The organism is Azospirillum palustre (assembly GCF_002573965.1).
Taxonomy (GTDB): Bacteria; Pseudomonadota; Alphaproteobacteria; order Azospirillales; family Azospirillaceae; genus Azospirillum; species Azospirillum palustre.
This window is the reverse complement of record NZ_PDKW01000040.1, coordinates 400,426-442,877: the sequence shown is the minus strand read 5'-3', so window position 1 is coordinate 442,877 and position 42,452 is coordinate 400,426. Positions and strand designations below refer to the sequence as shown.

Annotated in this window: 34 protein-coding genes, 1 tRNA gene, 4 pseudogenes, 1 riboswitch and 1 other annotated feature; of the genes and pseudogenes, 13 read left to right on the top strand and 26 right to left on the bottom strand. The window is 68.5% G+C overall.

Translation table 11 applies throughout. The features are described from left to right. Positions 1–135 precede the first annotated feature (135 nt). A tRNA-Met gene (locus CRT60_RS11845) sits at positions 136–212 on the top strand. A 182-nt stretch (positions 213–394) separates the two neighbouring features. On the opposite strand, the pseudogene istA reads toward CRT60_RS11845, so the two are convergent. From istA to CRT60_RS11830, 3 genes and pseudogenes are all read right to left on the bottom strand, one after another. Next, positions 395–1,534 (bottom strand): annotated as a pseudogene (istA, locus tag CRT60_RS11840) (IS21 family transposase); the annotation flags it as partial. 422 nt (positions 1,535–1,956) lie between these two features. Further along, a complete protein-coding gene (gene cas2 / locus CRT60_RS11835; RefSeq protein ID WP_098736613.1) occupies positions 1,957–2,253 on the bottom strand; it encodes a CRISPR-associated endonuclease Cas2 in 297 nt (98 codons plus the stop codon). A gap of 16 nt (positions 2,254–2,269) precedes the next feature. Next, positions 2,270–3,973, bottom strand: a complete 1,704-nt coding sequence (locus tag CRT60_RS11830) for a CRISPR-associated endonuclease Cas4/Cas1 (RefSeq protein ID WP_098736612.1) — start codon at positions 3,971–3,973, stop codon at positions 2,270–2,272. Between the two features lie 192 nt (positions 3,974–4,165). On the opposite strand from CRT60_RS11830, the gene CRT60_RS11825 reads away from it, so the two are divergent. Together CRT60_RS11825 and CRT60_RS11820 are read left to right on the top strand one after the other, a co-directional pair. Continuing rightward, positions 4,166–6,907, top strand: a complete 2,742-nt coding sequence (locus tag CRT60_RS11825) for a PD-(D/E)XK nuclease family protein (RefSeq protein WP_098736611.1) — start codon at positions 4,166–4,168, stop codon at positions 6,905–6,907. Then, positions 6,904–10,101: a UvrD-helicase domain-containing protein gene (locus CRT60_RS11820; RefSeq protein ID WP_244592431.1), complete on the top strand. Its 3,198-nt coding sequence runs from the start codon at positions 6,904–6,906 to the stop codon at positions 10,099–10,101. The genes CRT60_RS11825 and CRT60_RS11820 overlap by 4 nt, the downstream gene beginning before the upstream one ends. Positions 10,102–10,108: 7 nt before the next feature. Here CRT60_RS11820 and CRT60_RS11815 read toward each other — a convergent pair whose 3' ends face one another. The 7 genes from CRT60_RS11815 to CRT60_RS11785 all read right to left on the bottom strand — a co-directional run bounded on the left by CRT60_RS11815 (position 10,109) and on the right by CRT60_RS11785 (position 20,853). Next, complete coding sequence (locus CRT60_RS11815) at positions 10,109–11,131, bottom strand: type I-G CRISPR-associated protein, Cas3-extension family (protein WP_098736609.1); 1,023 nt, start codon at positions 11,129–11,131, stop codon at positions 10,109–10,111. Continuing rightward, positions 11,128–14,205, bottom strand: a complete 3,078-nt coding sequence (gene cas3g / locus CRT60_RS11810) for a type I-G CRISPR-associated helicase/endonuclease Cas3g (RefSeq protein WP_098736608.1) — start codon at positions 14,203–14,205, stop codon at positions 11,128–11,130. Before cas3g ends, CRT60_RS11815 begins: the two co-directional genes overlap by 4 nt. Beyond that, positions 14,202–15,689, bottom strand: coding sequence for a type I-G CRISPR-associated protein Csb2 (gene csb2, locus CRT60_RS11805; RefSeq protein ID WP_098736607.1), 1,488 nt, complete (start codon positions 15,687–15,689; stop codon positions 14,202–14,204). Before csb2 ends, cas3g begins: the two co-directional genes overlap by 4 nt. Beyond that, positions 15,686–16,924, bottom strand: a complete 1,239-nt coding sequence (cas7g, locus tag CRT60_RS11800; RefSeq protein ID WP_098736606.1) for a type I-G CRISPR-associated RAMP protein Csb1/Cas7g — start codon at positions 16,922–16,924, stop codon at positions 15,686–15,688. The genes csb2 and cas7g overlap by 4 nt, the downstream gene beginning before the upstream one ends. A gap of 154 nt (positions 16,925–17,078) precedes the next feature. Continuing rightward, positions 17,079–18,890, bottom strand: coding sequence for a vWA domain-containing protein (locus tag CRT60_RS11795; protein ID WP_098736605.1), 1,812 nt, complete (start codon positions 18,888–18,890; stop codon positions 17,079–17,081). Positions 18,891–18,897: 7 nt separating this feature from the next. Then, positions 18,898–19,983, bottom strand: coding sequence for an AAA family ATPase (locus tag CRT60_RS11790; RefSeq protein ID WP_098736604.1), 1,086 nt, complete (start codon positions 19,981–19,983; stop codon positions 18,898–18,900). 18 nt (positions 19,984–20,001) lie between these two features. Then, positions 20,002–20,853 carry a nucleotidyltransferase domain-containing protein gene (locus tag CRT60_RS11785; protein ID WP_098736603.1) on the bottom strand — a complete coding sequence of 284 codons (852 nt, stop codon included), beginning with the start codon at positions 20,851–20,853 and terminating at the stop codon, positions 20,002–20,004. A gap of 205 nt (positions 20,854–21,058) precedes the next feature. On the opposite strand from CRT60_RS11785, the gene CRT60_RS11780 reads away from it, so the two are divergent. The 3 genes from CRT60_RS11780 (at position 21,059) to CRT60_RS11770 (ending at position 22,851) form a co-directional block, all read left to right on the top strand. Beyond that, on the top strand, positions 21,059–21,445 hold the full coding sequence (locus CRT60_RS11780) for a hypothetical protein (RefSeq protein ID WP_098736602.1): 387 nt from the start codon (positions 21,059–21,061) through the stop codon (positions 21,443–21,445). A gap of 118 nt (positions 21,446–21,563) precedes the next feature. Beyond that, the gene (locus CRT60_RS11775) at positions 21,564–22,550 is read left to right on the top strand and encodes a helix-turn-helix transcriptional regulator (RefSeq protein WP_167421687.1); all 987 of its coding nucleotides are present in this window, start codon (positions 21,564–21,566) and stop codon (positions 22,548–22,550) included. Between the two features lie 76 nt (positions 22,551–22,626). Beyond that, positions 22,627–22,851 (top strand): Rossmann-like domain-containing protein, encoded by a 225-nt coding sequence (locus CRT60_RS11770; protein WP_244592430.1) that lies wholly within the window; start codon positions 22,627–22,629, stop codon positions 22,849–22,851. A 7-nt stretch (positions 22,852–22,858) separates the two neighbouring features. Here the strand turns inward: CRT60_RS11770 and CRT60_RS11765 are convergent, their stop codons facing one another. From CRT60_RS11765 to CRT60_RS11755, 3 genes are all read right to left on the bottom strand, one after another. Next, positions 22,859–23,632 (bottom strand): ABC transporter permease, encoded by a 774-nt coding sequence (locus CRT60_RS11765; RefSeq protein WP_244592429.1) that lies wholly within the window; start codon positions 23,630–23,632, stop codon positions 22,859–22,861. An 8-nt stretch (positions 23,633–23,640) separates the two neighbouring features. Continuing rightward, a complete protein-coding gene (gene modA / locus CRT60_RS11760) occupies positions 23,641–24,396 on the bottom strand; it encodes a molybdate ABC transporter substrate-binding protein (protein ID WP_098736600.1) in 756 nt (251 codons plus the stop codon). A gap of 346 nt (positions 24,397–24,742) precedes the next feature. Continuing rightward, positions 24,743–25,954 carry an NAD-dependent formate dehydrogenase gene (locus tag CRT60_RS11755; protein WP_098736599.1) on the bottom strand — a complete coding sequence of 404 codons (1,212 nt, stop codon included), beginning with the start codon at positions 25,952–25,954 and terminating at the stop codon, positions 24,743–24,745. 80 nt (positions 25,955–26,034) lie between these two features. Between CRT60_RS11755 and CRT60_RS36170 the strand changes: the two genes are divergently transcribed. Then, a complete protein-coding gene (locus tag CRT60_RS36170) occupies positions 26,035–26,175 on the top strand; it encodes a hypothetical protein (RefSeq protein WP_161958025.1) in 141 nt (46 codons plus the stop codon). A gap of 36 nt (positions 26,176–26,211) precedes the next feature. Here the strand turns inward: CRT60_RS36170 and CRT60_RS11750 are convergent, their stop codons facing one another. From CRT60_RS11750 to CRT60_RS36995, 4 genes are read right to left on the bottom strand one after another with little or no spacing between them, the layout of a single operon-like run. Beyond that, positions 26,212–27,129, bottom strand: a complete 918-nt coding sequence (locus CRT60_RS11750) for a LysR family transcriptional regulator (RefSeq protein WP_098736598.1) — start codon at positions 27,127–27,129, stop codon at positions 26,212–26,214. 33 nt (positions 27,130–27,162) lie between these two features. After that, on the bottom strand, positions 27,163–27,702 hold the full coding sequence (locus CRT60_RS11745) for a DUF2478 domain-containing protein (RefSeq protein WP_098736996.1): 540 nt from the start codon (positions 27,700–27,702) through the stop codon (positions 27,163–27,165). Positions 27,703–27,718: 16 nt separating this feature from the next. Beyond that, the gene (locus CRT60_RS11740) at positions 27,719–28,996 is read right to left on the bottom strand and encodes a DUF2325 domain-containing protein (RefSeq protein ID WP_098736597.1); all 1,278 of its coding nucleotides are present in this window, start codon (positions 28,994–28,996) and stop codon (positions 27,719–27,721) included. 15 nt (positions 28,997–29,011) lie between these two features. Next, positions 29,012–29,341 carry a hypothetical protein gene (locus tag CRT60_RS36995; protein ID WP_342210674.1) on the bottom strand — a complete coding sequence of 110 codons (330 nt, stop codon included), beginning with the start codon at positions 29,339–29,341 and terminating at the stop codon, positions 29,012–29,014. A gap of 434 nt (positions 29,342–29,775) precedes the next feature. Between CRT60_RS36995 and CRT60_RS11730 the strand changes: the two genes are divergently transcribed. Next, positions 29,776–30,267, top strand: coding sequence for an HPP family protein (locus CRT60_RS11730; RefSeq protein WP_098736596.1), 492 nt, complete (start codon positions 29,776–29,778; stop codon positions 30,265–30,267). 137 nt (positions 30,268–30,404) lie between these two features. Here CRT60_RS11730 and CRT60_RS11725 read toward each other — a convergent pair whose 3' ends face one another. Beyond that, positions 30,405–31,091: a M24 family metallopeptidase gene (locus CRT60_RS11725; protein WP_204561835.1), complete on the bottom strand. Its 687-nt coding sequence runs from the start codon at positions 31,089–31,091 to the stop codon at positions 30,405–30,407. Positions 31,092–31,477: 386 nt separating this feature from the next. Here CRT60_RS11725 and CRT60_RS36990 point away from each other — a divergent pair, with 386 nt between their 5' ends. From CRT60_RS36990 to CRT60_RS36970, 5 genes are all read left to right on the top strand, one after another. Further along, positions 31,478–31,636, top strand: a complete 159-nt coding sequence (locus CRT60_RS36990) for a LysR family transcriptional regulator (protein ID WP_244592427.1) — start codon at positions 31,478–31,480, stop codon at positions 31,634–31,636. A 4-nt stretch (positions 31,637–31,640) separates the two neighbouring features. Next, a complete protein-coding gene (locus CRT60_RS36985; RefSeq protein ID WP_244592426.1) occupies positions 31,641–32,132 on the top strand; it encodes a TOBE domain-containing protein in 492 nt (163 codons plus the stop codon). After that, positions 32,129–32,266 carry a TOBE domain-containing protein gene (locus CRT60_RS36980; RefSeq protein ID WP_244592425.1) on the top strand — a complete coding sequence of 46 codons (138 nt, stop codon included), beginning with the start codon at positions 32,129–32,131 and terminating at the stop codon, positions 32,264–32,266. The genes CRT60_RS36985 and CRT60_RS36980 overlap by 4 nt, the downstream gene beginning before the upstream one ends. 246 nt (positions 32,267–32,512) lie before the next feature. After that, positions 32,513–32,770 (top strand): amino acid kinase family protein, encoded by a 258-nt coding sequence (locus tag CRT60_RS36975; protein ID WP_244592424.1) that lies wholly within the window; start codon positions 32,513–32,515, stop codon positions 32,768–32,770. A gap of 33 nt (positions 32,771–32,803) precedes the next feature. Further along, positions 32,804–33,178 (top strand): amino acid kinase family protein, encoded by a 375-nt coding sequence (locus tag CRT60_RS36970; protein WP_244592423.1) that lies wholly within the window; start codon positions 32,804–32,806, stop codon positions 33,176–33,178. Here the strand turns inward: CRT60_RS36970 and CRT60_RS11710 are convergent. The 8 genes and pseudogenes from CRT60_RS11710 to CRT60_RS11675 all read right to left on the bottom strand — a co-directional run. Beyond that, positions 33,145–33,880 (bottom strand): annotated as a pseudogene (locus CRT60_RS11710) (IS30 family transposase); the annotation flags it as partial. The gene CRT60_RS36970 and the pseudogene CRT60_RS11710 overlap by 34 nt on opposite strands. Positions 33,881–33,892: 12 nt before the next feature. Next, a pseudogene (locus CRT60_RS11705) lies at positions 33,893–34,846 on the bottom strand (IS630 family transposase). 76 nt (positions 34,847–34,922) lie between these two features. Then, a pseudogene (locus CRT60_RS11700) lies at positions 34,923–35,624 on the bottom strand (IS3 family transposase); the annotation flags it as partial. Next, positions 35,529–35,645: a sequence feature (AL1L pseudoknot), on the bottom strand. It overlaps the preceding pseudogene by 96 nt. 295 nt (positions 35,646–35,940) lie before the next feature. Further along, the gene (locus CRT60_RS11695; RefSeq protein WP_098736995.1) at positions 35,941–38,115 is read right to left on the bottom strand and encodes a TonB-dependent receptor; all 2,175 of its coding nucleotides are present in this window, start codon (positions 38,113–38,115) and stop codon (positions 35,941–35,943) included. A 135-nt stretch (positions 38,116–38,250) separates the two neighbouring features. Beyond that, entirely contained in the window at positions 38,251–39,084 is an 834-nt protein-coding gene (locus tag CRT60_RS11690; RefSeq protein ID WP_098736594.1) for a (2Fe-2S) ferredoxin domain-containing protein, read from the bottom strand. Then, positions 39,081–40,124, bottom strand: coding sequence for a FecCD family ABC transporter permease (locus CRT60_RS11685; protein ID WP_098736593.1), 1,044 nt, complete (start codon positions 40,122–40,124; stop codon positions 39,081–39,083). The genes CRT60_RS11690 and CRT60_RS11685 overlap by 4 nt, the downstream gene beginning before the upstream one ends. Then, the gene (locus CRT60_RS11680) at positions 40,121–41,107 is read right to left on the bottom strand and encodes an ABC transporter substrate-binding protein (RefSeq protein WP_098736592.1); all 987 of its coding nucleotides are present in this window, start codon (positions 41,105–41,107) and stop codon (positions 40,121–40,123) included. The genes CRT60_RS11685 and CRT60_RS11680 overlap by 4 nt, the downstream gene beginning before the upstream one ends. After that, complete coding sequence (locus tag CRT60_RS11675) at positions 41,104–41,940, bottom strand: ABC transporter ATP-binding protein (RefSeq protein ID WP_098736591.1); 837 nt, start codon at positions 41,938–41,940, stop codon at positions 41,104–41,106. Before CRT60_RS11675 ends, CRT60_RS11680 begins: the two co-directional genes overlap by 4 nt. A 123-nt stretch (positions 41,941–42,063) precedes the next feature. Beyond that, a riboswitch (cobalamin riboswitch) is annotated at positions 42,064–42,297 on the bottom strand. Between the last annotated feature and the right edge of the window lie 155 nt (positions 42,298–42,452).

Sequence of the window (42,452 nt, the reverse complement as noted above, 5' to 3'; positions counted from 1 at the left end):
CGCGCCAATGGTACTGCGTCTTAAGACGTGGGAGAGTAGGTCGCCGCCAGGTCGCTCAGGCACAAGAGACGCTTCAATCCGAAAGCATGCATGCTTACATCTTCACGACATCCATCGTCCGACATGACAGACATCCGCGGGGTGGAGCAGCCCGGTAGCTCGTCAGGCTCATAACCTGAAGGCCGCAGGTTCAAATCCTGCCCCCGCAACCACCATTACCGAACACACCTGTTCCCGAAGGCCGGCCGCTTCCGAAGCGCCGGCCTTCGCTGCGTTTACGCCCAGTCCGAGGCTGAGCAACGCCACGAGATCGCCCTCCAACTCGATCTCGACGCCGCGGGTACCGTTGGTGGTGGAGCGCGATTTTTTGCGCAAGGCCTCCGGTCGATGAGTGCCGCCCCTTCAAGTCGGCATGGATCGCCACCTCGCGGCCGGCATAGAGAACCCGCACCGTGCCGGCTTCCACCACCCGGACCCGCTCGCCGATCAGCCGCCAGGGCGCCGAGTAGGCGTTGCCGTCGACCTCCACCGCGCAGTACGTGCCGACCCGGCGAACCAAGTCCCGCGCCGTGGTAAAGGGTGGGATGCCGGCCAGCGGTTTCAGCGCCTGGACCTCCTCCCGCCGGTAACGCTCGATCGGTGCTTCGCCGGTCGTGCCGTGACACCGCTGATCGGCAATGTCCCTCGTCCAGGCCTCCAGATGCGCTTCCAACTCCGCCCAGGTCGCAAAGAACCGGCCGGCGATGGCGTTGCGCTTGACGTAGCCGACGCCACGCTCGTCCTTGCCCTTGGTCCGCGCCCGGTATGGCGCGCAGGCCTGCACCCGGAAGCCCCAGTGCCGGGCGAAGGCGTGCAGGCGCGGGTGCAGCACCACTTCCCGGCTGGCCACGTCGTGGTGCAGAATCAGCGCCCGCGCGTTGTCGAGCAACACCTCCTCGGCCACACCGCCGAAGGCCCGGAAGGCGCTTTCCAGGCCGTCGAACCAGCTGTCCTGCTTCTCATGCCCGTAGGCCCGCACATGCAGCCGGCGGGAAAAGCCCAGCGTCGCCACGAACAGGAACACCACCGTCGCCACCCCGCCGATCTCGATGCGACGGACGCCGAAGTCGATCTGCATCTGCTCGCCCGGCCGCGTCTCGAAGCGCACCGTCGCCCGCGCCTGGGCGACCAGCTCCCGGCGCAACGGCGCCACCGCCCGCTCCACCGTCCGCAGGCTGACCACGATCCCTTTCTCCCGCGCCAGTTCCTGCCGGATCACGTCGGCATTCCCAGCGTGTCGACGGAAGCGCTCGGCCAGCCAATCACCGTGATCATCCCGCCGTTTCGACCGCGACGGTGACGCGCACGGACGCCAGCCTCCCAGACCAAGTCACCGTTTCACCGTGTGCTTGGAGCAGCCCAGTTCCGCCGCAATCCACTTCACGCCCCAGCCCAGCGCCTTCAGCTTCAGCATCGCCGACACGTCATCCGGCGCCTTCATCACGTCCCTCCGCGGTTCAATGCCCCGCGGAAAAGCCTCGTTCAAGCTCGCCATCCCTCAAGTCCCCTTCTCTCAAGGGGGCAATTCCTTATGGCGCCAGGGGGCAGTTTGACGTGTCGCCTGACACGCCGCCACCCGTGCTTCAATGAGGCCCAGGCGTTTCCGCCCAGGAAAGTCTGGAGCAGCCGTACAATCCTGATCTTGATATTGGGCTTCAATGAGGCCCAGGCGTTTCCGCCCAGGAAAGACCCATCACTCTACCCTGTTGTTTTATAGTCAAAAATGACGCCGGTTTCGAGGGGTATCTCATTTCCTGGACGTCAGGCCGGCTTCCGATCCGTATTCGTTCTTCACGATGTCAAAGAACCAAGCGCCGACAACCATTTGGGAGATTCGAGCGGTGCCGGCATTTCGACAGGTACCGGACCCCTCGCAAAAGGATCGGCGAACCTCCACAATAGCATTCTCCGCCGCCCTCACACCACGATCGCCTCGCGTTGGATCGTGTCGAATGGACGGCCAAGGCTTTCGATCCGCAAATCCACCGTTTCAACCGGACCGATGTCCATGATCAGGACGTGATCCTCCGACGGCTTGATCAGGCCGTCCAGCCGGGCGCCCAGGGCCGCCCGGCGGCGCGGAGTCAGGCGGCACTGGAAAACCGAAAGCTGAAGCCAGCGGCCATAGCCCTCCATCGCCTTGAAAACCCGCCGTCCCCGTTTCGGGTCGCCAATGTCGTAAGTCACGATGTAAAGACGCTCGTTGCCGGCCATAGGCGGCTCCTCTCGCTCATCGCGGGCAGTAATGCGTGTAGCGGTCGAACTCACCCAGCAGGTGGCGGGCCAGCAATCGTGCCTGCACATGCAGCATCCGCCGCATCGAGATCTGATAACCGAAATCCGGATGGGAAGCCTCCTGATCCAGCCGCCGCTCGAAGGCGCGGATCAGGCTCCGCCGCCCCGCGACCGTCAGGTTGCAGCCCGGTCCCACGGTGATGAAATCACTGGGCGAGAGTTCCCCATTGTTCAGCGCCATCAGCACGGTGGAATCGGCCAGGATCGGCCGCAAGGGTTCCATCAGATCCAACGCCAGCGCAGGGCGGCCCGGCCGGTCGGCATGGTAAAGGCCGGCCCAGGGATCGAGCCCGGCGATCTCCAGCGCCGTGGCGCAGCTGCGCGCCAGCAGCGAATAGCACAGCGACAGGCAGGCATTGGCCGGGTCGGCCCGCGGACGCCGCGATCGCCGGTCGAAGCCGAACTCCGGCAGTCCTGCCACCTTGTCGGTGAACAGAGAGGGGAAGGCGCGAAAATAGGCCGCCGCCCCTTCGCCCTCGACGCCCAGAAGTTCCGGCAGCGAGGCGACCTTCGCGGTGCGCTCGGCCAGCCGCTTCAGCGTTTCAGCGGCATGGTCGCGCTCGGCCTCCGTCGCCCGCCAGTTGCGGCGCAGGATGGTGCGCTGGTTGCGCAGCTTCGCCCGGACGAGGTCGCGGGCGAACAACAGCCGGCGAAAGGCGTCGCCGCGCACGGCATATTGCGCTTCGCGCGCATGTGCGCTGCGTGGCCCGCGGCCGCCGGTGGTGGCCATGAACCAGAAGCCGCTCGACATCCAGGCGATGGGGGTTTCCTCCCGCACCAGCGCGTGCAGAGCCGGCGTGGACAGCGATACCGGACCGGCGAGCACCAGTTCGGACACCTCGCCGATCGGGACCTCGCGGTCTGGCTCGTTCTCCACCGTGATGACCAGCAGGTCGCCTTTCTTGCCGACCCGCGCTCCAGGCTGCTGAACATACAGCGGCATGGTCGAATCGGCGGCCGGCGGTGGCGTACGCGGCGGGCCGCCGCTGCGGAACAGGTTGACCTCGTCCGGCAGGCAGATCGGCAGCAGCGAGCATTTTGCGCATTTGCGGCTGTTGTCCAGCGGTGACGGGATGCGCCGGGCGGCCGCGGCCAGATGCAGGCCGGAAGCCGCTTCGGAGGTGCGGGCGCGCAAATCCTCGCCGAATGCCACCGGCACCCGTTCCCGGCTGCCGGAAAACCACAGGAAGCCGTCGCCCACCCGGTAGCCGTTGTCCTCCAGCACCAGTGCCTGGGCGCAGAGCTGGACCTTTTCCGGCTCATAGGCACCGCCCTCCACATGGGGGCGCTTGCCCTTCTTGAAGTCGATGGGGGTGAGGATGCCGTCGTCACCCTCGATCACATCCATCTTGGCGACGAGCCCCAGCCGTTCGGACGACAGCTCGATGGAGCGGACCTCGAAGGGAGGAGCCTCGTCGGCTTCCTCCGGCGGGGGCAGGGTGCCGCGTCCGGCATCGACGCGGGCATGGACCCGCTTGCCTTCCTCCGTGTCGGCGCTGGCCGCCCAGCTGCCTTCGACCCATTCGAGATAGGCGAGGCGCGGGCAATAGACCCATTCGTTGACCATGCGCGCCGGCACCAGCAGGTCGGGATCGCTCTCCGGTGGCGCGGGAAGGGAAAGGCTCAGCTGTTCGGTCATCGGCACCACTCCCTGACGGATGGCTCGTTCCATAGAGCCCGTAACCAAAGGAGGAATATTTCTCTATTGAAACACGCAAAGAAATTGAACTTCACTATCGGACAATTAAAAAAATTGAATGTGGAGATTTTTCAACCTTTTGTTTATATTGCCGGACAATGGTCGTGCATGGGGTTGCGGCGGGAGGGGACCATGCGCGTTCAATTCGGCTGGCACCTGGACGGCGCCCACTGGCCGGAAACGCTCGACGGTGCAATTCATGGGCTCGGTGATGCGGTGGTCGGACCGGAGGGGCTCCTGGGGCTGCTTGAAAGCTGCCTTGGTCTTGGCCGGCCCGATGTGCCGCCGGTGCTGCGCGTCGCCCAATTCCTGGCGCGGTTGCGGGCTGTGGACGATGGCGCGCGCTTCTTCAGCGCATCGCTGGCCGCCGATGGCTGGGCGGTCGCCGCCCTGATCCTCGGCTGGCGCGATGCATTGGTCGAGGCCGGCTGGAGCGGTGAGGACCCCAACGGTGGGGAGCGGCTGTCGACGCTCGCGACGGCGGAGAGGTCGGCCGCCGGACCGCTGGCCCCCGGCCGAGCCGACCGTCTGCGCGCCCTGCTCGATGAACTGGCCGGCTTGCTGCCCCAGCCCCCGGCCCTGCCGATTTCGGAACTGCGCCTCGCCACGCCGGCGGGATTGCTGCCGCCGGGCTGGCGGCTTCTGCTGGAGCGGCTGGCGGGGGCGGGCGTCCGCATCCTGCCCTGCAAAGAGGGGGGCAAGGAGGGGGACGCGCTGGGTGACGGCGATCTGGCGGCTCTCGGACGTCGTCTTGCCGGCGACCGCAGCGCCGGGGCCGATGGCGACGGTCGCGTGACGGTGCTGGAGGCCGACGACGAGTGGATGGCGGCGGAGGTGGTGGCCGGCTGGCTCGCCGCCCGGCCGGACCTCAATCATCAGGTGGTGATCGTCAGGGACCAGCGCACCACTCTGCTGGACGAGGCCTGCCGCCGTCTCGGCCTGCCGCGTGCCGGCGGGGCCGGGCGCTCGCCCTGGCGAGGGGCGGCGCAGGTGCTGCCTTTGGCTTTTGCCGCGCTATGGGAACCGCTGGATGCCCATCGCCTGATGGAGCTGTTGACTCTGCCGCAATCGCCGATCCCGTCCGGGGTGGCGGAAACCTTCGCCGATGCGCTGGTCGAGGCGCCGGGCATTGGCGGTCCGGCCTGGCAGGAGGCGTGGCGCACCGCACGCGAGCGCCGCCGCGGCAGGCTGGAAGCGCGCGGCCTGTCGGGCAAGGAACTGGAGCGTCGGCTGGCGGCGGAGGAACGGGACTGGCGCGGCTGGCTGGATAGTGCCCGCTTTCCGGAGACGGAGGGGGTGCCGGTGCCGGCCGCGGTGGCGTTGTGCGGGCGGGTCGCGGCCTGGGCACGCGGGCGGGCGGCACCCCGCCCTGGAACTCGGCCGGGAAACCGGGACGCCGGCCGCGACGAGATGCTGGACACCGTCGCCGATCAGGCGGAAACGATGGCGGCGGTGGTCGCCGCCTGCGGGATGCCGCGGCTGTCCCGGCCGCAGCTGGATCGCATCCTCGACATGGTGATCGCCGACGGCGTCGCCATGCCGGCCGGCGGAGCCGAGGCGGCGGCTTGGGCGACGGTCGACGATCCCGGACAGCTTTGGGGTCCGGCCGGCACCGTGCTGTGGTGGGGCTTCGTCGATCCGGTAGCCGCCCAGCCCGCCATCCCCTGGAGCAATGCGGAACGTCTGGCGCTGGCCGGTGTCGGTTGCCTGCCGGAACCCGCGGGCGCGCGTCTGGCCCGCGAGGCCTGGGCATGGCGCCTGCCGCTGCTGAATGCGGTCGACCGGCTGATCCTGGTCAGGCCGCGCCGGATCGCCGGTGAAGTGACCGCTGCCCATCCGTTGTGGCACGAGATCGAACCGGCGCTGGCCCGCTGCCCGCCGCTGTCCGCGAGCGCCGCTCTGGCGGTGGACCGCCTGACCTTGGCTGGACGAACCCTCGTTCGAAAAGAGATGGAGCCGGGAGCACCACCGCTGCCGCGGGCGCGCTGGGGGATTCCCGCCGGTGCGGTTGCCGTGCCGGACCGGCTGTCGGCCACCAGCCTGGAGCGTCTGCTCGGCTGTCCGTTCGCCTGGGTGCTGCACCATGTCGCCGGTATCAGGCCCGGCGTGCTGCGCGCCATCCCGGATGGGTCGCGTCTGCTCGGGTCGCTCGCCCATGCGGTGCTTGTGGAGCTTCTGACCGAGCGGCCCGATTGGACGCCGGAGGCAGCCGCGGCCCGTGCCGCCGCTCTGTTCGACCGTCTGCTGCCGGCTCTGGCGGCGCCGCTTCTCCGTCCCGGCCTGGGGCTGGAGATGGAGCGTGCCCGCGTCGGGGTGGCGGAGGCGGCCCGCCGGCTGGTGGCGCTGATCGTCGAGGCCGGGCTGCGGGTGCGTGGCTGCGAGGTTGCCGTGGAGACCGAACTGGACGGCGTGACGCTGGAGGGGCGGATCGACCTGCTGCTGGAAACGGCGGCCGGCGCGCCTGTGGTTCTCGATCTGAAATGGAGCGGCAGCGACAAGCGCCGCCGGCAGGAGATCGCCGAGGGGCGGGCGGTCCAGCTTGCGGTCTATGGCCGACTGGTCGGCGGAGAGATGGGCCCGGCGGTTCCTGCCGGCTACATGATGCTGGCGCAGCAGCGGCTTCTGGCCTGCGCACCGGCCCCTTTCCCGCCGCACCTGCATGTGCCGGGCAGCGACCTGCCGGCGGTCTGGCGCGCGGCCTGGAGCGGTCGCTTGGCGGCGCTGGAACGTCTGGCCGACGGTGACATCCGCGCAGCCGGAATTCCCGATGGCGACGGCCCCGGATCGGACGAACCGGTCGGATTGACCTTGGAACCACCCTGCAATTTCTGCGGATACGGGCGCCTGTGCGGCGTCGGGAGCGTCGGCGCATGAACGGTTCATCCCATGACGGAACGGCTCCTCTTGGAATGGCCCCCGTCGATCTGGTGACGGCCAGCGCCGGCACCGGCAAGACCCACCGGCTGACCCGCGCCTACCTCGACGCGGTGGCGGCGGGCACCGCGCCGGAGGCGATCCTCGCCACCACCTTCACCCGCAAGGCGGCCGCCGAATTGCTGGAGCGCATTCGCGGCGGGCTGTTCGAAGCCGGCCTGGGCGAGGCGGCGCGCGATGCGCTGGCCGGCCGGATCGGCACCGTCAACGCCCTGTTCGGCCGCATCGCCGCCGACTTCGCGCTGGAGGCCGGCCGCTCCCCCGTCGCCGAGGTGATCGCCGAGGAGCGCGCCGCCGCCCTGTTCGCCGCGGCGGCCGATGCGGTCATCCTGCGCCATGGCGACGGTGTCGAAGCCGCCGCCTGGCGCCTGCGGCTGCCGGAGTGGCGCGGTCTGGTGCAGGAGGTCGGCGCCAAGGCGCGGCTTAACGGCATTGCGCCGGACGATCTCGCCGTTTCGGCCGAGCGCTCGCTCGCCGGGCTGTTCGCCCTGCTGCCGGCGGCGGCGGATACCAGCGAACCGCTCGACCGCGCCCTGGCCGATGCGGTGTCGGCCGCCGTCGGCGCCATCGAGGCGGCGGGCGACACCGGGGTGAAGAAGACGGCGGAGGCGCTGGCGGTCCTGAAGGATGCCGCCGCCCTGCTGGATGACGGACGCCCGCTGCCCTGGGCGGAGTGGGTGCGGCTCGGCAAGATCGATGCCGGCAAGCGCTGGACCGCTGAGGTCGATCCGGTTCGCGAGGCGGCCGGCGCCCATCTCCGTCATCCCCGTCTGCGCGCCGATCTGCGCGCCCTGGTCGACGGGGTGTTCCGCTGCGCCGCCGAGGCGATGGAGGCCTATGGCCGCTTCAAGCGCGACCGCGGCCTCGTGGATTTCGTCGATCAGGAATGCGAGGCGCTGGCCCTGCTGGAGCGACCCGAGCCCTGCGCCCTGCTGGCCGAGCGGATCGAGCTGGCGCTGGTCGACGAGTTCCAGGACACCAGCCCGATCCAGCTCGCCCTGTTCCTCCGGCTGGCCCGCGTGGTTCGCCGCTCCGTCTGGGTCGGCGACGCCAAGCAGGCGATCTACGGCTTCCGCGGCACCGACCCGGCGCTGATCGACGCGGTGACCGCCACGGTGCCGGTCACCATCGGCTGCATGACGGAGCGGCTGCCGACGAGCTGGCGGTCTCGCCCCGGCCTGATCGCCTTCCACAACGACCTGTTCGGCGCGGCATTCCCGCCGCTCGGGATCGCGCGGGAGGATGCGACGGTCGGCGGCTGCGCCCGCAAGGACGGTGCCGACCAGCCGCCGCCGCTGGCGTTGTGGACGCTCGGCGGCAAGAATTGGGATCTGGCGCTGGCGGCGCTCGCCCGTGGCGTTGCGAGCGTGCTGGCGCTGCCGGAGGCTTGGCCGGTCGGGCGGCGCGGCGACCGCGAGGGCCTTACCCGTTCGATCCGGGGCGAGGACATCGCCATCCTCTGCCGCAAGAACGACCGGTGCGCCGCCGCGGCGCGGGCGCTGGCCGCCGCCGGGCTGAAGGTGGCGGTCGGGCGGCAGGGGCTGGTCTCGACCCCGGAGGCCGGGCTGGCGCTCGCCGCCTTGCGTTACCTGGTCGATCCGGCCGACACGCTGGCGATTGTGGAATTGGCCCATGCGGATGAAGATCTGCCGGATGGCTGCGGCCAGCCGTCCTGGCTGGAGGACTGGCTGCGGCCCGACGCCGCCCGGCGGGCGCGGGAGGAGACGGCGGCGCTGCGGGCGCTCGACGCCGCGCGCGGGCTGCTTCTGCACCTGACGCCGGTGGAGGCGCTGGAGATCGCCATGATGGCCGGCGGGGTGGTGGAACGGGTGAAGCGTTGGGGGGACGCTGCGGGGCGGCTGGCGAATCTCGACGCCCTGCGCGGCCTGGCGCGCGATTACGAGGAGGACTGCCGCGCACGGCGCGGGGCGGCCACTGCCGGCGGGCTGATCGGCTTCCTGGCCGATGTGGACAAGGGGGGCGACCAACCGCCCGCCACTGACGCCGCCGCTGTGCGGGTGATGACCTACCATCAGGCCAAGGGGCTGGAATGGCCGCTGGTGATCGCGCTCGACCTTCAGGACGGGCCGGACCCGTCGCCTTTCGGCCTGTCGGTGGAAGGGCCGGCCGATGGCGTCGATCCCTGGAATCCACTGGCCGGGCGCTGGCTGCGCTGGTGGCCCTGGCCCTACGAGAAGCAGCGCAAAGGCGCCGGGCTCGATGCTCCCGCCGACGCCAGCCCGGAGATGGCCGCCGCCGGTGCCCGCGAGCAGGCGGAAGCCGTGCGCCTGCTTTATGTCGGGTTGTCGCGGGCGCGGGATTATCTGGTCCTGGCCCAGAGCCGGCACGGGGCCGCGTGGCTGACCGCGCCCCGCGACGCGGACGGCGTGCCGGTGGTCCAGTTGCCGGCGGCCGGCGGCGAGGCGGAATTGCGCGTCGCCTCCGCCAGTCATCCGCTCATGCTGGCGGCTTTCGAACCGCCGGAGGACACCGACCAGCGGTCGTCCGCCGGTCCGGAGCCATCCGCTTTCACCCTGCCCGTGGCGGCGGCGGTGGACCATCCGCCCCTGCGGATCGTGCCCAGCCGCTGGCGTGCGGCCGCCGATGCGCCGCCCCCCGTCCTGCTGCGAGAAACGCGGCTGGGAGACCGCCTGCCGACCCCCGGCGGCGCCGACATCACCCGGCTGGGCGAGGCGATGCATGGCTTTCTGGCGGTGGACCGGCCGGAAACGCCGGCGGCCCGCCGGCTGGCGCTGGCCGCCGGGCTGCTGGAGCGCTGGGGACTGCCGGGGATGGAAGCGGCGGCGCTGGTCGAGGCGGGCGACCGGCTGTGGCGGGCGCTGGCAACCCGCTGGCCGGGAGCCGGCTGGCGCTGCGAGGTGCCGGTGCAGGGGCGGCTTGGCCTGCAACGGGCGTCCGGCCGCATCGACCTGCTGGTCGATGCGGGAACCGGCTGGGTGATCCTCGACCACAAGGCTTTCCCCGGCCCGCATGAGCGCTGGGGCGAGCGTGCCCTGGAGCACGCCCCCCAGCTGGCACTTTACGCCCGGCTGGTGGCGGAGGCGAGCGGCCGCCCGGTGCTGGGATGCTTCATCCACATGCCGGTGGTCGGGCGGCTGCTGGAGGTCGGGTGAGTGGCGGTCAGGATGGCGTGTCCGGCGCTTCGATCGGCTGGGCACGGGTGAAGTTCATGAATTTGCCGACCGAGATGCGCCGGGCGGCGAAGACATGCTCGACGCCGAGATGGGACAAACCGCCCGGCTCCCGCAGCTTGGGATGGCCGAGCAGGGAGCGGATCGCCGACAGGCTCGCCGGATCGCGCCAGACCGGCCACGCGAAGGAGAAGCCATCCTTGTTCCAGGCGCCGCCGGGCAGGGTGGGGCGCACCCGCCCGGCGCGCGTTTCCGGTGCCAGCGTCAGTGCCGTCAGACCGACCGCCGCCAGCCGGTTCGCCCCATGCTGGGTGCCGAGCTTGTAAGCCGGGTCGGTGGGGTTGCCGGCCATCAGGGCGTAGCGGACATCCTCCTCCGGATCCCAGCGGAAGGAGGAGGTGGGATCGTCGCGGTGCCAGGGCGCGAACAGCGCCTCGGCCAGACAGTCCGCCGCCGACAGGGTGACGGCCTTCTTACCGCGTCCCCGTGGCGGTGGCGCCGGTTCGGTTGGCACGCGGGCCAACCGTTCGAGGAAATGCTGATGCCCCTGGCCGAACAGCAGGCACAGCGGCGTCGGGTCGATGGCGGCCGTGTCCGGCTTGTCCTCGTCCTTTATGGCGGCGTCGGTCATCAGGGCTGCCAGCAGGGTCGCGCGATCCGCTCCGGCATCGGCCGCCTGCTCGAGCAGGTCGCGGGCCTCCCGCCGGGTGTAGTTCAAATCCTTCCGTTTGCCGAAGTCATGGGCCTCGGTCAGCAGGTCGATCCCCCGCGCTGCCTCACCCGCCACCTCCTCCGGCGTGAACGGGCGGGCCAGATGCAACCTCGGGCGCAACGGCGGTTCGTCCAGGCTCCAGGACGCGCGGGGGTGCAGGCGGTCCGTCGTCTCCCGCGCCCGGTCGGCGGCCTCAAGTGCGCGCAGCAGGCCGAGCAGGGCCAGGAAGGCCAGCAGATTGTCCGGTTCCAGCCCGTCCAGCCGGTGGGTGGTGGCGGGATCCTGTCGGGGCATGGTCATGCCGCGTCTCCTTCGGTCTTGTCGGCCGTCTTGCCGGCCTCGCCGCCCCGCCGTTTCGCCGCCGCCGCCGAGGCTCGCTGATCGGCGAGCCGCAGGATGGCTTCCATCCGGGCCAGCTCCCACAGGCCGTATGTCGCCTTCAGCCGCTCGAACAGGCCGGGCCAGTCCAGCCCGTCCAGATCGAAGCCCAGCGATTGCGGGCCACAGCCCGGAGCCAGTTCGGTCGGGTTGCCGAGAACCGCCGGCAGATTTGCCCGCTCCTCGGCGTCCTTCCCGTCGCTGTGCGGGAACAGCGGGCGGCCGTGACCGTGGTGGGTGCCGACCAGCCAGAGGACGAGCTGAGGGTCCTTCGCTTCCTCCAGCCGGGGCGTTTCCCGTGCGAGCCGCACCGAAAGGGCTTCATGTCGCCAGTGGCGTGGCAGACCGGCCCGCTCGCGGGCGTCGCGCGGCAGTTTCCGGCCGGATTTCGCAAGGACGCGGTCGGGATCGGCCAGCGGGTCGCCGGCCAGCCAGCGTTGGAACCGCGGCTCGATCTTGCCAAGATCGTGCAGATAGCCGGCGATGGCGAGGTCCGCGACGCGCTCCTGCGGCAGCCCGGCGGCATGGGCGAAGCGGGTGGTCATCGCCTCCACCTCTCCGCTGTGTTCGAGCAGGGGCTGGGCATAACCGGTCAGCGATCCGGCGATGTCGTCGTCGGTCGATCCACCGGCGGCGGCATCCTCTTCGGCTGTCGCATCCCTCAGGCCCAGCGGCGCGACGAAGACGATGCCGCGCGGCTGTTCGCCCTGATCGCCATACAGGTCGCGGTGCATCTCCACCCGCCGATGGCGGCCTTTGGCATGGTCGAGCCGGTTCAGCGCCTTTTCCAATTCGTCAGGCAGGCCGAGCGCAAGGAGGGTTTCCCGCACCCGTACCCAGTCGGTGACGCTGCCGGTGTCCGCCAGCGCCTGACGCAGGCGGGCAGCGACATCCGCCTCCAGCTGCCGGCGCTCCTCCTTGTCGAGGAGACCTTCCAGGTGGGGCAGCAGCAGGCCGGGGGCGACGCGCACGTTGAAGCGGCGCCCGGCGAACGGCTCCGCCACATCGGCGGCGACATCCCGAACGGGGCCGGCGGCCTCGGGATTCCAGCCGAAGAGGTCCAGGCCGCCATGGCCGGCGGGGACGACGATGGTATCGCCGGGGCGCAGAGCCGCCGGCTCGATCCAGCCGGACCGCTCGTCGTCCCCCGACCAGCGGAAGACCCGCTTCGCCGGGGCTTTCGACCGATGGGAAGCGGACTCGTCCGGTTCCGTGGCGGGAAGATCGGCCAGCGCGGCGGTTTCCCATACCCGGTTGGTCAGCCAGCGGCGCACCGTCCACACCGGCAGTTCCACCGCTTCGCCGGAGCGGGGCGGTACCAGCAGCAGCAGGCGGCGCAGGTCGGCGTCGGGACGATCCGGCTCGACATCGGCCCGCCAGATCACCGACACCGCGTCGGGCTGGCGGCGGGGGCCGTGCAGATAGAGGGCGACCTCGGGATCGCAGGCCGGCACCGGTGCGGTCTGGCTCAACAGATCGAGATGGGCCGGCATCAGCACCGGCGCGTCGGCATGCGGCGAATAGGGCGAGGGGCTTTCCACGGGCGGAGCCTCCTTCACCAGCGCGTCGAAGGCCGCCGGCCCGAAATCGACGGTGCCACCGACGGCTGCCCGTTCGCAGAGCCAGTCCCAGGCCGCCTTGATCGAGCGGCCATAGACGGGATCGTCATGGCGCGTCGACAGTTCCGGCTTTCCGGCGACCACCGCGCCATGCGCGGCGAAGGGCCGCCCGGCCCGGTTCAGCCGGCCGAAGCGCTGGCGCAGCGCGTCTAGCGGTGCCGCCTCGCTGATCAGCCCGTCGAAATCGAGGTCGGCGCCGGCCTCAAGGCACTGGGTGGCGACGACGATGGTCGTGCGTTCCAGCGGCCGTGTCTCGCCCTCCGTCCAAAGACGGGTGCGCAGCGGAGCAAGCTCTTCGACCGCCTTCTCGCGATCCGGGGCGCGGGTCGGGCCGATCATCAGGATCGGCTCGGCGTCGACGCCGGGCTCCGCCTTCAGCCGCTCGAACAGCTGGCGGGCGCGGACGATGCGGTTGACCACGACGGCCACCGCCGGACGGTCGATACCTTGCGCGCGCAAGTCGGCGATGGCGGCCGTCACCGCTTCGGCGAGGGCGCCGACACGCTGCCTTTCGGCGGCGGCGTCCGCCTTCGCGCCGTCCTCCTCCTCGGCGGCGGCGTCCGCCTTGCCCTTGGGCGGAGCGATCAGGCGCACCGGCTTGGCGGCGGTTTGGCGGGCGGCGAGGATCGGGTTGTCCGCATCCGCCGAATCCGGCTTGAACAGCGTCGCTCCTTCCTCCGGGCGTGGCGTGGCCGACAGCAGGGCCACCCGCCAGGGGGCGGAGGCCGCCTCGGGGCCACCGCCCTTGTGCTGTGCGATGCGGCGGAGTGTCTGGCGGAACGGCTCGGCCAGATGGGCCTCGTCAAGCAGGATCAGGCAATCGGCGCCGATCAGCCCGGCATGAATCGGCTTGGCCGCGTCGGACACGCCATAGCCGCGGAACAGCAGACGCGAGCCGACCTGATCGACGGTGGAACACAGGATGGTCGGCTGGGCCGGGCTGCGCGCCCAGCCATCCTCGCGCGGGATGCCGCCGCGCAGGCGCTGGACGACCAGCGGCGGCGCGTCCGGTTCGTCGGTCAGCCGGCGTAGCCGTTCGGCGACCAGGGTGGTGATGGGGCCCTTCGGTTCGATCAGGGCCTTTCTGATTTTATCCGCCCGCTCGAAGGCGTCGTCCACCACCAGACGGCGGTCGACGACGAAGGCGATGCGCATCGGCGCCCGCCGTTGTGACAGCCGGTCGGACTCCAGCGCCAGATGGAAGACGGCGATGTCGATGGCCGCCGTCTTGCCGAATCCGGTGGGCAGGGCGAGTTGGTCGGGCCATTCGCCGTCCGCCGCCACCTGGGTTGCGAGGCGCTGCTGCCAGGGAAATGGTGGATGGCCGTGGATCTCGGTGAAGAAGGCGGTGAAGTGGTCGGCGGTGAGAGACGTCATGACCGCTCCTCCGTGCTGTCCAACGGGCGGCACAGGCCGAGACCGAGGAAGCGGCCGGCGCCGAGCAGCACCGGCCCCCGCACCGGCTCGGGAAAGCGGATCACCGCATGGGTCAGCTGGCGGCTGGCGAGCGCGCCGGGCAGCTTCCAGCGCATCCAGGCCGGGGCGTTGCCGGACGGGTAGGCCGACGGCGCGCCTTCCAGGGCGGAATGCTTGTCGGGCACGATGTCATCCCGCCCCGGTTCCGGCAGTCCGGCGTTGCGGCAGGCAGTGGCGATCTGGTCGGCGATTTCGATCTGCCGGGCCTCTCCCCGTTCCTTCAGATGGCGGTCGAGGACGATCGGGGTCACGGTGGCGAAGGTCGTCGCCTCCGCGGTGTAAAGCGCGGGGTCGAGCGAGCGGCGCTTGTCCGGCGGGTCGAAGGCCGGGGCGAAGGTCAGGCCGAAGCCGTCCAGGTGCATAAGCCGGCGTTCGCTGTCCTCCTCCTTCGGCGCCACCATCCGCAGCGCCTTCAGGAAATCGGGATCGTCGAACAGGTCGCTGCCGCGCGGCGGAATGACCGCGAAGCCGAGCGCGTGGCCGTCGGCATGGGGAAAGCCGGTGAAGCTCATCGGCACGATGGCGATGTGCGGCGCGCGGGACGGCTTGCGGTCGGGCTGATGGCCGCTGACCATCTCGGGGATGGCATCGTGCAGGCCGCTCTTGTCGTAGCCGCTGAGCAGGGTCTTGTGGATTTTCTTGGCGACCAGGGCGGCGGCCCGCAGGTCGGGCATCTCGGCACCGCCCTGCTTGGAAACCACATGCTCCAGCAGCAGCCAGCGGTCGGCGAAGACGCCGGCCGTCTCCTTGCGCTGAACCGCCGGCGGCTTGAACGGATTGCCGGGGCCGGGCCGTCGGTTCGCGTCATAGGCGCGACGCAGCTCGTCGAACCGTCCGCGATAGATCGTGCTCGTCGGCCAGCGGGCGTTTTCCGGCGCAGCCCCCTCCTCACGCAGGAAACGGCAGCGGGTCAGGCTGGTCGAATGGCCGACATAGGCGGTGTCGGCGGCCAGAGCCTCCAGCGCCGCCATCGTCCGGTCGTCCGGGGCGGTGTCGGGCCAGTGCAGGCGCACCTTTGAGTCGAAGGGGCGGGTGGCCGGAAAGCGGCGCGGCTGGCGGGCGCGCAGCGACGGCAGCACTGCCTTGTCGCCGGAGCGCCCGCTTTGCGCGTCGTTGGGCGGAACGAAGCGGACGGGGGCGGAGCGTGCGACGTGGCCGGACGCGACGATGCGCGGCGTCCGCTGTTCCTCCAGCCATTTCAAGGCCGCGGCTTCCTCCGGGCGCTGGCCGCGCGCCGCCCAGGAGGCGACCAGGGCGGAGAAGACGCGCGGCGGCTGGGGCGGCCAGTCCGGCTGGTCGGCGTGGGGGCCGCTTGTCGCGAAGGCGACGCCCAGCAGATAGTCGATCTCCAGCACCAGGGTCTTGGAGGGTGAGGCGGTCGTCATGACCCGGCCCCATCGCCCTCGCCGTCCTCCTCGCCGCCCTTGCCTTCCAAGGCGAGTTCCTGGCTGCGGCGGACGATGGCGACCAGCTTGTCCTGCGGAACCAGCCGGATCGGCTCGTCGGGCAGGGCGAAGCCTGCCTTGATCGCCGCCGCCACGGCGTCGCGGTAAAGCGCGCGGGCGCCCGCGCGGTCGATGTCGATGGCGGTGGTGGTGCCGTCGGGATGGACCAGCTCCAGCGGCGCCCGGCCGTCGCAGACCAGATCGCAGCGCGAGCGCAGCGCATAACCCTGGGCATCCTGTTCGACGATGGCGAGCAGGCCGAGGGCGGCCAGCAGCGCCCGCCCTGCGGCGTCCCGTTCCGGCGCGCCGAAGCGCAGCCGCCGCAGGGCGGCGAAACTGATCACCACCGTGTGTTCGAGGTGGTCGCAGGTGATGCCGAGGGCGTCGATCGACGGGGCGATGTTGCCGTGGTTGATCTCGGAGGGGCGGACCTTCTTCGACTTCTTGCCGGCGCCGTCGGCGGTGATGTCCCAGCCGGCCGGCCCCTTGAACACCTCGACCTTGCGCAGTACGCCCAGCGGGTCGATGCGGCTGCCGGTGCGGCGTCCGGCGGTGCGAGGCTCCATCTCGCCGGTCTTCTGGTTCTTCACCCCTTCGACCGGCACGCCGATGGCGACGATCTCCGACACCAGACAGCGGGCGAACTTGGCCCCCAGCCCGCCGCCCTCGCCGGTGGAATGCCAGGCGCCGAACAACAGCGCGTTGGGCGAGGTTTCCAGAAGCGCGCGGGCATCCTCCGCCTTCGCCTTGGCGAGCCGCTTGCCGAGCGCGCTGTCCATGAAGGGCTCGTTGCCCAGCAGGCTGTCGCGCAGGATGGCGTCATAGACGCGGTGCGGCGCGTCGAGTGAGGTCAGTTCCGACAGGCCGGCCAGATCGAACTCTTTGAAATCGACCACAACATGGGGGATGCAGACCACCCCGTCGCGGTGGGCGGCGAGCAGGGATTCCTCCAGCCGGTTGGCCTGGGATTGCGGGCTGTCGACCAGCACGCAGACGATGTCGTCGCTCCCGATGCGGCGCCGTTCATAGACATGGGTCGGCTGCGGACTGCGGCCTTCGCCGGGGTAGGTCGGTGGGAAGATTTTATCATTCTTGCCGCCGACCGGCTGAAGGGTCTGACGACGGCGCAGGGCGGCATTCTCCGCGACCATGCGCGTGAGTTCGGCGATGTCCATAAGCGTTCCCTCAGGCTTCGATTCACTCCCGTGAAGCAGGAGTGTTTAGGTGGGTAGCATTATAATAGGTTGCTCTAACTGAAGCGGTCACCTCAAAAAAGATTGGGTAAAAGCGCATTGAACAGTCATAAGGGAGAACTCATAAGCTGAAAAGCTACCGCACCCTGAACACTGGCCCCCGCGGCGCGAAGGGCAGGGGTCTGCCGGCCGGGATCAGCAGGGCGTGGTCGCGGCGGATGGTCAGCCTGTCGCATTCCCCGTCGGTGATGACCAGCAGCGGGGCGTCCTTGGGGAAATCCTCGGCCTCCTCCAGCAGGTCGATGCCGGGTTGCAGCACGGTGCCGCCGCGTCCGCGCACCGTCAGGCGGCTGGCGATCTCAACCACGTCGAGATAGCCCTGGTCGTAGGCGGCGGCGTCGCAGAACACCACCCGGACATGGCGCACGTCCTTGGCCGTGGCATAGCTGGCGATGGCGCCCAGCGCCTTGCCCAGCAGGATGCGGTCCATCGATCCCGAACTGTCGAGCAGGACGCCGAAGGTGCGGTCCTCCACCGTACCGAAGGCCGGCCGCCGGCTGGGGCGCGGGATGTCTGGGGTGCCGGCCTGCCGGCGGCTGGGCCGGGCGAAGCTGCGCACCGTCTCGATGGGGGAGAAGCGCTCGTCGAACCAGCGGGCAAGCTCGACGTCCCACTCCAGCGGGGGATGGGCCAGTGCCCGGATCTCCTCGATCAGGCCGGCGGGGATGGTGCCGCGTCCGCGCTCGCGATGCAGCTCCAGCCCGTCCATCAGCGCGCGGCGGTAGAAGGCGTCGAGGTCGGTCCAGTCGCCGGAGCCGGGCGGCTGCCCGCTCCGGCGCTCCTCCAGCATGTCGCACAGGCCGGCGCCGCGCAGGGTGGCGAGCTTGCGCGCCCGCCGCAGGTCGCCGCACAGCCGGTCATAGACGGTCTCGGCCGACATTCCCTGCAGTTGCGGATCGTACAGCAGGCCGGCGGGCATCGCGCCGACCGCCATTTCCAGCAGCCAGCCGTTCACGACGTAATCGCAGGCGACGTTCCACAGGAAGGCATCGCGCCCGCGCCGCCGCGCCAGATGGCGCAGGGCCGCATGCAGCAGCTCATGCGCCATGACGAAGCGCAGCTCTTCGGGGGACAGCCCATGGGCGGGATTCACATAGATCTCGCCGGCCATGTCGCTGATGGCGGCGACCGACACGTCGAGCGAGCGGCAGGCCACCGGATCCTCGACGATGCGGAAGGCGGCGGCGATGGCGCCCAGCAGCGGGAAACGGTCGATGAACCAGCGCCGGGCCTCCTCGGCGGTGCTGACCCGCTCGGTCTTGGCGTCCAGTTGCAGGATGCGTCCGCCGGCCACCGCCACCGCGCGCTGGACCGCCTCCCGCATGCCGTCGACGAACAGGTCGGCCCAGCGGATCTTGGCGCGCCAGCGCTCCACCGGCGCATCGACCATGTCCGGATGCGGCCCGGCGGTGCCGAGCGCCCACACGCCGTCGGGGCAGCCCTCGGCGACCATCCAGTCGTAAAGCTCCGCCTCGCCGGCATCGGGGATCAGGGTCAAATCGACAGGCGTGCCACCGGCATCGGACCAAATCCCGAAGCCATCGAGCAGGCGGCGGACCACCACGTCGCAGGCGGCGTTCCACAGCCGGGGATTCGCCTTCTCCTGGAAATGCTCCATGCCGAGATGCAGCAGGGCATGCGCCACCGCCCGCCCCCAATCCTGCGGGCTGCCGCGCCGTGTCGGGTTGCAGACGATGTCGCCCGCCGGGGTGACGACGCACCATGCGGCGGAGCCATAGGGCCAGGGCCGGTCCTTGCTGCGGATGACATGGGCCATGTGCAGCAGAGGCGCGGTCAGCGGATGCGCGGCCAGCAGGGCGACACCCTCCTGGAAGGCGAGTGTCGCGGGATCGGAGACGGCCTTGTCGGCGCCACGGCGCTTGCCCATCGCCGCCTCACCGGGCCTGTGCGGCGAGCCGCGGCAGGTCGCGCACCACTTCGGCCAGGAACCAGCCGGGAATGCCGCGGTCATCCTCGTCGGCGGCGACGACGCCCTGGGCGATCTCCAGGCTGATGGCGGCGAGGCTGCGCAGCAGGGCCTTGGCGGCGTGGGCGAGTTCGCGGTGCGGCGGCTTGATGTTCGCCGGCTCGGCCGGCAGTTCCTTGACCAGATGGGCGCGGAAGGACTGGGACAGGAAATAGAGGATGTCGCGGTCGCCGGGCGCGTCGGGCCAGCGGATGTCGCCCTTCAGCAGCTTGGCGACGTCATAGCGCAGCCGCGACTGGCGCAGGAAGGCGCGGAACTGGATGGCATGGGCGGGCGACAGGCAGCCGGCGGCGAGAACGCCGACCCATTCGTCGGTCAGGGCGTCGCCGAAGGCGGCCATGGCGTCGGACAGCGCGTGCCAGGATCGCGGGGTGGAGAAGGGCTCCTCGCTGCGCGGCGGCCGGCTCCACAGATGGTCGGGGCGGGCCTCGACATAGCGGATGACCTGCTCGTGCACGGCATTGCGTCGCGCCCAGTCCAGCCACTCACGCGCCGACACCCGCAGCTCGACGACGACCAGCCGGTTCAGCAGGGCGCTGGACAGCGGGTTGACGAAGGCGGCGTCCTCGGCCCGGTTGCCGGCGGCGATCACCACCGACCCGGCGGGCAGCACGTAATCGTCGATCCGCTTCTCGAACACCAATGGATAGAGCGCCTTCTGCACCTCCTTGGAGGCGTTGGGCAATTCGTCCAGGAACAGGCAATAGGGGGTGTCTCGCGCGATGCGGGCCGGCGGACAGAAGCGGGTGCGCCCGTCTTCGATGCGGGGAACGCCCAGCAGATCCTCGGGCAGCATTTGGCTGCCGAGCAGGGTGACGCAATCCAGCCCGACGGCGGCGGCGAAGTCGGTGACCAGACTGGATTTTCCGATGCCCGGCGGCCCCTTGATATAGACCGGGCGCACCGGGGCGACGGCCAGCAGGAACTCGGGCAGGGTGGCTGGGGTCAGGGCGATGGGCGAGCCCGGGGAAACCCCCGGCGATGGGATGGACATGGATATGAAGGTTCCGGATCAGAAAACGGGATGGTCGGTGCTGTCCGCCGGCTCTTGCGGGTGGGAGTCTTTTTCTAAGGGACCGCGCACCAGACAGCGGAACAGCCGGTCGGCTTCGGCGGCGAGGGCCGCCTTTTCGGTGGGTGTCGGGCCGGGGATGACCGCCGCCGCGATCTCGTCGGCGATGAAGGCGTCGAGCACGCCGATCCGCGGGCCTTCGCCCAACTCGGACAATTGCTGCTTGCGCGCCAGCAAGCCGTCGATGGCCTCGCGAATCTCTGGCGTGAGGGCCAGACCGTCCATCAGCGCGCCAAGCGCCATCGGCAGCGGGTCTTCCGGCCGTGTGCGCAGCCAGGCCAATGCGCAGGCCGGGCGAACGGCATAGAAGTACTTCTTCAGCCGGCCCCGGTCCCGGCCGTCGATGTGACGCCTGAGGTTGCCGGCGGCCAGACTCCGGTAATGGTGGATCGCCGCCGTCCGATGGGCGACCCGGCCGGCGAACGCCTGCACCAGCCGAACGGAGTCTTCGTCCGCGCGGTAGCGGATTGGGGAGGACAGCCATTCGAACAGGACCGGATTCGCCTTGCCCAGCAGGGTGAGCGCCTTGGCGATGTCCCAGCCGTTGATGTCGAGATCGTCCTCGATGGGCAGTTCGATGACGTCCCGTTCCCTCGTCAGGGTCAGATAGCGGTCGAGCGGCCGGACATACAGAAAACGCACGTCATAGTCGCTGTCGGGGGAGGCGAAACCCCAGGCGCGGCTGCCCGATTCGACCGCCAGCAGGATGCGAACGCCGTTGTCCCGTTCGATCCGGTCGAGCTTGGCGCCGATGCGCTGGCGGACGGTGGCGGGGATGCGGTCAAAAGTCATGGATAGACTCTGCGGGCTGGAAACGATCCGATGGCACGTCTACCGCGTCGAGGTGTCTGATTCGGTCAGGTCCCCTTGCGAGATACACGGACGGGTGGCGTGTGGAGGCGGATAAACCAATCCGATATCGGATGCAATTATGCCGATGGTCAAGGGTGACCGATTCTGTCCATGGTTGCCGTCATCATGGCGGTGACGATGATGCATGATGGTGGACGCGATGGCGAAGGCGCATGCCGACCGGACCTGTTCGGAACTGGAGGATATGATCTGCCGTCTGACGGCACAGGCCGAACGGGTCGAACGCACCCTTGAGGAGGCGAAGCGGGACCGCGAATCCCTGCTTCGGGATTTGCATGTCGCGCGTCAGGCGCTTGCATCGCGTCAACGGGCGGCCAAGGAGCCTGCGGTCAGCAGCCATGCTCTGCTGCGCTATGTGGAAAGGGTTTTGGGGATCGACGTCAAGGCATTGGAGCGGACCCTGCTCAGCCAGGAGGTGAGGAACGCGATCCGCGCCGGGGCAACCCGCGTTACGGTCGACGGACTCAGTCTTGTGGTGAAGGACAATGTCATTGTCACCGTCGTCGATTGACCGTTCAGCGGTTGTGTGGAATGTTGGCGGCAATCTTCGGTTTATAAGCCTCCGGCTCTCGTGATGTTTTGGAGTGTTTGGTTGTTCCATACCTATCTTCTCATGGAACCATGAGAGCATGAGACACGAAAAGGCTCAGAATCTGTTTCAGCTTGCGCTTGAGATGCAAGCCAATCGGCAGGGCATGTCGCTGGCCGACATCGAGGAGCGGTTCGGCGTTGGCCGCCGCACCGCGATGCGGATGAGGGATGCCGTCGCCAGTGTCTTTCCGCAGGTTGAGGAGATGGCGGCTGATGACCGTTCCAAACGGTGGCGGCTTCCCAAAAGCACGGTGAGCGGCCTGATAGACATCAGCGTCGAGGAGCTTGCGGCGCTGGAGTCGGGCGTCCGTCTGATGCGGCAACAAAATCGCGCCGTCGAGGCCGACGAACTGACCGGACTGATGGCGAAGCTGAAGGCCATGATGCGTCCGGACGCCGTTCGCCGGGTCGAGCCCGATCTTGACGCGCTGCTCGAATCCGAAGGGCTGGCGATGCGTCCCGGCCCGCGGCCACGCATCGCGATGGGAGTCGTCACAATCCTCCGCGAGGCGATCAAATCCTGCCGCAAGGTGCGCATCGGCTACCGCAACCGGAAGACCCGGCAGATGAACGAACGGATCGTTCATCCCTATGGCTTCCTGCATGGCCACCGGCATTATCTGGTGGCTTGGCATGAGCACCCGAAGGCGGAGAAATTCGTCCTTTTCAGCTTGCCCGGCATCGAAACGGTGGATTTGCTGACGGACAGCTTTGCTCGGGATTCCGCCTTCAATCTACAGGGTTTCGCAGCCCGCTCCTTCGGGCTGTTCCAGGAGGAGCCGTTCGATGTCGTGTGGCGGTTCGCTGCCGACGCCGCCGATGTCGCCGCCGACTTCGTGTTCCATCCGACCCAGACGCTTGAACGGCAGGAGGATGGCTCCCTGATTGTGCGCTTCCGTGCCGGCGGCGATCTGGAGATGGCTTGGCATCTCTGCATCTGGGGCGACAAGGTTGAGGTTCTCGAACCGGCGCGACTGGCGGAGCTGGTGAACGGTCAAAGACGGGCTTGGCCGGCCTTGCCATGACAAGACGGTGGATCCGTTCTCCGATCAACTGAACCGCGCCAAGCGAACGAGATCCTACGCAAGGCATCGGCGTATCTTGCCCAGGCGGAGCTCGACCGCCCGCGTGGCGCTGGCCGGCCCGGTGGCGCCGTTGTCGCCGCGCCTGCACGCCTATGGCATCGACGCGCTGGCGGGCTTCGTCGTGACCGATGCGAACGGGCTGGCCCAGGCCGTCGCTCGTGGAGCGAAGGCTTGGGCCTTCGCGCCGTTCGGGCGGATCGTCCACCGGCGGCGGGACGGCGGTGACGATGCGATCCGGTGAGCCACGCTCACTCCCGCCGGGCCAGTCCGCGCATCGCCAGGAGCATCAGCAGAGCGACGGCCAGCAGGATCAGCGCGCAAGCGATGGCGACACCGGTCTCGCCGGTCGCGATGTTGAGGAAGACCGCCATCGGCAGGGTTTCCGTGTGGAAGCGGGTCGCTCCCGCCACCATCAGCGTGGCGCCGAACTCGCCCAGCGCCCGTGCCCAGGCCAGCACGGCTCCCGCCGCGATGCCGCGCCCGGCAAGGGGCAGGTCGATCTGCCAGAACACTTCCCATGCGCCGGCACCCAGCGTCCGCGCGGCGGCACCATAGCCGGGATCCACTGCCCGGAAGGCCGCCGCCGCGCTGCGCAGGACGACGGTGGTGGCGATGAAGGCCAAGGCCAGCACCACGCCCGCCGGCGAGAACAGCAGTTCGATCCCGAGCGTGGCGAGCGGTCCGCCCAGCATCGGCCGTCCGAACAGGAACAACAGCCCCAGCCCGGCCACCAGCGGCGGCATGACCAGGGGCACGTCGAGCAGGGTGTCGAGCAGTGCCCGTCCGGGAAAGCGCCGCCGCGCCATCAGATAGGCGGCGGGCAGCCCGAGCAGCAGCGCGATGGCCAGCGCCGCTGCCGAGGTCAACAGCGACAGGCGCAGGGCGAACAGCGTTTCCGGCGCCGTGACGGCGGCGGCCAGTTCCCCCGGCCGCAGCCGCAGAGCCAGCGCACCAAGCACGCCGACGATCATCAGGGCGATGAGCGCGAGCGGCAGGACGAGCAGACGTTCGAAGCGCGTCACGCGGCGCCTTATGGTTTTGGTGCCGGCGGGAACCCGAAGCTCTGCAAAACGGCCAGCCCGGCGTCCGACGCCAGGAAGACGGCGAAGCGCCGGGCGGCGTCCGGCGCGGCGCTGGTCTTCAGGACGGCGACCGGGGCGTATTCCGCCTGATACCAGGACGGCGGAATCGCCAGAACGGTGAGCTCGCCGGGATTCTGCGCCACGTCGGCGGCGCCGATGATGGCGGCGTCCACATTGCCGTCCAGCACATAGAGGGCCAACTGCTTCACCGTCGCCGCGCGGACGGTGACGTTCTTGCGGATCGCCTCGCCTTGGCCGGACTTGTCGAGGATCTCCTCGGCCGTGCGCCCCAGCGCCATCGCCTGCGGGTCGCCGAGGCCGAGACGCACACCGGGCTTGGCAAGGTCGGCGACGCTGCGGATGGCGTCCGCCCTGGCCGGCGCCACGGCGAGAACCGGGCCATGCACCACCAGAACCTGCAGGTCGGCGACGGCGTCCTGCTCCTTCAGCTTGTCGGTGTAGAAGGTGGTGCCGGGAATGAAAAGATCACCCTTCCGCGTTTCGGCGAAGCGGGCCAGCAACTGGCCGGAACCGCCGTACTCGGCGCGCACGACGATGCCGGTGTCCTTCTGGAACGCCGCGATCAGGGCGTCCACCGGAGGCCGCAGTCCGGCTCCGACATAGGCGTACAGTTCCTGCGCCGAGACGGCGGCAGCCTGGACGGCGAGGAGGCCGAACGCAAGGACCAGGGTTTTCAGGCGCATCGGAAACGTCCCTTCATCGCAATCGCATCGGCGACCAGCATCGTTATATCCAATCCGATATTTCCGATGCCGGGTCAAGACCGCAATATGTGAATGGACATTGCCGCGTCGACAGCGCTGGCATCCTCGGCCGGTCGCCGCCGGCTGCATCGTGGCTTCGATGTTCCGCACCCGACCACCGCCTGACCGGTTCCTGCGCACCGTATCCATCGCCGGCCAGCCGGCCAGCCGGTCGAGGGCGACGCCGACAGGGCCGGGGGCAGGGGCGGGGCGGTGTCGGCAGCGGGGGAGGACATCCGATGCCGGCACCGCCCGACGAGCGGCCCTGTCGTTCAGCGGGACCGGATCACGCGGGCACCGCCGCCTTGAACCGCTCGGCCTCCTCCGACCCGCCGGTGGCGTTGCCGGCGCTGTAGGAGTGGGCGCCGACCCCGGCCAGCCTGCCGCCATCGACGATCAGATACTCGTCGCGGATCGGCCGGCCCTCGAACCAGCATTCCAGGATCTCACGGGTGCCTGCAGCGTAGCGGGTCTGTGCCGAGAGCGAGGTGCCGGAGATGTGCGGGGTCATGCCGTGGTGCGGCATCGTCCGCCAGGGATGATCCTGCGGTGCCGGCTGCGGGAACCACACGTCGCCGGCATAGCCGGCGAGCCGGCCGCTCTCCAGCGCGCGGGCGATGGCGTCGCGGTCGCACAGCTTGCCGCGCGCGGTGTTGACCAGATAGGCGCCGCGCTTGAACCGCTTCAGCGTCTCCTCGTTGATCATGTGCTCCGTCTCGGGATGCAGCGGGCAGTTGAGCGTGACGACGTCGCAGACCTCGAACATCTCCTCGCGCGTCGCGTGCCAGGTCAGGTTCAGCTCGGCCTCCACCGATTCCGGCAGCCGGTGGCGGTCGGTGTAGTGCAGGTGCATGTCGAACGGCTTCAGGCGGCGCAGAACGGCCAGACCGATGCGGCCGGCGGCGACCGTGCCGACATGCATGCCCTCGACGTCATAGGAGCGCGCCACGCAGTCGGCGATGTTCCAGCCGCCCTTGCGCACCCAGTCGTGGGAGGGCAGGTAATTGCGCACCAGCCCGAGGATCATCATCACCACATGCTCGGCGACGCTGATCGAGTTGCAGTAGGTGACCTCGGCCACGGTGACGCCGCGGTCCATCGCCGCCTGGAGATCGACATGGTCGGAGCCGATGCCGGCGGTCAGCGCCAGCTTCAGCTTGGGCGCCTTGGCGATGCGCTCGGCGGTCAGGTAGGCCGGCCAGAAGGGCTGCGAGATGACGATCTCGGCGTCGGCCAGCTCCTTCTCCAGACGGCTGTCCGGGCCGTCCTTGTCGGAGGTGACGACCAGCTCGTGGCCGAGGCTTTCCAGGTAGCGCCGCAGCCCAAGCTCACCGCTGACGCTGCCCAGCAGGGTGCCGGGCTGGAAATCGATGGCCTTGGGCGTCGGCAGGGTCTGGCCGCCGGCATAGCCGTCGATCTTCGGCAGATCGTCGCGGGCGTAGGAGGTCGGATAACCGGTCACGGGGTCGTCGTACAGAACACAGACAATCTTGGCCATATCGTCGTTCTCCTTGGTTGAAGGAAAGGAGAAAGCACCATCTCGTTGCGCAAGGCCGGGCATTCCTGTGAAGACGGCGCTTGCAGCTGAAGAGGATTCCCGGCGTCTTCACCGGTAATCACGTTCTTCCCGTGGCGTTTCCTCATCCCGATTTCTTCGGCATCGTCTTTGCCGTCATGCTTGGGATGAGCAAAATGTGTCATCTGCTGATTGTTCTGTGAAATGAATGTTTTTGAACGATCAATAGGAAACGCCGATCAAGCCGTCGCTTCGATGTCGGCGAACTCCTCCTCCAACCGCAGCTTGGCCGCCGCCAGGGTCAGCGCCCGGGCCATCGGCGACAGAGGGTCGCGATTGGACAGAACGAGCCCGACGAGCTGGCTGGCGGCGGGATCGATCAGATCGATCAGCACCAGATCCGCAGGCCGGCCGAACAGCCGGGCAAACCCCAGTGGCACGATGCTCGACCAGCCGCCCTGCATGAGATGCGAAAAAATGCCGAGGAAGGAGTCGCTTTCCACCGAGGCCGTCATGGTCAGGCCCGCCGACGAGGCGATGCGGTTGAGGATGCGCCGGTTCTGCATATCCTCGTGCAGCAGGCAGAGCCGCTGGTCCACCGCCTCCGCCCAGGAGAGGGCTGTGCGTCCGGCCAGCGGATGGCCGCACTGCGCGACGAAGGCGTAGCGTTCGCGGTAGAGCGGAATGCGACGGACATTCTCCAACGGATCGCTGTCCAGATAGGTCAGCCCGCCGTCCAGCTCGAAGCTGTCCAGTCCCCGCTGGATCGCGCGCGAGGTCATCGACCGCACCTCCACCGTCGCCTTCGGATGAGCTTCGGCGAATTGAGCGCTGAGCGACGACACCGCCGGCATGGCGGTGGGGACGACGCCGAGCCGCAGCGTTCCGGTGAGGCCCCGGCGCAGCCCGGCCAGATCGGCGACCAGACTGTCATGATCGGACAGGATCTGCCGGCCCCAGGCCAGCACCGTCTCCCCCTCCGGCGTCAGGCCGAGAAAGCGATGGCCGCGCACCACAAGCGGAACCTGGAGGTCTTCCTCCAGCTTGCGGATGGCGGCCGACAAGGTCGGCTGCGCCACGTTGCAGGCTTCGGCTGCGCGCGCGAAGTGCTGCTCACGCGCCAGCGTGACGAAATAGGACAGGTGTCGGACCAGCATCGCATGTTCCCGGCGGCGGCAGCGAAGCCGCGTTCATTTGTCTCGTTCGCAGATCATGGTGCCGGGTGGGTGCGGCTGCCAAAGCGACCGCCACCAGCTGTCCAGCTTGGCCCGGTCGCACGGCAGCCTGACCGACAGCCCACCGGTCAGGTCCAGCCAATGTGCGAACAGCGGCTCCGGCACTGCGATGACCACCGGCACCTCGCGGACCAGTGCCCTTGCCAGAACGTCCAGCAAGCCGGCCCCATTGGCCTCCTGCCAGCCGAAGCGGTTGAGGACGAGGATGTCGGGCCGCTCCTCCAGCAATTCCACCAGCCGACGAGCCCGGTCATCCAGCTCATCTCCGACCCTGCCGTACCGGGGGGCATCCGGCGGATCGTCCGGCGGGAAGAGGGCGAAGGCGGCATCGCCGCAGCCCGACGTCCGGCTTCGCTGCAACAGACCGACGGCATCGAACCCCTGACCATGCAGGTCGCGCAGGAAGCCTGCCAACACCCCGTCGGGATTCTCGCCGGCACGATAGACCAGGGCGGCAACGTCGGAGCGGTCATCGAAGGTGAACGGCGGGTTCATCGGCGGCATTCCTCTCCTATCGCGGCGAACGAATGTCGAGGAGGTCGAGCCGCTCCACGGCGGCGAGGAAACAGGCCAGGCTGGCGGTGCGCAGGGGAAGGAAGGGCTTGCCGGCATCGCGGCACAGCGCCTTGATCCGTTCGGCGGCATGATGGCTGATGCAATCCACCGGGAACAGGGCGATGTCCGCCCGGCCCAGCAATCCCGGAAGCAGGGTCGGACTGTCCTCGATCCCACCGTCATGGGTGAGCAGGACAGCCCCGCGTCGTTCAGCCATAGACCTCACCTGCCTGACCAGGGACGGCCGCCCGCCGGCATAGAGGAGGGTGTAGCCTTCGAGCGTGCGGGGGGCATCTTCCGAAGGACCATGCCCGGCCATCGCCCGTTCCTGCGCGGCAAGTTCCGCTTGCAAGGCGTCGGCATGCTTCTCCATCGCAGCGAAAGCTTCACGGGTTTCGGCCAATGCGCCCTCCGTCTCGGCCATCCTGGCCGCAAGGCTGGCGTATCGCGCCCTCTCATCGTCCAGCCGGCGGCGAAGCAGGGCAACTTCACTGTCCCGGCCGGCAGGATCGGGTGCCGTCCGGTCTGCCTCGGCTGCCGACAGGCGGGCGCAGATGGCATCCAACACCTCCAGCCGTCCGCGCAGCTCCGCCTTCTCGCGGCCCGCCGCCTGCAACCGTGCCTGCTGGCGCGCGATGGTGTCGTCGCGGTCGCCCAGCGCCTGTTCGGCCCGCCGCAGCCGGGCAAGGTCCAGCCGATTGGAGGAGCCGACCATATGCGACAGCATATGCACCTCGCCGAAGGCTTCCTGGACGAGAGCGTCGTCGGTCGCCGGGTGGGTCAGCACCGCCCAATAGGCGCCGGGAATGTCGCCATCCTCCAATGATCGACGCCACAAGTCGCGCACCGCATCGGCGGTGGTGGCACGGGAGAAACGGCGGATCGCGGCCTCATGGCGCCTGTCCAGCGTCTTGTGCAGCAGTTTCCCTTCGGTGCCGCCCTTTCCCGCAAGGATGACGCCGCGTTTGTGCAGAGCATGGTCGCTCAGGGATCGGGCGGTCGCACCATCCAGCTTCACGAGCAGGCGACGCAGTTCTGCCGCGCTCAGGCAGGTGCCGACGATCGAGCAGTGAAGGCTCGGATGAATGTCCCAGATGCGGTCGCGCCGGCTGGCCACCAAACCGGAGGACGGGCCGGATGAGGCGGCGGCGTCCAGCGGCAGTGGCGGCCTGTCGGTGGGCAGCAGGGGCGCCAGCCCTTGTCCCGGCAGGCTCAAGGCAGGAAGCGTCGCCATGGTGCGTCCGTTTCATTATATCTTATCATATATAGCGTAACAGCCATGATTGGGGCTGACAACCATCTCGACAGGCCGATCTCGGTCTTGGTCTTGCGCACGACGAAGATACCGCGGCGCGGTTGCAGGCGGATGAAGCCGTCCTGCTCCAGCAGGGCCAACGCCTCGCGGATCGGCGCGGCTGACGCCGAGCTTGCCGCTGAGCTGCCGCTCGTCCAGCCGGATCTCACGGTCATGGTCGTAGATGTCCATCTCCGTGATCGCCTGTTTCAGCGCGTGGTAAGCCAGACTGCGGAAGGTCGATTCGGTGCCAAGAGATTGGACATTGAGGGCGGGAACGGCCATGGTGTGGCAATCTTTATATCTGGCTGTATATATCGAATGACGCCATCGAGGTGACGATGCTTGGATCGCACCGAATGGTTGGCCGGACAGATATTTCTTGTATACCATATACAAAATGCGAACAAGATGTTGGCGCGCCGTCGTTTTGCGTCATGCCCGCTCACGACCGGCTTCATTGGTAAAGCGATGACCGTGGCAACGGATGCCGCTCGGGCGCCTTCCCGCTGATCGACGGAACCTATTGATCGATCAAAGCTATTCGTTGGATTTCAATCGGCTCCACCCCTGAAACTGTCGTGGTCGCGAGCATTCCGTTCCAGGGATGATATCGGGGCGCTCCTGTGAAGGTTCAGCCGGTCCGGCATCGGCATCGCAGCCTTCCTTTCCGTCCACTTGAAATGGCACCGGCATTCCGGTGCTGCTGAAGGTCCGCCATGTCCACATCGGAACGGGCTGTCCCGTCGTCGCGCACGTCCATAACCGGCACCCGCCTTTTCGATGCGGCGAAAGCCGGATTGGGCAGTTCCCTCACCATCCTCGCTCTGGCCAATCTGGGAACCTCGCTCGGATCCCCTCTGCTGATCGCCCCCTTCGGGGCAAGTTGCGTGTTGGTCTACGCCTTGCCGCAGAGCCCGCTGGCGCAGCCGCGGAACGTTATCGGCGGCCACTTCGTGTCGACGGCCATCGGGTTGCTCACCCTGGCCCTTCTGGGAAATGGACCGGAGGCTGTCGCCGCCGGAGTAGGGCTGGCGATCGCCGCCATGGTGCTGACGAGAACGCTGCACCCGCCGGCTGGTGCCGACCCGATCGTGGTGGCTCTGGCAGGGGCCTCCTGGCCCTTCCTGTTCGTCCCCATCCTCTTGGGAACACTCGTTATCGTTCTGCTGGCAAAGCTGTACGGACGGATAGCCTTTCGCAGGTCATGACCGGCGTGTTGCGGCTTCCTGTGCAAGGTGGTGTCGTCGCTCGCCGCCGGCTGCACCAGGATGCTGAAGCCGGGCGAAGCGGCAGTATCGTCCAGCGCGGCATCCCGTTCGTATGTGCCGACCCGCGGTGGGCAAGCTCACGCAGGCACCAGCAGCCGTTCATAGAAGCCGCCATAGGTGCGGTCGCGATCCACCAAATGGATTTCGAGAATCCAATGCTTCTCCTGCCCCAGCTCATCGGGGTCCCGCATCCGGCTCGGGTTCTTCGGAGAGATGCGATAGAGGTCCTTGTCGCCGGGAATGCGCGCATGCGGGAATTCCCCAACCAGATGTCCGGCGATGTCGCCGCCGAACAGCCAGCCGTTCGCCTCCGCGATCCGCTGTGCGTAGCCGTAGAGATCCGCTCCGGTCACGTCCGGGGTCGCGTCGAAGTGCTGCTTCACCGTCTCGAAAATTCGTTCGAGATCGGCACCGAGCCGCCGCTTCTCCGGGGCCGTGCCGAGCGCGTAGGTGCGGCCCACGTCCGCTTCCCACTCGTCGAACACCGGGCCGAGATCGATGAACACCAAGTCGTCCTCGGCGATCTCCCGCACGGGCGGATTGTCCGATGCCGTGCAGAGAGTGTTTGGCCCGGAACGGACGATGCGCTTGTGCCAGTGCTTGGTCACGCCGAAGGAGCGCTCCGCCAGAGCATAAATCTCCTTCTCGACAGCACGTTCGGAACGGCCGGGCGCGATCAGGCCGGCTGCTTCGATTGCGTCGAAGAGGGCCATGGCCTTGGCTTCGGCCGCCAGCAACGCGGCAAGGCGTGTGTCAGGATGCACTCGACGTCTCCATTTTCCAGGCTGCAGCATCACTGTAACGGCATCGCGGCACAGGCCGATGGCAAGCTGCCGTTTCCGTCATATTCGATGCTGGCTGTTCAAATGCTCTATGCTCCACTGTATATAGCGTCCAGCGATCTCCCGTGCCAAGCCGATGCTTCCGGGACCGGCGCCGCTCCGCCGCGGGGATGCCAATGTCGCCGATTGTGGCTGATGGACGGTCTGTGAGGAGCCGTGACAGCAATCATCCAATTGTGATCGACCGATGCATGAGCAGGGCTGCCGGAGGCAAGTCATCCTGCCGGCTATTGGAAAAGTCAGCTGACCGCCTGATGATTTTGGGGTTATATAGTTCAGATATACATCTGCTGTTCACGAGGTTTTCCATGCCGGTTCGCGCCCAGCTTTCCTTCGCTGCGGCCAACGCGTCGCCGGTCGGGGCCGACCGCATCCGGCTGCTGGAGGCGGTGGCGCGGGAGGGCAGCATCTCAGCCGCGGCGCGGTTGATCGGCATCACCCTACAAGGCGGCCTGGGACGCTGTTGACGCCATGAACAACCTGTTCGGCCAGCCGCTGGTCGATGGCAGGGCCGGCGGGCGCAAGGGCGGCGGCGCTGTCCTGACACCGGAAGGCATGCGGTTCGTGGCACTCTTCCATCATCTGGAAGGCGAGATGGCGCGGGTGCTGAACGCGATGCAGCCGGGACCGGACGGCACCGGCCTTTCGGCCACGACATTGATGTGGGGGCTTTCCATGCGGACCAGCGCACGCAACGCACTCGCCGGAACGGTCAGCGCCATCACCTGCGGGGCGGTGAACGCCGAGGTGACGCTCGCCCTGTCGGACCGGGTGCTCTTGACCGCGGTCATCACCCGCGACAGCGTGCGCGAGCTGGGGCTGTTCCCCGGACGGGAGGCGACGGCGCTGATCAAGTCGTCTTTCGTCATCCTCGCCCCGGCGGACGAGGCGCGGCGCACCTCGGCGCGCAACCGGATCGAGGGCGTCGTTGCCCGCAGAACGGTGCCATCAACAGCGAGGTGACGCTCGACATCGGCGACGGCAAGACGCTGGTCGCCATCGTCACGCTGGCGGCGGCAAAGGACATTGGCTTCTCGGTCGGCGACCGGGCCTGTGCGCTCGTCGACGCCTCGCACATCATCCTGGCCGCGAACTGACCGTCCTCCATGGTCGGGGGAGAGGGCGACGGGGTCGGGAACGCCGGCGACACAGCGGGGGCGTTATAATCAATGAATTTATAACGTGATGAAATATAAAGATATTTTCCGTTTATCTATTGACGGCGCGGGTGAAATGGGGCGACTTTGCGCTGGTTCCTGGTGCGGATGAACCATGCCGTCTTACTGTTCGGCGGGGGAGACGGCCAAGGCGCCGACACGAATTGACGAAAGGGAAGCCCCCTGATGACCGAGACGACGGCCGCGCTCGAAGCGCTCCTCATGCAACGGTCCCTGACCGACGCACAGCTTGAAACGGCAGCGGGAGCGGCTGCGGACTTCCGCATCCTGCCGGACGCGACGGTGCTCAAGATTGGCGGCCAAAGCGTCATCGACCGTGGCCGCGCGGCCGTCTATCCGCTGGTGGACGAGATCGTCGCCGCCCGCAAGTCCCATAAGCTGCTGATCGGCACCGGCGCCGGCACCCGCGCCCGTCACCTGTAATCGATCGCCGCGGGGCTGAACCTGCTGGCCGGCGTGCTGGCGCAACTCGGCGCCTCGGTGGCCGACCAGAACGCCGCGATGCTGGGGCAGCTCCTCGCCAAGCACGGCATCTCGGCGGTCGACGGCGCCGGCCTGTCGGCGGTGCCGCTCTATCTGGCCGAAGTGCACGGCGTCGTCTTCAGCGGCATGCCGCCCTACAAGCTGTGGATCCGCCCGGCCGCCGAGGGCGTGATCCCGCCCTACCGCACCGACGCCGGCTGCCTCCTGGTCGCCGAGCAGTTCGGTTGCAAGGCGATGATCGACGGAATCAAGCTGAAGTGCGACAACACGCTTTTGTTGATCTGGCGGCCTGCTTTTTGGCTATTGGCGCAGGGGATGAGAGTTCGTGCCGGTAGTCCACAGGCTTGATCCGCGCGCCTCCATCGCGAAGGCGGATCAAGTCTGTGGACCCACCGATGCGAGCGACGGGGCAGGGGAGACTTGCTGGTTTCTCGGCCTCTCACACGGTCCGGCCGTTGCCGGTATCTACCGCCCCGTCTTTGAAGCCGCCAGGTTGGCTGCAAAAACTTCCGCTGGGGTGCTGTAGTCAAGGCAGCGACGTGGCGTATCGTTGAGCCGCTTCGCGAGGGCGGCAAGTGCCGAGCCAGTGCGCTCCGCCACGGGAGCGCCCAGAGGCAAATACCGCCGCAAACGTCCGTTGGCATTCTCGACGCCACCTTTCTGCCAAGGACTGTGCGGATTGCAGAAGTAACTGTCCAACAACAACTTCCTGTAGGACAGGAACTCCGTTCCCCGGTCGAAGGTAATGCTCTGACAAGCTCGACGGGGAAAATCTCCAAGTGCTGCTGCAATCCGGCTGATCACTTCGGTCGAGCGGCGATCCTCATTGGCAATGAGGATGTGATAGCGACTCTGACGCTCTTGAAGAGACGTGATGTTGGATTTGCCAAACTGCCGACTGAAGATCACCAAGTCACATTCCCAGTGCCCGAAACTCTGCCGGGTCTCCACCTCGGCCGGACGATTGGCGATCGAGCGCTCGGCGGGGATCGGACTGCTGCGTGGCTTGCGACCCATGCGCTTGCAACGTCGACGCCGGGTGACGGTTAGAGTTTCGAGCGTTTAATCTGACGCATATCCTGCGTGCCTGAGGTGGTTCCAGCATTCTTCGGATGTGTATAGGTTGCAGATTGAACCGACGGCTTTCCACAGTTCGTCGATGGTGCGGGCGCCGATGCGCCGGAGATGGGCCTTGAGCTTGGCGAATGCCATCTGGATGGGATTGAGGGCGGGACTGTAAGGCGGCATGAAGAGAAACCAAGCTGCACGCTCCTTGAGGGCGGCCTTGGCCTTTTCGCTCTTGTGGCAAGACAGGTTGTCGAGAATGACGACGTCGCCCGGCAAGGTCGGGGCGAGTTGGGTCTCGACGTAGGCCTCGAAGAGCACCCGATTCATCGCCCCCTTGATGATCCAGGGGGCGGTCAGGCCATCGCAGCGCAGGGCGGCGATAAAGGTCTGGGTGCCCCAGTGGCCGAAGGGCGCCTTGGCCGTGAACCGTTGGCCGCGCTTGGCCCGCCCGCGCAGCCGGGTCATCTTCGTGGTGGTGGCCGTTTTGTCGAGGAACACCAGCCGATCCGGCTCTTCGCGCATCCGGGGCTGACGGTGGCTGCGCCACGTCCGACGGTCTTCGGCAACGTCAGCGCAACCGGCCTCGCTTGCCAGCAGCGTTTTGTTTGACGCTGTAGCCGCGGGCGAGCAGGAAGCGTGACAGCGAGGCGGGGTGGACCGTCACTCCGCGCTCGGCCTCGGCTTGGCCGCCAATTCCGGCATGGTGATCTCGCCTTGCTTCTCCACCCAGCCGATCAGAAGGGCGGCATGTGGGGCCAGCTTGCCGCCGCCCGGCGGGCGTCCCTGCCGGGCCGGTTCCAGCGTGCCCGTCGCCGCCATCCGCTGGGCAAGCCGCACGCTCGTGCTCGCGCTCACATCAAACCGGCGCGCCGCCGCCCGACGCGAACCGCCTTGCTCGATCTCTCCGTAAATCCGAACCCGAAGGTCCGGCGAATAGCTGCGACCCATGATCCACCTCCAACGACGGTGAATCACGCCAGACGCCCAAGCGCAACTCTCGATTCAGATTTCACGCGGGATGCTCTAGGCGCTCGGTGTAGCGAATCGCAACGTATTGCGATCCCCTGTCTGCGTGGTGGATGAGGCCGCTGCCCTTGGTCGGTCGGCGGTCGTGAAGTGCCTGTTCGAGCGCATCCAGAACGAAGCCGGCGTGGGCTGTGCTGGACACCCGCCAGCCGACGATGCGGCGGGCGAAGGCGTCGATGACGAAGGCCACGTAGACGAAGCCCTGCCATGTCGATACGTACGTGAAATCGGCCAACCACACGGCGTTCGGATGCGGCGCCTGGAACTGCCGGTTCACCCGGTCAGCCGGCTCTCGCGGTTCCGTTCCGGAACCGCTGCCGCCGCAAGGGGGGCACGACGCCGCCCGATCGCTGATCGTGGTGCGGACTGTCTTGCCCCGTGTCGCCCCCTTCAGGCCCATGTGTTTCATCAGCCGGGCAACCGTGTAGCGCGTCACATCGATGCCCTCCCGCCGCAACTGCCGCCACACCTCGCGGACCCCATAAACCTGGAAGTTCGCGTCCCAGACCCGCCGGATAGCCAAGCTCACCTCCGCGTCGCTTCGTGAGCGGGCTGGCGCCTTGGACGGATCGGCCTGCCGGTCGGCATGGGCGTGGTAAGTCGACGCGGCAATCGGCAGCACTCGGCAGATCGGCTCGACCCCGTGGACAGCGCGATGCGCGTCGATGAAGGCGATCATTTCCGAAACGGGCGGTCGCGCACTTCAGGGGCGTATTTGGGTGATGCCTGCTTCGTCATGTCGACCCCACTCTCTCAGATGATGGGGCCTCTTGGAAACCTGGGGCGGTTCAGCCGCCGCTGCCAGCGGTTGGGCGGGTGGCTGGTCAGCATCTCGAAGACGATGTCGAAATCGCTCACGGAGGCATCCTGTATGAGGGACGGCAGATACACGTAATGCAGGTTTTATGGCGCATTAAATCTCCTTAAGAGTGTATTATGAAAAGATAAAGCCTCTTTTGGTCGCGCAGCCGATGCTGCCCGTCCAGGCTCGTCTACCTGGGCGGAATGCCGAGGGGTCAGAAGGTCATGGAGAAGGCCAGCTCCGCCGAGCGCGGACGGCCGAGCACCCAGCTGCCTGTGCTGCCGGCCACGGCATAGACCTCGTCGAACAGGTTGAAGGCGCGCAGGCTGAGCTTGGTGTTGTCGGTCGGCCGGTAATCCAGCCCGGCGTTGACCACCGTGTAGGAGGGCCGGACGCTGGTGTTGGCGGCGTCGGCGTAGGTCTTGCCGACATACTGCACGCCGGCCCGCACCTCCCAGCCCGGCAGGAAGGCCCAGTTCGCCCAGACATTGGCGGTGCGCTCCGGTACGCCGGTCGGCACGTTGCCGGCATAGGACACGGCGCGGCCCGACACCGTCTGGGTGAAGTCGTCGTATTTGGCCCGCAGCAGCGCGCCGTTCACGTCCACCCGCACGCCTTCCCACAGGCCGAGCGACAGGGAGGCTTCCAGCCCGCGCGAGGATTGCTGCCCGACCTGCACCGTCACCGCCGGCTGGTTGGGGTCGGTGGTCAGCAGCTTGTCCTTGACGATGCGGTAGGCGGCCAGCGTCCACTCACCGCGCCCTTCGAGGAAGGAGTGCTTGAGGCCGATCTCGATCTGCCGGCCAGTGGACAGGTCGAAGTCCTTCTGCGTCGGCGACAGCGAGATCAGATTGCCGACCGGATCGACGGCGGTGGCGTATTGGCCGTAGAAGGCCAGACCGGGAACGACCTCGTACACCGCGCCAGTCCGCCAGCTGGTGGTGCGGAAGTCCTTGGTGTAGGCGGTTCCCGCCGCCAGATCCCAGCGCTCGACGGTGGGGGCGTCGTAGCGGATGCCGCCGACCAGCGACAGCTGCGGCGTCACCGCCAGCCGGTCCTCGGCGAACAGGGAATATTGGCGGGTGCGCGACCGGCTGCGCGGAGAGGTGCCGGCGCTGTTGAGGAACAGGCCGGGCGCCGGGTCGAACGGATCGACCGTGCTCGACCCGCCATAGGGCGAGTTGTTGGTGTGCTTGAACTCGATCCGGTTCAGGTCGAAGCCGCCGACCATCTCGTTCTTCATGCCGAAGACGCTGTTGCGCCAGGTCGCGTCGAAGCGGTCGCCGACCTGCCGCTGGTCGTGGTAGATCTCGATGTAGCTGCTGCGCTGGATGCGCCGGGTGGCGGCGGTCCAGGCGTAGCTCTCCACATCCTTCCAGTGGCGGTGGCTGGTCAGGTGGTAGGCGGTGTTGCGCAGGGTCAGCGCGTCGGACACCGCCCATTCGGCCTTGAGCTGGGTCCAGTTGTCGCGATAGCGGATGTCGCTGTCGGCCACGTTGAAGTTGCGGTGCCGCAGCGCGCGGTCGAGGCTGCCCGCGATCAGCGGCGTTCCGAAATACTCCTGTGGCTGCTGGTCGCCATAGTCGTTGGACAGGGTGAAGGCCAGATCCGGTGTCGCCTGGAGCTTCACCGCGCCGGAGAGCGCGAGATTTTTCGTGTCGCCGCGATCGACCCAGCCGTTGGAGCGGTTGCCGCTGGCGTCCAGCCGGTAGGACAGCTTCTCCCCCAACGGACCGCCGCTGCCGAAGGCGGCGCGCCGGGTGCCGTCGGTGCCGATGGCGACGGTCGCCTCGTTGCGGACATCGGTGGTCGGGCGCTTGGGCACCACATTGACCACGCCGCCGATGGCGCCTTCGCCATAGAGGACGGAGGCCGGACCGCGCAGCACCTCGATGCGTTCGGCCGACCAGGTGTCGAACGGGAAGGTGACGGTGCCCGACCCGACATAGAGCCGCGTCCCGTCATATAGCTGCATCACCGAGCCGTGGCCGGCGAAGCCGCGCGTCGCCAGCGACGAGCCTCCGTTGCCGGGAGCCGCCAGCGAGGTGAAGCCGGTGGCGTTCTGGGTGACGGCCTCCGTCACGCTGGTCTGGCCGCGGTCGCGGATGGTCCGGCCATCGATCACCTCGACGCTGGCCGGGGTTTCCAGCGGCGTCAGGCCGAGGCGGCTGCCGCCGGTGTTTGGCCGGTCGAGCGCCAGCCCGGCGGCGGCGTCCGCTGCCCGGCCGGTGACGGTGACCGGGTCCAGCGTGACCGGCGGTTCGGTTTCAGCGGCTCCGGCCGCCGCGGGGCCGAAGGATGCGGCGACCAGGAGCAGCGTCGTCAGCGAACCGGAGCGCCGGCAATTGCGCCGGCCGGAAACGATGCGGGCGGGATAGGCAGGAAGCATGGACAATCCCCCAGGATGGAAAAGGACGAGAGAGAGCGTTCCGCGAAGTCGGTGCTTCGCGGCTGACGGGTGGGCGGGTGGAGGCGCCGTTCGGTCGGGATGGAAAAACCGGACGGCTGGATCAGGGAGGCCGGATCACCCCATGGGGTCGTCCTCCGCCCGCTCGGCCGGGCGGTTGCGGTGGAGGATGTCGGCGGCGGGCGGGGTGTCGGACAGCAGGTGGCCTGCGACGATGCGGTCGATCTTCCCGGGCGTCAGGTCGCCGTACCAGACGGCGTCGGGCTGGACGACCAGCAGCGGTCCGCGGTTGCAGGGGTAAAGGCAGCTCGTCCGCGCGCACATCGCCCGGCGCGGCCCGGCGTTGAGGGCGCGGTGTCCCTTCATCGCCGCGCGCAGATGGTGGTACAGCGGCTCGGCACCGCGATGCAGGCAGCGGGCGCCGACACAGACGAAGACCTGCCGGCCATGCTCGGGGATCGCCGACCAGCCGGGCTTGCCGAGGCTGGGCTCGGTTCCGCGGACATCCTTCGCAAGGGCATCCGCCGGCCCGCCGGCATTGGAGTTGAGGGCGATGCGGTCGAGGGCGGCGGGCAGGTCGAGCGCGCTTTCCACCGGCGGCGCCAGCCGGACGGCCATCGCGGTGCCGGCCATCGCGGTGCCGGTCGTTGCCGCCCAATGGCTGAGCGCGCCCGGCAGCCACGCCGACAGGCTGGGATCGGCCGGCACCATGGCGGGAATGACCAGGGCCTCGGTCACGCCGTCCCGCTCCAGATCCGCAAGCACGCCGGGCAATGCGGGGCCGGACAGGTCGGCATGGGCGGTCGCCACCGTGACGGCTTCGCCGCGCGCCGCGTGCCGGGCGGCAAGAGCCGATGCGAGCGCCTTCAGGGTTTGCCCATGGTCGAAGGACGCGCGCCCGTAAAGGACGATGGCGCGCCTGGATGGCGGGTTGGCCGGGAATTGCGTCATGGCGTGCCTCTCCGCCGCATCAGCCACAGGAAGAAGGTGCCGCCGACCAGTGCCGTGACGATGCCGACCGGAATCTCGCGCGGGGCGAACAGGGACCGGGCAGCGACGTCCACCCACAGCAAAAGCAGCGCCCCGCCCAGCGCTGCCACCGGCAGCAGCGCCCGCAGATGTCCGCCGACCAGCATCCGCGCGATGTGGGGCACCACCAGCCCGACGAAGCCGATGCCGCCGCAGGCCGACACCAGGGCCCCGGTCATCAGGGCGGTGACGAGGAAAAGCTCCAGCCGCAGCCGCCCCGGATCGGTGCCGAGCGAGCGGGCCGCATCGTCGCCCAGGGCCAGCGTATTGACGGTCTCCGCCCGCAGCCACAGCCACAGCAGCCCGCCGACGACCAGACCCGCCGGGACGGGCAGCACGCTCCAGCGCGCGGTGCCGAAGCCGCCCATCATCCAGAACAGCGCGGCGTCGGCGCCGCGATCCGTCGCCATGACGATCAGGATATTGGTGACGGCGTGCAGGATGAAGGCGACCGCGACACCGGTCAGCACCAGCCCTTCACTGGTCGTAGCACCCTCTCGCCCGCGCGCTGCGGCGAAGACGATCAGCATCGCCGCGAGCGCGCCGAAGAAGGCGGCGGCCGGCAGCCCCAGGAGTGGAAGTCCGGGCGTTCCGGCGAGCGTGCTTGCGTAAAGAAGAACGGTCACCGCCCCCACCGAGGCGCCGGCCGACACGCCGAACAGATAGGGGTCGGCCAGCGGGTTGCGCGTCAGCACCTGAAGCACGGCACCCACCGCCGCCAGCCCGGCCCCGGCCAACGCGCTCAGCAGCACGCGCGGCACCCGCAATTCCCAGACGATGTTGCGCTCGGCCCGGCTGGCGTCGGCGGGCGGGGCCAGTGCCGGCCACAGCTCGTGCAGGACGACCGCCCACACCTTGGGGATGGGGACGCGGGCGGCGCCGAAACCGACGGCGGCCACCGCGGACAGGGCCAGCACGGCGGCCAGCATCAGCGACAGGCCCAGCAGGCGGGAGCGGTTCATGGTGTGAAGCGCTCCGGGTGCAGGGTCCGCGCCATCCGCTCCAGCGCCTCGACATTGCGGGTGGAGGGCGTCTGCTCGGCATAGGTCAGCACGATGAACTGCCGTTTGCGCACGGCCTCGACGTCGGCCAGCTGCGGTGCCGAGGTCAGATGGCGGATGGCGTCCTCGGCCGGGATCCGGTGGGCGCTGACGATGATCCATTGCGGATCGCGCCGCACCATCTCCTCCCAGCTCACCCGGACATAGCTGTCGGGGATGTCGTCGAAGATGTTGCGCCCGCCGGCCAGCTCCATCAGCAGGCTGGTCATCCCTTCGCGCCCGACCGACAAGGGGGCCGCGTCGGTGTGGCACTGGTCGCAATACATCACGCGCGGCCGGTCGGCGACGGCGCCGACACGCTCGGTGACGGCGGCGACCCGGCGGCGGAACTCGGCGACCATGGCCTCGGCACGCTCCGTCACGCCGAAGATGGCGCCCAGCGCCAGCAGATCGGCATAGAGCGTATCCATGCCGATCGGCTCGCGCGGGCCGATGCGGATGCAGCTTTCCCGCAGCGTGTAGGTCGCCACGCCCATCTCGGCCAGCCGGGCCGGGGTGAGGCCGCGCGCCTCGCTGAAGCCATAGCTCCAGCCGGCGAACAGGAAGTCTGGATTGACCGACAGCACCGCCTCCAGCGTCGGCGCGCGGTCGGGCAGCCGGGGCAGCGCCGCGACCACGCCCGGCGGAGCGACCAGCCGGTGCTCCACCCCCTCGATGCCGGAAACGGCGACCAGCCGGTCGGCGAGGCCGAGATCCAGCATGGTCTGCGTCATGTTGGTGTCGTGAACCATCGGCCGCTTCGGCGCCGCGGCGAAGCGGGCGGTCTCGAAGCAGTTGGCCACCTCGACCGGGTAGGATTGGGCGAGGGCGCCGCCGGCTTGCAGGGCGAGGGCGAAGGCGAAGACCGGGGCGAAAGGCGGAACGCCGCGCAGAAAGCGTCTCATCGTGATGGCTCCGTCCGGGGTGACATCAGGGGCGACAGGTCGATGCGCAGCAGGCCATCTTCTGGGCGGCGGTCCACCGCCGCGGCGACGCGGTAGACGGCGGTCAGCCGGTCGGGGGTCAGCGCGTCCTCCGGCGCGGCATCGGCCTGGAGCCGTCCGTCGGCCAGCAGCAGGATGCGGTCGCACCAGCGTGCTGCCAGCTCGATGTCGTGCAGCGTCGCCACCACGGTGATGCCGAGCGAGCGCACGAGGTCGAGCACGGCGAAACGGTGGTGGATGTCCAAATGGTTGGTCGGTTCGTCGAGCAGCAGGATGCGCGGACGCTGGGCCAGGGCGCGGGCGATCATCACCCGCTGGCGTTCGCCACCCGACAGCTGTTCGACCGCACGCCCGGCCAGCCCGGACAGTTCCAGCCGGTCCAGCGCGTCCTCGACGATGGCGCGGTCCTCCGCCCCGGCCCCGGCGAAAGGGGAGCGGCGGTGGACGAGCCGCCCCATGCCGACCACGTCGCGCACGGTGAAGCCGAGTGCGGCGGTGGAATCCTGGGCCTGGAGCGCCAGCCTGCGGGCCAGTTCGACCGGCCGCAGGGCGCGCGGATCGTCGCCGTCGATGAGGACCCGGCCGGCGGATGGGGTTTGCAGGCCGGCGACGCAGCGCAGCAGCGTGGTCTTGCCCGAGCCGTTGGGCCCGAGAATGCCGAGGATTTCACCGCCGGGAACCGAGAAGCCGATGTCCGACAGGACCATGCGGCCGCCCAGCCGGCAGCCCAGCCGCTCCACCGCGATGGCGGGGGGAGGGACCGATTCCTCTGTGGGGAAAGGCGCTGACGCCATCCGTGCTTCCTGTCTTTGCGGACGGGGAGGCATGGCGGACGTCTTGCGGATCATGCGGCGCGACCGGAGCGGACTCCAGGCACACGCATGGCAAGCGTTCCACCGGGACACCCCGCCCGAGGACGTTTCGTTGTGGTACTGGCAGGTCTCCTGGCTTGCGGGTCGTCGCCGTTCCGTCGGGCCTTCCCAGCGCCGATGGGCGCCAGTGGCTTGAAATGACGGTACGGCTCGCCGCTCACAGTTGCGGGGGCAGCCCCGGCCTCACCGCATTCCCCTTCGCAGGGTCGGCGGCTCACCGGGTTCCCTCTTAGCTTCCGGCGGCGAACCGACGGAAGAACCAGAACCGGGACCAGTCATGAGCGATGCGGCGCCCCCGGTCAAGCTTTGCGAACGAACGAGAGCATCGGAGATTCCATGTCCAAAATGTTATGTTATAACATTACATATCGTGCCATTCTGCGGCCTGCAAGGAGAAGTTCGCCGTCGGAACCGGGCATCGGAGCCGGGCATCG

Bases quoted from the DNA above. Each gene is read 5' to 3' on its own strand.
- CRT60_RS11830 (WP_098736612.1), bottom strand. From the start codon at position 3,973: ATGACCGAACAGCTGAGCCTTTCCCTTCCCGCGCCACCGGAGAGCGAT.
- CRT60_RS36995 (WP_342210674.1), bottom strand. From the start codon at position 29,341: ATGGCCGTTCCCGCCCTCAATGTCCAATCTCTTGGCACCGAATCGACC.
- CRT60_RS11755 (WP_098736599.1), bottom strand. From the start codon at position 25,954: ATGGCCAAGATTGTCTGTGTTCTGTACGACGACCCCGTGACCGGTTAT.
- modA (WP_098736600.1), bottom strand. From the start codon at position 24,396: ATGCGCCTGAAAACCCTGGTCCTTGCGTTCGGCCTCCTCGCCGTCCAG.
- CRT60_RS11785 (WP_098736603.1), bottom strand. From the start codon at position 20,853: ATGACTTTTGACCGCATCCCCGCCACCGTCCGCCAGCGCATCGGCGCC.
- cas3g (WP_098736608.1), bottom strand. From the start codon at position 14,205: ATGACGTCTCTCACCGCCGACCACTTCACCGCCTTCTTCACCGAGATC.
- CRT60_RS11740 (WP_098736597.1), bottom strand. From the start codon at position 28,996: ATGGCGACGCTTCCTGCCTTGAGCCTGCCGGGACAAGGGCTGGCGCCC.
- CRT60_RS11775 (WP_167421687.1), top strand. From the start codon at position 21,564: ATGAGACACGAAAAGGCTCAGAATCTGTTTCAGCTTGCGCTTGAGATG.
- cas2 (WP_098736613.1), bottom strand. From the start codon at position 2,253: ATGGCCGGCAACGAGCGTCTTTACATCGTGACTTACGACATTGGCGAC.
- CRT60_RS11730 (WP_098736596.1), top strand. From the start codon at position 29,776: ATGTCCACATCGGAACGGGCTGTCCCGTCGTCGCGCACGTCCATAACC.
- CRT60_RS11750 (WP_098736598.1), bottom strand. From the start codon at position 27,129: ATGCTGGTCCGACACCTGTCCTATTTCGTCACGCTGGCGCGTGAGCAG.
- CRT60_RS11780 (WP_098736602.1), top strand. From the start codon at position 21,059: ATGATGGTGGACGCGATGGCGAAGGCGCATGCCGACCGGACCTGTTCG.
- CRT60_RS11815 (WP_098736609.1), bottom strand. From the start codon at position 11,131: ATGACCATGCCCCGACAGGATCCCGCCACCACCCACCGGCTGGACGGG.
- CRT60_RS11820 (WP_244592431.1), top strand. From the start codon at position 6,904: ATGAACGGTTCATCCCATGACGGAACGGCTCCTCTTGGAATGGCCCCC.
- cas7g (WP_098736606.1), bottom strand. From the start codon at position 16,924: ATGGACATCGCCGAACTCACGCGCATGGTCGCGGAGAATGCCGCCCTG.
- CRT60_RS11690 (WP_098736594.1), bottom strand. From the start codon at position 39,084: ATGACGCAATTCCCGGCCAACCCGCCATCCAGGCGCGCCATCGTCCTT.
- CRT60_RS36985 (WP_244592426.1), top strand. From the start codon at position 31,641: ATGAACAACCTGTTCGGCCAGCCGCTGGTCGATGGCAGGGCCGGCGGG.
- csb2 (WP_098736607.1), bottom strand. From the start codon at position 15,689: ATGACGACCGCCTCACCCTCCAAGACCCTGGTGCTGGAGATCGACTAT.
- CRT60_RS11685 (WP_098736593.1), bottom strand. From the start codon at position 40,124: ATGAACCGCTCCCGCCTGCTGGGCCTGTCGCTGATGCTGGCCGCCGTG.
- CRT60_RS11790 (WP_098736604.1), bottom strand. From the start codon at position 19,983: ATGTCCATCCCATCGCCGGGGGTTTCCCCGGGCTCGCCCATCGCCCTG.
- CRT60_RS11825 (WP_098736611.1), top strand. From the start codon at position 4,166: ATGCGCGTTCAATTCGGCTGGCACCTGGACGGCGCCCACTGGCCGGAA.
- CRT60_RS11795 (WP_098736605.1), bottom strand. From the start codon at position 18,890: ATGGGCAAGCGCCGTGGCGCCGACAAGGCCGTCTCCGATCCCGCGACA.
- CRT60_RS36975 (WP_244592424.1), top strand. From the start codon at position 32,513: ATGACCGAGACGACGGCCGCGCTCGAAGCGCTCCTCATGCAACGGTCC.
- CRT60_RS11675 (WP_098736591.1), bottom strand. From the start codon at position 41,940: ATGGCGTCAGCGCCTTTCCCCACAGAGGAATCGGTCCCTCCCCCCGCC.
- CRT60_RS11695 (WP_098736995.1), bottom strand. From the start codon at position 38,115: ATGCTTCCTGCCTATCCCGCCCGCATCGTTTCCGGCCGGCGCAATTGC.
- CRT60_RS36990 (WP_244592427.1), top strand. From the start codon at position 31,478: ATGCCGGTTCGCGCCCAGCTTTCCTTCGCTGCGGCCAACGCGTCGCCG.
- CRT60_RS11745 (WP_098736996.1), bottom strand. From the start codon at position 27,702: ATGAACCCGCCGTTCACCTTCGATGACCGCTCCGACGTTGCCGCCCTG.
- CRT60_RS11680 (WP_098736592.1), bottom strand. From the start codon at position 41,107: ATGAGACGCTTTCTGCGCGGCGTTCCGCCTTTCGCCCCGGTCTTCGCC.